37 protein-coding genes and 2 pseudogenes (1 of these 39 cut by a window edge) are annotated in these 42,702 nt (G+C 67.6%); 19 read left to right on the top strand and 20 right to left on the bottom strand.

The window, feature by feature from the left end; translation table 11 throughout:
- Positions 1-18: 18 nt before the first annotated feature.
- Together Q0A27_RS11210 and Q0A27_RS11205 are read right to left on the bottom strand one after the other, a co-directional pair.
- Positions 19-1,668: a VanW family protein gene (locus Q0A27_RS11210; protein WP_291475515.1), complete on the bottom strand. Its 1,650-nt coding sequence runs from the start codon at positions 1,666-1,668 to the stop codon at positions 19-21.
- An 82-nt stretch (positions 1,669-1,750) separates the two neighbouring features.
- Complete coding sequence (locus Q0A27_RS11205) at positions 1,751-3,031, bottom strand: glycoside hydrolase family 3 N-terminal domain-containing protein (protein ID WP_291475510.1); 1,281 nt, start codon at positions 3,029-3,031, stop codon at positions 1,751-1,753.
- A gap of 37 nt (positions 3,032-3,068) precedes the next feature.
- Here Q0A27_RS11205 and Q0A27_RS11200 point away from each other — a divergent pair, with 37 nt between their 5' ends.
- The 3 genes and pseudogenes from Q0A27_RS11200 to Q0A27_RS11190 all read left to right on the top strand — a co-directional run.
- Complete coding sequence (locus Q0A27_RS11200) at positions 3,069-3,578, top strand: universal stress protein (RefSeq protein WP_291475509.1); 510 nt, start codon at positions 3,069-3,071, stop codon at positions 3,576-3,578.
- Between the two features lie 37 nt (positions 3,579-3,615).
- Positions 3,616-3,810 carry a DUF2613 domain-containing protein gene (locus Q0A27_RS11195; RefSeq protein WP_014008842.1) on the top strand — a complete coding sequence of 65 codons (195 nt, stop codon included), beginning with the start codon at positions 3,616-3,618 and terminating at the stop codon, positions 3,808-3,810.
- A 68-nt stretch (positions 3,811-3,878) separates the two neighbouring features.
- Positions 3,879-5,816, top strand: a pseudogene (locus Q0A27_RS11190) (DUF3367 domain-containing protein); the annotation flags it as partial.
- A gap of 1,364 nt (positions 5,817-7,180) precedes the next feature.
- Here Q0A27_RS11190 and Q0A27_RS11185 read toward each other — a convergent pair.
- Positions 7,181-8,425, bottom strand: a complete 1,245-nt coding sequence (locus Q0A27_RS11185; RefSeq protein ID WP_291475508.1) for an acyltransferase — start codon at positions 8,423-8,425, stop codon at positions 7,181-7,183.
- Between the two features lie 54 nt (positions 8,426-8,479).
- On the opposite strand from Q0A27_RS11185, the gene Q0A27_RS11180 reads away from it, so the two are divergent.
- Both Q0A27_RS11180 and Q0A27_RS11175 read left to right on the top strand, forming a co-directional pair.
- Positions 8,480-9,670: a DUF3068 domain-containing protein gene (locus Q0A27_RS11180; protein WP_291475507.1), complete on the top strand. Its 1,191-nt coding sequence runs from the start codon at positions 8,480-8,482 to the stop codon at positions 9,668-9,670.
- 28 nt (positions 9,671-9,698) lie between these two features.
- Positions 9,699-11,258 (top strand): hypothetical protein, encoded by a 1,560-nt coding sequence (locus tag Q0A27_RS11175; protein WP_291475505.1) that lies wholly within the window; start codon positions 9,699-9,701, stop codon positions 11,256-11,258.
- Between the two features lie 112 nt (positions 11,259-11,370).
- Here Q0A27_RS11175 and Q0A27_RS11170 read toward each other — a convergent pair whose 3' ends face one another.
- The 4 genes from Q0A27_RS11170 to Q0A27_RS11155 form a co-directional block, all read right to left on the bottom strand.
- Entirely contained in the window at positions 11,371-12,381 is a 1,011-nt protein-coding gene (locus Q0A27_RS11170) for a glycine betaine ABC transporter substrate-binding protein (protein ID WP_014008838.1), read from the bottom strand.
- A 9-nt stretch (positions 12,382-12,390) separates the two neighbouring features.
- Positions 12,391-13,266, bottom strand: coding sequence for a proline/glycine betaine ABC transporter permease (locus Q0A27_RS11165; RefSeq protein WP_291475501.1), 876 nt, complete (start codon positions 13,264-13,266; stop codon positions 12,391-12,393).
- Positions 13,266-14,342 (bottom strand): glycine betaine/L-proline ABC transporter ATP-binding protein, encoded by a 1,077-nt coding sequence (locus Q0A27_RS11160; protein ID WP_291475499.1) that lies wholly within the window; start codon positions 14,340-14,342, stop codon positions 13,266-13,268. Before Q0A27_RS11160 ends, Q0A27_RS11165 begins: the two co-directional genes overlap by 1 nt.
- 131 nt (positions 14,343-14,473) lie before the next feature.
- Positions 14,474-15,604, bottom strand: a complete 1,131-nt coding sequence (locus Q0A27_RS11155) for a glycosyltransferase family 4 protein (protein ID WP_291475498.1) — start codon at positions 15,602-15,604, stop codon at positions 14,474-14,476.
- A 167-nt stretch (positions 15,605-15,771) separates the two neighbouring features.
- On the opposite strand from Q0A27_RS11155, the gene Q0A27_RS11150 reads away from it, so the two are divergent.
- On the top strand, positions 15,772-16,626 hold the full coding sequence (locus Q0A27_RS11150; RefSeq protein WP_291475496.1) for a hypothetical protein: 855 nt from the start codon (positions 15,772-15,774) through the stop codon (positions 16,624-16,626).
- A gap of 125 nt (positions 16,627-16,751) precedes the next feature.
- Positions 16,752-17,984, top strand: coding sequence for an aromatic acid/H+ symport family MFS transporter (locus Q0A27_RS11145; RefSeq protein WP_291475494.1), 1,233 nt, complete (start codon positions 16,752-16,754; stop codon positions 17,982-17,984).
- Here Q0A27_RS11145 and Q0A27_RS11140 read toward each other — a convergent pair whose 3' ends face one another.
- Positions 17,985-18,617 (bottom strand): DUF4395 domain-containing protein, encoded by a 633-nt coding sequence (locus Q0A27_RS11140; protein ID WP_255307709.1) that lies wholly within the window; start codon positions 18,615-18,617, stop codon positions 17,985-17,987. It abuts the gene before it with no gap.
- A gap of 105 nt (positions 18,618-18,722) precedes the next feature.
- Here Q0A27_RS11140 and Q0A27_RS11135 point away from each other — a divergent pair, with 105 nt between their 5' ends.
- The 4 genes from Q0A27_RS11135 to Q0A27_RS11120 all read left to right on the top strand — a co-directional run bounded on the left by Q0A27_RS11135 (position 18,723) and on the right by Q0A27_RS11120 (position 24,027).
- The gene (locus Q0A27_RS11135) at positions 18,723-19,535 is read left to right on the top strand and encodes a bifunctional 2-polyprenyl-6-hydroxyphenol methylase/3-demethylubiquinol 3-O-methyltransferase UbiG (RefSeq protein WP_291475489.1); all 813 of its coding nucleotides are present in this window, start codon (positions 18,723-18,725) and stop codon (positions 19,533-19,535) included.
- Positions 19,536-19,697: 162 nt separating this feature from the next.
- Positions 19,698-20,933: an acetyl-CoA C-acetyltransferase gene (locus Q0A27_RS11130; RefSeq protein ID WP_291475488.1), complete on the top strand. Its 1,236-nt coding sequence runs from the start codon at positions 19,698-19,700 to the stop codon at positions 20,931-20,933.
- Between the two features lie 29 nt (positions 20,934-20,962).
- A complete protein-coding gene (locus Q0A27_RS11125) occupies positions 20,963-23,254 on the top strand; it encodes a 3-hydroxyacyl-CoA dehydrogenase NAD-binding domain-containing protein (protein ID WP_291475486.1) in 2,292 nt (763 codons plus the stop codon).
- Between the two features lie 122 nt (positions 23,255-23,376).
- The gene (locus Q0A27_RS11120) at positions 23,377-24,027 is read left to right on the top strand and encodes a DedA family protein (protein ID WP_291475484.1); all 651 of its coding nucleotides are present in this window, start codon (positions 23,377-23,379) and stop codon (positions 24,025-24,027) included.
- Here the strand turns inward: Q0A27_RS11120 and Q0A27_RS11115 are convergent.
- Together Q0A27_RS11115 and Q0A27_RS11110 are read right to left on the bottom strand one after the other, a co-directional pair.
- Complete coding sequence (locus Q0A27_RS11115; protein ID WP_291475482.1) at positions 23,994-24,698, bottom strand: response regulator transcription factor; 705 nt, start codon at positions 24,696-24,698, stop codon at positions 23,994-23,996. The genes Q0A27_RS11120 and Q0A27_RS11115 overlap by 34 nt on opposite strands.
- A gap of 22 nt (positions 24,699-24,720) precedes the next feature.
- Positions 24,721-26,007, bottom strand: coding sequence for a histidine kinase (locus Q0A27_RS11110; protein WP_291475479.1), 1,287 nt, complete (start codon positions 26,005-26,007; stop codon positions 24,721-24,723).
- 376 nt (positions 26,008-26,383) lie between these two features.
- Between Q0A27_RS11110 and Q0A27_RS11105 the strand changes: the two genes are divergently transcribed.
- The 3 genes from Q0A27_RS11105 to Q0A27_RS11095 are packed head-to-tail and all read left to right on the top strand — an operon-like array spanning position 26,384 to position 29,827.
- A complete protein-coding gene (locus Q0A27_RS11105; protein ID WP_291475477.1) occupies positions 26,384-27,046 on the top strand; it encodes a DUF4956 domain-containing protein in 663 nt (220 codons plus the stop codon).
- Entirely contained in the window at positions 27,043-27,864 is an 822-nt protein-coding gene (locus tag Q0A27_RS11100) for a polyphosphate polymerase domain-containing protein (RefSeq protein WP_291475476.1), read from the top strand. The genes Q0A27_RS11105 and Q0A27_RS11100 overlap by 4 nt, the downstream gene beginning before the upstream one ends.
- Positions 27,857-29,827: a carbohydrate-binding domain-containing protein gene (locus tag Q0A27_RS11095; protein ID WP_291475474.1), complete on the top strand. Its 1,971-nt coding sequence runs from the start codon at positions 27,857-27,859 to the stop codon at positions 29,825-29,827. Before Q0A27_RS11100 ends, Q0A27_RS11095 begins: the two co-directional genes overlap by 8 nt.
- Positions 29,828-30,024: 197 nt before the next feature.
- Here the strand turns inward: Q0A27_RS11095 and Q0A27_RS11090 are convergent, their stop codons facing one another.
- The 4 genes and pseudogenes from Q0A27_RS11090 to Q0A27_RS11075 all read right to left on the bottom strand — a co-directional run.
- A complete protein-coding gene (locus tag Q0A27_RS11090; protein ID WP_291475472.1) occupies positions 30,025-30,834 on the bottom strand; it encodes an NAD(P)-binding domain-containing protein in 810 nt (269 codons plus the stop codon).
- Positions 30,819-31,502, bottom strand: a complete 684-nt coding sequence (locus Q0A27_RS11085) for a TetR/AcrR family transcriptional regulator (RefSeq protein WP_291475469.1) — start codon at positions 31,500-31,502, stop codon at positions 30,819-30,821. The genes Q0A27_RS11090 and Q0A27_RS11085 overlap by 16 nt, the downstream gene beginning before the upstream one ends.
- A 91-nt stretch (positions 31,503-31,593) precedes the next feature.
- Complete coding sequence (locus Q0A27_RS11080) at positions 31,594-32,787, bottom strand: oxygenase MpaB family protein (protein WP_291475467.1); 1,194 nt, start codon at positions 32,785-32,787, stop codon at positions 31,594-31,596.
- A 136-nt stretch (positions 32,788-32,923) separates the two neighbouring features.
- Positions 32,924-33,139, bottom strand: a pseudogene (locus tag Q0A27_RS11075) (peroxidase); the annotation flags it as partial.
- Here Q0A27_RS11075 and Q0A27_RS11070 point away from each other — a divergent pair.
- Complete coding sequence (locus Q0A27_RS11070) at positions 33,114-33,308, top strand: hypothetical protein (RefSeq protein ID WP_291475516.1); 195 nt, start codon at positions 33,114-33,116, stop codon at positions 33,306-33,308. The pseudogene Q0A27_RS11075 and the gene Q0A27_RS11070 overlap by 26 nt on opposite strands.
- A gap of 194 nt (positions 33,309-33,502) precedes the next feature.
- Here Q0A27_RS11070 and Q0A27_RS11065 read toward each other — a convergent pair whose 3' ends face one another.
- Both Q0A27_RS11065 and budA read right to left on the bottom strand, forming a co-directional pair.
- A complete protein-coding gene (locus tag Q0A27_RS11065; protein ID WP_291475514.1) occupies positions 33,503-34,525 on the bottom strand; it encodes a YihY/virulence factor BrkB family protein in 1,023 nt (340 codons plus the stop codon).
- A gap of 40 nt (positions 34,526-34,565) precedes the next feature.
- The gene (gene budA / locus Q0A27_RS11060) at positions 34,566-35,297 is read right to left on the bottom strand and encodes an acetolactate decarboxylase (RefSeq protein WP_291475465.1); all 732 of its coding nucleotides are present in this window, start codon (positions 35,295-35,297) and stop codon (positions 34,566-34,568) included.
- A 254-nt stretch (positions 35,298-35,551) separates the two neighbouring features.
- Between budA and Q0A27_RS11055 the strand changes: the two genes are divergently transcribed.
- From Q0A27_RS11055 to Q0A27_RS11045, 3 genes are read left to right on the top strand one after another with little or no spacing between them, the layout of a single operon-like run.
- The gene (locus Q0A27_RS11055) at positions 35,552-35,971 is read left to right on the top strand and encodes a cupin domain-containing protein (RefSeq protein WP_291475463.1); all 420 of its coding nucleotides are present in this window, start codon (positions 35,552-35,554) and stop codon (positions 35,969-35,971) included.
- 24 nt (positions 35,972-35,995) lie between these two features.
- On the top strand, positions 35,996-36,853 hold the full coding sequence (locus tag Q0A27_RS11050) for an aldo/keto reductase (protein ID WP_291475461.1): 858 nt from the start codon (positions 35,996-35,998) through the stop codon (positions 36,851-36,853).
- 25 nt (positions 36,854-36,878) lie between these two features.
- The gene (locus Q0A27_RS11045) at positions 36,879-37,202 is read left to right on the top strand and encodes a carboxymuconolactone decarboxylase family protein (RefSeq protein WP_291475459.1); all 324 of its coding nucleotides are present in this window, start codon (positions 36,879-36,881) and stop codon (positions 37,200-37,202) included.
- Here Q0A27_RS11045 and Q0A27_RS11040 read toward each other — a convergent pair.
- A complete protein-coding gene (locus Q0A27_RS11040) occupies positions 37,190-38,098 on the bottom strand; it encodes a helix-turn-helix transcriptional regulator (protein WP_291475458.1) in 909 nt (302 codons plus the stop codon). The two genes, Q0A27_RS11045 and Q0A27_RS11040, sit on opposite strands and share 13 nt — an antisense overlap.
- Positions 38,099-38,216: 118 nt before the next feature.
- Positions 38,217-38,351 (bottom strand): hypothetical protein, encoded by a 135-nt coding sequence (locus Q0A27_RS11035; protein WP_291475456.1) that lies wholly within the window; start codon positions 38,349-38,351, stop codon positions 38,217-38,219.
- A gap of 422 nt (positions 38,352-38,773) precedes the next feature.
- Here Q0A27_RS11035 and Q0A27_RS11030 point away from each other — a divergent pair, with 422 nt between their 5' ends.
- On the top strand, positions 38,774-39,853 hold the full coding sequence (locus tag Q0A27_RS11030; RefSeq protein WP_291475454.1) for a GTP-binding protein: 1,080 nt from the start codon (positions 38,774-38,776) through the stop codon (positions 39,851-39,853).
- Positions 39,854-39,943: 90 nt separating this feature from the next.
- On the opposite strand, the gene Q0A27_RS11025 is transcribed toward Q0A27_RS11030, so the two are convergent.
- Positions 39,944-41,023: a hypothetical protein gene (locus tag Q0A27_RS11025; protein WP_291475452.1), complete on the bottom strand. Its 1,080-nt coding sequence runs from the start codon at positions 41,021-41,023 to the stop codon at positions 39,944-39,946.
- A 139-nt stretch (positions 41,024-41,162) separates the two neighbouring features.
- On the bottom strand, positions 41,163-42,702 hold the 3' portion of the coding sequence (locus Q0A27_RS11020; RefSeq protein WP_291475450.1) for a phosphoenolpyruvate carboxykinase (GTP). Its footprint extends 299 nt past the window's final position; the window shows 1,540 of its 1,839 coding nt (coding positions 300-1,839); its start codon lies off the right edge, out of view; the stop codon is at positions 41,163-41,165.

Below are 42,702 nucleotides of genomic sequence, written 5' to 3'. Positions count from 1 at the left end.
GAAGTGGGCGGGCGGGGGTTACTTCTTGCAGGTCACGATCGGCGAGGGGTCGTACTTCGTCGTCGTGGTGTCCCGCGAGATCTCACGGCCGGAGAGGTCCCGCACCACGCGGGTGTCCGTGGTGGTGAACCCGCGCGAGCCTGAGGAGGCGGAGCACTTGTCGCCCTCCAGCTCGATGCGCTCCGGGTCGGTGTAGTTCGTCTTCGCACCCGGGATGGACTCCACGTCCACATGCCGCACGCCGCGCAGCTTCACTGACACCGAGGAACTGTCCGCCGAGGCCTGGATCAGCACCGGGGTGTCGAAGGTGTTCTTGAACTGCAGGTCAATGGCACCTTCGAACACCGTCGCCTCGCGTCCCGCCGGGTACCGGCTGATGTAGTACGAGTGCGCCGTGTGCGCGACATCCTCCATACCGGCGAAGTAGGACGCGTTGTACAGCGTCGTGGCAAACTGGCTGATGCCGCCACCGACGGCGGTGTCCGCATGGCCGTCCTGGATGACGCCCGCGTCCACATACCCCTGCGCCTCACCACGCGGACCGGTGTAACCGTTGAGGCTGAAGGTCTCACCCGGCAGCACGATCGCACCGTTGACCTGCTCAGCGACCCGACGGATATTCACACCGGAGTCGCTGGCGAAACCGTCGGTGGAGAACTCACCCATGACGTCGTCGAAGGTCGCCTTTTCCGCCATCTCGGTGGTGTACGTCGCCTTACGGTCGTTGTAGGTCACGTCATGGTGGCGCTCCCGGGTGTCCAGGAGCTTGTCCTCGAGCTTGTCGAGGGTCTTCTCCCAGTCGATCTCCACCCCGTCCTGGGACGGGATGACGGTGAGGTCATTGCCGTTGACCTCGAAATTCGCGTTACGGAACTCCACCTCGGTCTGACCCAGCTGCTCGGTGAGGATCTCCTTGGCGGCCTCGCTGTTCCAGTCGGTGCGCAGGCTGTCCCCGTCGGGGACGAAGGTGACGATGCGTCCCATGTCCGCCGGACGCAGCACTCCCTCGGCATTGTCGCGGCCGGCGAAGACGAGGTCACCGGAGGTCACCTTGTCGACGACCTCGCGGGCGACCTTGTCAGCCTCCTCACGGTTGATGTCGGCGCTGGTCACGTCGGCGTCCACGCTCACCTTGTGGTCGGTGTTGAGCCAGTTGTCACGGATCGCCTCATCCACGGCGTCCTGTTCGACGCTCTGACCGTCCACGTCATCGGTGATGTCGGCCTTGCCCTGGTCGTTGATGGCGAGGGTGGCGTTCGAGGCGTCCTGGCTGAGGTCGTCAGAGACCCGGCGGACGGTGCCGGCGAGGAGGTTGTCGTTGAAGTGGCTGACAGTGCCGACCTCACGGGTCTGCCAGAAGCTCGTCAGCCGGGTGATCGGGTTCTTCGGCTGTTCGCCGGCCTGGTCGACGGTGGCGTCCCAGTCGACATTCAACCCCGAGGTCACCGGGTCGACGGTCGTCTCCAGGCCACCGGCGGACACGTTCACCGGTGACTTCACCTGGTCGGCGAGCTGGTTGCGCAGCCGGATCTCCGCCTGGTCAGGCGACATACCCCCGATGTCGACACCCCCGACAGTCACGCCACGGGGCACCGTCCCCTCGGACATGACCAGGTCGGTGGCGTAGAGGACGCCGCCGATCCCGAGCACTCCGAGCAGGGTCCACATCCACCAGAGGCGCCGGAACAGGGACCTGTTGGCGCGTCGGGGTGCGTGGACGTCATGTGTTCTGCTGCTCACGCCCCATACCTTAACTGTTGACGGGCTCCGGCACGTCCGTTGCCTGCACTGAACTGCAGATCCGGTCCGCCGCCGCGGTCACCACACCGAGATCCAGCGCACCGTCGGCGACCGCGGCGACGACCGCGTCGAGGACGCCGGCCACGGAGTCGGCGTCCATCCCGGAGGACACGAGTGGGGCGTCTGCCCCGACGCGCAGTGCGTTGGTCACGGCGTCCCCGGGACTGAAGTGGTCGGTGATCGCCTGCATGCCGGTGAGATCGTCGGTGTAGATGACGCCGTCGAAGCCCGGCGCGTCATTGACCCCGTTGCGCAGCAGCCCGTAGGACGCCGGGTTCAGCGAGGCAGGTGTCTCGGCACCGAGCACGTCGCCGACGTCGAAGCCGGGGACCTGCATGTGGCCGACCATCACCGCAACCCCGGGGACCTGTGCCAGTTCGGCGAAGGGCTGCAGGTCCGGTCCCATCTGGTCGATGGGCGGGGTGGTGACGGTGCCGAGGTGCGAGTCCCCGGTGGCGTGGCCGTGGCCCGGGAAGTGCTTGATCACCGGGGTGACGCCGCCGGCGAGCAACCCGTCGATGACCGCCCGGCCGTACTCCACCACGACGGCGGGGTCGTCGGAGAAGGCGCGGTCGCCGATGGCGTTGTCGCTGACCGCCTCGCCGCCGTCGAGGTCGACATCGGGCGCGAAGTCCATGGTGATGCCGAGATCACGCAGCTTGTGGGCGTGGTCGGTGAACAGTTCGGCGACTTCCTCAGGGGCCATGGTCGCCGTCATCTCCCGGGCAGAGGGCAGCGATCCGGTGAGATCGGCGAGCCGCTGGACCTGACCGCCCTCCTCGTCGACGGAGACGGTGAGGTCGCCGCCGGCACGCTCCTGCAGGGCGGCCAGGGAACGGGCGGGGTCACCCTGGCCGTTGAGCATCGACTGGTCGGTGGTGGACCCGATGAAGAGGTGCCGGACGCCGGCGTCGACCGCGGCAGCGGCGTCGTCGAAACCGGTGACCCCCACTGCGAGGGTGGCCGCCGCCGCCCGGCGTACCGCTTCAGAATCCGCCGGGTCGATCTCGCCGACGCAGGAGACGGGTTGTTCGACGGGCGCGGTACCCGGCGTGGTCTCCACACTCTCTGTGGCGGACGCGGCGGGGGAGGCGTCGCCGTCCGGGGTGTCGGAGGAATCCGGGGTACATGCGCCGAGGAGACTCCCGGAGAGGGCGGCGGACACGGCCATGAGCGCCACAGCGGTTGTGCATCTGCGGGTGGTGGTGCGGGTGGGCCTTCGGGCGTTCATCCTCCCGACGGTACGTGGTGGGACTACTCTCGTGGGCATGAGCAGCGACACGAACACCCCCACCGATTCTGTCCTCATCGCCTTTGACGGTTCCGACCAGGCGAAAGCCGCCATCCGCTATGCAGCACGGCTGTTGTCCACCCATAAGGCGTACATCATCACCGCCTGGGAACCGATCCACCGTCAGGCCGCCCGCGCGGCCGGTGTGGGTGGACTGGCGACCGGCGGCCAGGGGATCAATGAAGACCCCTCGGACTACTCCACCGATCCGGCGTACGTCGATGCCACGGAGATCAGCCACGCCGGCGTCGCCCTTGCCGCCGAACTTGGTTTCGAGACCGAACCCTACCTGGTAGAGTCCTCCACAGCCGTGTGGAGCGCCATCGTCGAGGCGTCCCAGGAGCTGGATGTCGATCTCATCGTCGCCGGTACCCGGGCGCTGAGCGGATGGCAGTCGCTCCTGCACTCCAGCGTGGCGGACAATCTCGTCAAGCACGCCGGTGTCCCGGTGCTCGTCGTGCCCCCGCTCGACGAGCCGCTCCAGTAACAGTCACAGCAGCACCAGACCAGAGGACAGAAAACACATGCCCTTCGAGACCGACTCCACGCCCCGCCGTAGTCTCGGCCCTGCTGTCGCCTCCGCCGTCGTCGGCGTCGTCCTCGGCGGTCTTGTCGCTGTCGGCGTCGGCATGGTCGCCGACAGTTCCAGTCTGCCGTCGAACAACGTCGACGCGAACGACGCCGTCCTGGGCTCGGTCCAGTACGGTGAGCGGCGCTGACCGACTCAGCTGCATTGACTCCCACGCTCACCAGGCGCGGGTGGATTCTCTCCACCTGCGCCTGGCTCGTGCTGTGTCTGGCCCAGGCACCGCTGCTCACCGTCGCGGACACCAAGCACGACCTGGTGGCGGACCCGTGGGGGTTCCTCCACCAGGCGCTCTCCCCGTGGACCGACGTCTTCCCTCTGGGCCAGCTACAGAACCAGGCCTACGGCTACCTCTTCCCCCACGGGTTGTTCTTCGCCCTGCTCTCCCCGCTGCCGGACTGGCTGACCCAACGGCTGTGGTGGGCGCTGCTGCTCACGCTCGCCTTCGCCGGTACCGTGAAACTGCTGGATGCCCTGGACACCGGGTCCCGGGCGTCACGCCTGGTCGCCGCGGTACTGTTCGCGCTCTCGCCACGGATCATGACCACCCTCGGCGCCATCTCCTCGGAGGCGTGGACGATCGCACTGGTGCCGTGGATCCTGCTGCCGGTGGTGCGGGTCCTGGGGGCGCCCACCCCGACCCGCAGACAGGTCGCCACCGCCGCCTGCTCCTCGGCGGTGGCGGCGCTGTGCCTGGGGGCGGTGAACGCGGTCGCCACCTTGGCCGCGGTCGTACCTGCGGTGATCTGGTGGGTCGTCGCCGGAGCCTGCGCCCGGACGCGGGAACGACGACGCACCGCCTGGCGTTTCGTGGCCTGGTGGGTTCCGGCGGGCGTCCTCGCGTGCTTCTGGTGGACCGGACCGTTGCTCATCCTCGGCCGGTACTCTCCGCCGTTCACCGACTACATCGAGTCCGCGGGCATCACCACCCACTGGTTCAGCCTCGGCGAGGTGCTGCGCGGCACCACCAGTTGGACGCCCTACCTTTCCGATGAACGACAGGCCGGTGCCGCCCTCGTCGGCGAGCCGGTCTTCGTCGCCGCGACGCTGGCCCTCGCACTGCTCGGCCTGTGGGGGCTGTCGGGCGTGTCCCGTACCCGGCTGCCCTACCGGCACGTGTGGCTGGTGATGCTGGGCTGCGGGCTGCTCATCTTCGGTGTCGCCGGGCCGTTCTCCCCGGTCCAGGACGCCACCCGGTCCTTCCTCGACGGTGCCGGCGCCCCGCTGCGCAACCTCCACAAGTTCGACGCCCTGGTCCACCTGCCGCTGGTCATCGGCATCGCCCACCTGCTGGGCCGGATGACCTGGCCTGAGCGGAGCCAGTGGGCATACCCGGAGAAGCACCGGCAGGTGGTGGTGGTCACCGCCGTCGGCCTGCTCGTCGCCACGATCACGGCCCCCGCCTGGTCCGCCCGCCTGGTCCCCGCCGACGGCTACCGGTCCGTACCCTCCTACTGGACGGACGCGGCCGACTGGCTCAATGACCCGGCGAACGGTGCGGCGGAATCCCGCACGATGATCCTGCCGAGGGCCGCGTCCGCCCGACAGGACTGGGGCAACACCCGCGATGAACCGGCCCAGGCTCTGCTCGACGTGCCCTGGGTCGTGAGGGACGCCGTACCGCTGGTCCCGCCCGAGGCTATCCGTGGGATCGACGGTGTCCAGCGCGAGTTCGACACCGGGGCGTCCTCCGACTCGCTGGCCGCGACGCTGATCCAGCAGGGTGTCGGCTATCTGCTGGTCCGCTCCGATCTCACCCGCGTCGCCGACACGCCCGGCGCGAGGTCGGTGCTGCGCACACTGCGCAACTCCCCAGGGTTCACCGAGGAGGCGTCCTTCGGCGACGGTGACGTGCGGATCTTCAGGGTTGACGGCGGCGCCGCCACCACCGCCCCGCGAACCGTGCACGTCGACGACCTGGATGTTGTCGCCGGTGGGCCGGAGGTCCTGCCCCGGCTCGCCGCCGCCGACGGTGGCGAACCCCGCGACCGCATCCTTACCGGGGACGCCACCGACATCACCGGTCTCGACGCCACAGGACCGGTCACCGTCACCGACACCCCCGCCCTGCGCGGGCACTCCTACGGCACCGTGACCTCTCCGGACTCCGCGATCCGTGCGGCAGGTGACCCGTGGAGCGCGATGAACCCGGTGCGCGACTACCCGGTCACCGGCGAACAGACCACCGTCCGCGAGACCAACGGACGCCTGATCCCCAGTTCCACCGGTGACGATCCGACGTCCTTCGGCGGGGCGGACACCCTCTCCCCCGTCTCCGCCGCCGTCGACGGAGACCCGACAACCGCCTGGTACCCGGCGTCCGGCTCCCCGTTGAACCAGTCCGTCACAGCGGAGCTCGCGCAGCCGGTCGGGCAGCTGCGGCTCACCGCCCGCGCCCAGGGGTCGGCCCTGCGGATGCATGTCACGACACTGCGGGACGGGGACACCGTGGCGTCCTCCACCGTGCAGGTGCCGGTCGGCCGGGAGGAGACCTTCACCCTCCCACCGGGCGAGACGGACCGCGTCGAGCTGCGCATCACCGGCGCTTTCGGGCAGACGGGGATCAGCGAGTTTTCGCTCACCGCACCAGACGGCACCGATATGACGCCACGTCGCGACATCGTCGTACCGTCCCCGGAAGGACGCGAGGTCTCACGGTGGGTGCTCGGTCAGGAGATCCCGGAGGGCACGATGCGGCGCATCATCACTGTGCCGGAACCCGGCGCGACGGTGGAGGTCTCCACCGCGGACTGCACGGCCGACACCACCGTCGACGGGGACGCCGTGCGCTGCGGCCAGACCCTCGACCTCACCCCCGGGGAGCACACGGTGCACAGCACCGCCCGGTGGGTGGAGCTGGAGAATCTGACGGGCACAGCAGCCACAGCAGCGTCCACCGGAGGCGGCGACCGGATCGTCTACACCCCCTCCTCGGTCAACGCCGGGCGGGTCGGGACCCTGGACACCGACGACACCGACGACACCGACGTGGAGCTTGAGCCGGTGACCGTCAACGGCTGGTCACAGGGGTGGCTCGTCCCCGCGGACCTCGCCCCGGAGATGTCGGACGAGGACCTCGCCGACGCGGTGTCCGTGGACTTCTCCCCGACGTCGGTCTACCGGACCTGGCTGGCGGCGGGGCTCGGAGCGGCTGTCCTGCTGCTCGGGGTCTGGGCACTGCTGCTGTGGCGGGGCCGGGGAGACAGGAAGAGTGTCGGCATCACGCAACCTGAGGTCGGTTCCGTGGGTGCCGCACCAACCTCAGACTGCGTGATGCCGACCGGCCGTGTCGCAGGCCTGACGCGACCGGCCACCGCCGTCGCCTGGGCAGGAGTCAGCTGGGTCCTCGCCGGCATCCCCGGCGTCCTCGCGGCGGCGGCGACCGTGGGCGTGCTGCGGTACCGGCCCCGGGTGTGGTCCGGAGTCCAGCCGCTGTGGGTCCTCTTCATGTCCGGCGGTCTGGCGACCCTGCTGCTCACCCGCAGCCCGTGGGGCACCGACGGCTACGCCGGCGACTCCTCCGTCGTGCAGCTCGCGCTCGTCGTCGGCCTGACCTCGGTCTTCCTGGCCTCCTTCGCCGCGACCCGCGTCCGCCACCACCGCGAGACCGCCCGGCGCGCCGGATCCTCCACCAGCGCGTAACTCAACGCGGCCACCGGTACCGACAGGACGGCGGTCACCGCGAAGACCAGCAGCAGCGCCGCGTAGCCGCCGCTGAACAGGTTGATCCCCAGCAGCGGGAAGACCAGCGACAGGATCGCCATGTGCCACAGGAAGATCGAGTAGGACCAGCGTCCCAGGGCCTGCATCACCGTGCTCTCCAGGAACCGGGACCGCGGGGCCAGCGACACCGGCACCACCAGTGCCGCGGCAAACGCGACCCCGCAGGTCGTACGGCGGAAGAACTCGGCCGGTGACGCCGAGGACAGGCCCTCCGGCCCGTCGAAGGACGCCAGGACCAGCACCCCGACGGCCAGGGAGATCCACACGAGGCGGCGTCCGGCCCACCGTCGGACGGTCGCCTGCCGGGAGCCGTCGACCTCCGCCAGCCACCCCTCGGTCTCCGCGGCGAGCAGGCCGACGCAGAAGGAGCCGAAGAACGCCCAGGGCATGATGTGCGGGTTGAGGTCGCCGGACCGCGGCCCGGCGAGGAAGGGCCACAGCGCACTGAGCACTCCGACGGTGACGATGGCGGCGACCCGGACCGCGCGACGTCGGCGTCCGACCGCCAGGGCCAGCAGCGGCATGACCAGGTAGAGGAACATCTCCACGCACAATGACCAGAGGTGGGTCAGACCGCCGATCATGCCGTCGGGGACGTAGTTCTGCAGCAGCAGGAGGTTCGCCACGATCTGGAGGACGCCCGGATCGCCGGCGACCGGGAAAAGCGCGATGACGACGGTGACGAGCATCAGGCTCGCGGGCATGATCCGGCCCAGTCGCTTGACGTAGTAGCCCGCCCAGTTGCGGCGTCCTTCCGGGGAGACGGTGAAGTCGGCGGCGTGGCGTCGCCACAGCAGGAACCCGGAGAGCGCGAAGAAGACGGGAACGAAGAAGTCGGTGCGCGCCATGACGCGGCTGATGACCGCGCCCGTGTCGTTGCCGGTCTGGAAGGCGGCGTGGGTGAGTATGATGCCGAGCGCGGCAACGGCACGCAGCCCCTCCAGTGCAGGAATGAACGGGAGGCGGACCTGCGCTGGTGACGGCGTGGATGGCCCCGGTGACGGCTGTTGCGTGGAAGTCGACATGATCTTCGACGATCCTACCCCCGGATTGAGGTTTCTCCCGTTAAACTAGACCGCATGAAAAAGGTTCTCTCTCACGCGCTCATCGTCATCGGTGCTGCGCTGATCGTCATCGCCATTGCCCTGCCGATCTACGTGTTGCCGAAGGGCAAGGTGATCCCCAAGGACATCGAGTCCTACACGGTCACCGATGAGACGGAGGGACGCCTGCTGGACGCGGCCGCTCTGGCCGCGGGGAAGCCTGTGGGGGACAACGCGGACAAGCGGGAATGCCGTGGTGACAACGCCACCGTCTCCTGCTTCATCTGGTCCGACGTGCCGCTGCAGAACCAGCGCCACATCATCGCCCAGGAACCGACCACCGACAAGGAGGTGACCCTCGAGGCAGGTAACACCGTCTTCCGCACCGACCTGCCTGAGCCGCAGAACCTCATTGCCGCGACCATCGACCGCGTCACCCTGACCCGGAAGACCGCCTTCCCGGTCGACAAGCCTGTCTCCTCCTTCGACATGACTTCCCCGACCGTCGGTGGCGGCGTGGCCGAGGAGGACACCCCGGTGTTCGTCCGTGACGGCCTGCAGTACCAGTTCCCCTTCGGCACCGAGAAGAAGGCGTACCCCTACTTCGACGGTCAGGTCCTGAAGAGCCAGGACATCGACTTCGTCGACAAGGAGACCATGAAGGGTGAGACGGTGTACCGCTTCGAACAGACCGTCGCCCCGACCGAGCTCTACCCGGCGGTCGAGTCCCGTCTCAACGCCGACGGTGAGCTTTCCGCGGCGGACAAGCAGTCCCTGGCGGCACTGCGGCTGAAGTTCCCGGCGTCCACCTGGGGTCTCTCCCGCGACGAGGTCGACGGCTGGGACGAGGACGACGAGACCGGCCCCGAGGTCGAGATGTCCCGCTACTACACCGTCAACCGCACCCTGCACGTCCAACCGGACACCGGCGTGATCGTCAAGGGTGCCGAAGAGGTGTGGATGTACTACGCGCAGGATGACGAGGAAGCCGCCGAAATGGCGAAGCCGGAGAACCGCGAGAAGGAGCTGGCGAATCCGACCCGCACCGCACTGTACTTCCCGGGCGAGTTCAACCAGGCCACCCAGGACTCACAGATGCAGCGGGCGAAGGACGGCCTGTCGCAGATGAACCTCATAGGCACCTACGTGCCGTGGGGTGCGGGTCTCATCGGCCTGATCCTGCTGATCATCGGCTTTGTGCTGCACCGCAGCGCGCGGAAGGGCTGAGTGACCTGACCGCAGGTACCCTGCAGAAGTGACCATCACGACCGACGCCACCGGATCCCGCACCGGGGTCCGGTGGCGTCTGTCATGGTGCGTGGTCCTGACGGCGGTCGTGCTGTGGCCGTTCGCCGTCGCCGTCGTGGCGGGGTGGGACCGGGACGCCGCCCTGCTGCTGCGCGACCTGTCCGTGCCCGGGTCCATGGCGCTCAACGACCTCGCCACCGGGGCCGACGGCCTGGCCCGCGCCGTTCCACAGGACGCCGTGCTCGCCGTCCTGTCCCCGGTCATCCCCCCGCCGGTGGTCGTGGGACTGCTCATGTGCGCCTGCGGTGTGGCCGGTGCATGGGGCGGGTCTGTGCTGGCGCGGTGGTTCGGAGCGGGCCGTTCGGGGCAGGCGCTCGCCGCTTTCCTCGTGCTGTGGAACCCGTATCTCGCCGAGCGGCTGTTGCAGGGCCACTGGTCGGTGGTCGCCGCCGGGATGCTGCTGCCGCTCGTCGCGTGGCTGGCGCTGGAGAAGCGACGGGTATTGCTCGTGGTGGTTCTGGCCGTGTGCGCGCTGACACCGACCGGGCTGGTCCTGGCGGTGGTGACTGCGGTCGTGGCGTCCGGTTGGCGGGTGTTCTCCCTGGTCCCGGTGGTCGCCGGGGCGGTGCTGTCTCTGCCGTGGCTGATCCCGTCGCTGGGGAACGCCTCGGCCACGCTCACTGATGCGGCCGGGGCGTCCCTGTTCGCCGCGCGGGCGGAGCCGTGGGTGGGCACACTCGGCGCACTCGCCGGACTCGGCGGGATCTGGAACGCGGGCGCCGTGCCGGATCACCGTGTGCCGCTCGCCGGTGTGCTGCTCACGGTGGTGGCTGTAGTCGTGGCGGTGGTGCTGTGGTGGCGGGGTGAACGGCCCTCCGGCCTGCTGCGCCTGTCGGTACTGGGTGTCGGTGCGGTGCTGGCACCTGCCCTCTTGGCCACCGGGCCTGGGCTCACGGTGCTCGGTGAGGTGCTGGAGATCCTCCCCGGCGCCGGGTTGCTGCGGGACACCCAGAAGTACGTGGTCCTCGCACTGCCGGCGTTGGTCGTGCTACTCGCCCGGGTCGATGTGCTGGTGCCGCGGGTGGCGCCTGCTGTACCGGCCCTCATCGTCGGCACGCTGGCCTTCCTGCAGGTCCCGGCACTGCCCGTGGATGTCTCCGACCTGCGTCCGGTGACGTCGGATACCGGGTACGCCGACGCCGTGACTGCGGTGGAGGACGCAGGTGCCGGACGCACCCTGCTGTGGCCGCCGGGGAACTACCGGATCATCGACGGGCGCCCGGTACTTGACCCGCTGCTGAAGATGCTGCCTGATTCGCCGGTGGACCCCGGCTACCTCGTCGTCGACGGGCGGATCGTCGACGGGGACCCGGACACGGTACGGCTGCTGTCCGGTCTCGCCGCCGGTGACGACGGCCTGGCCGAAGCGGGTGTCGACCTGGTGCTCGTCGAGACCGACGCCACGGAGGACGCCGGGGTCAGCGTCCCCGCAGTTCTCACCGACGGGGCGTCCCCTCACGAACTGCTGTGGTCGGCCGACGGGTGGGAGCTCTACCGCGTGCGGTGAGCTTCCGGCCGGCGTCCGGCCGTACACATTCGTGACGGATCCCGCGCCTCCGTTGTCCTGGAGGTCAGGATCCGTCACGATCGTGTACCGGGATACCGGGGTGCGGCGGAGACTACTTTCCGCCCAGTGCGCCGGCCTTCCATTCCTCGATGAACTCCGGGTTGTCCTTAGCCCACTCGGCTGCGGCCTTGTCGAGGTTCTCGCCGCCGTAGTTGTCGTCGGAGAACATGACATTCTCCAGGGACGCCAGGTGCTCGTCGTCGAGGACCAGGTTCTGCAGCAACTGCGCGACATAGGGATTGTCGTCGCCGAAGCCGGTGCGAGAGAAGTTGTAGATGTTCTCCGCACCACCCATCGCACCCTCCGGATCCTCCAGGTCACGGACCGGGAAGGCGTCGTAGGCCCAGTGCGGACGCCACAGGGTCACCAGGATGTCATCACCGGCGTTGGTCGCCTTCTTCAGCTCGGCGAGCATCGCGGGGGTCGAGGAGGTGACGAAGTCCCAGTCGTCCAGACCGTAGACCGGGATGGCTTTCTCCGTCTGGGCGGTCAGGCCGGCACTGGGCTCGATGCCGACGATCCTCTTGCCGTAATCGCTGCCCATGTCCTTGAGATCGGCGATGGACTGTGCCGGAGAGTCCTCATTGACCGCGAGCGTGAGCACCGCGTTGTCGTACCAGCAGCCCAGCGGTTCGATCGAGTCCTGGTACTGCTCCAGGTACTCCTCGTGGGTGACAGGCAGCCAGGTGTCCATGACGACGTCGATGTCGCCGCGGGAGACACCGGTGTAACCGGGGCCGGCATCCAGGGCCTCGATGTCGACGGAGTAGCCCTCGTCCTCAAGCACATACTTGAGCAGGTGGGATGCGGCGAAGGACTCGTCCCAGCCGTTGAAGGCGGCAAGGGTTATCTTCTTGTCGTCGTCGACGTCCATGCCGTTGACGTCCGACGAGTTCTCACCCGGGGTGCAGTCGGCGAACCGTGCGGCGTAGGGCTCATTGCCGTTGTCACTTTCGACCTCGTCATTGGAGTTCTTCGCTCCGCAGGCGCCCAGGGAGAGGGTGAGTGCGCCGATCGCGAGGGCGGACGCGACGGTGCGGGTCTTCTGTGTGATGGTGCGCATGATGTCCTCCTACGCGTCCTGGGCCTGCTGTGCGCGGGCCTTGGCCAGCGGGGTCTTGTTGCCGAGTCCGGCGGTGACACGGTCGAGGAAGACCGCGAGGATCACCACGGCGACACCGGCATTGACACCCAGCGGGACGTTGATGCTGCTGATCGCGCTGGTGATGTCTGCGCCGAGGCCCGGGGCACCGGCCATACCGGCCAGGACCACCATGGACAGCGCCAGCATGATGACCTGATTGATACCGGCCATGATGGTCGGCAGGGCCAGGGGCAGCTGGATGCGGAACAGGATGTGGGTGCCCGTCGCACCGAAGGCGCGACCGGCCTCCACGGTCTCCTTGTCGACCTGGCGGATTCCCAGCTCGGTGAAGCGGACGCCGGGAGGCATACAGAAGATCAGGGTGGCGATCATGCCCGGGGTGACGCCGATGCCGAAGATCACGATGATCGGCACCAGGTACGCCAGGGCGGGCATGGCCTGCATGAAGTCGAGGACCGGCTTGACGATCTTCGAGACGGTCTCCGACTTCGCGGCCCAGATACCCAGCGGAACAGCCAGCACTACCGCGAAGAGCACGGCGACGAGCACCTGGGAGAGAGTCTCCATGGCCTGCGGCCACTCATCAACCGCGCGGACCAGGTAGAAGCCCAGCGCGGTGAAGACGGCGGCCTTCCAGGAGACGGCAGCCCAGGCGATGAGCGCGAAAACGATGATCATGACGTAGTAGACCGGCGTGTCCAGCACCCAGTGGAAGGCGTCGTGCAGTCCGTCGAGGACAGTACCGATGAAGTCCAGCAGCCAGCCGAAGACGTCGGTGAACCAGTCGATGAAGTCGGAGATCCAGTCTCCGAGCGGGACATCAGGATTGGCGAAGGTACCCATCAGTTCTCATCCTCCTCGGTGGCGGCGTCTGCAGCGTCGTCGTACTCGTAGTCCGGCGTCGCCATGGCGGAGACGATGTCCCCGGCCTCGACGGTGCCGACCACGGAACCGTTCTCGGCGACGGCGATGGGGCCGTCGGTGGAGGCGGAGTGCTCGAAGAGGTCCGAGACCGTGTCGGACGCCTGGACCACCGGGAAGCGCCCGGAGTCCGGGTCGGACTCGAACTCCGCCTTGTCGATCGGCGTCATGATCTCTGCGGCGGTGAGGACGCGGGACCGGTCGACGTCGGCGATGAAGTCGGCGACATAGGCGTCGGCCGGGTTGGTGAGGATCTCGTTGGCGGTGCCGATCTGGGCGACGCGGCCGTCGCGCATGATCGCGATGCGGTCACCGAGCTTCATGGCCTCGTTGAGGTCGTGACTGATGAAGATGATCGTCTTCTTCAGGTCCTGCTGCAGCTCGATGAGCTGGTCCTGCATCTCGGTACGGATCAGCGGGTCGAGGGCGGAGAAGGCCTCGTCCATGAGCAGGATGTCGGTCTCCGCCGCGAGCGCACGGGCCAGCCCCACGCGCTGCTGCATACCACCGGAGAGCTGACCGGGGAGCTGGTCGCCCCAGCCCTCGAGTCCGACCTTGGCGAGCCATTCATCGGCCTTGGCCAGACGCTCCGCCTTCGGAGTCCCCTGGATCTCCAGGGCATAGGCGGCGTTCTCGCGGACGCTGCGGTGAGGCAGCAGCGCAAAGTGCTGGAACACCATGGAGACGTGCTTGGCACGCAGGTCGCGCAGCGATTTCCCGTCGAGTTCGGCGATGTTCTTCCCCATCACCTCGACAGATCCGGCGGTGGCTTTCCAGAGTCCGTTGATCATACGGATCAGGGTCGATTTACCGGACCCCGACAGTCCCATGACAACGAAAATCTCTCCTTCCTCCACCTCGAAATTCACGTCGATCACGGCGGCGGTCCCCAGGTCCGTCAGCTCGCTCCGATCGGCCCCCGCCTCCAACTTCCGGATCACTTCACCAGGCTTTTTCCCGAACACCTTGTAGAGGTGCTCGGCTCGCACTGCAGTCATCGGTCATCTCCTCCAGCTGTAGCAGTTACGGCTCTCGTCAGAAGAACACCCGACCACTGTACCGAATCAGAGAATTACCCTCAGGTCCATCACCGGTTATTCATCCGGAAATCACCGCGAAAACTACACGACTACCTGCGCGGACGATGAATTCTCTTCAACAGTGATTTCCACGATTCTCCGGTGAGGTCCCAGGAGAAGTTCCGTGACCGTTCACGGGCGGCGTCCCCGAGCTCGCGGCGCCGTTCCGGGTCATCCAGCAGTCCCGCCAGCGCCGTGATGAGACCTCCCTCCGAATCCACCAGAAGGCCGGTCTGACCGTCGACGACGCTGTCACGCAGACCGTCCGAGGAGGAATAGCCGATCGTCGGCACACCGTGCAGTCCGGCCTCGATGACGGCCAACCCCCACCCCTCCTTCGCACTCGGCATGAGGTGCACCGCGGCGCCGGCGAGCAGCCGGTGCTTGACCTCCTCGGAGACATGACCGTGGAAGACCACCCGGTCGGTCACTCCCAGGTCCGCGGCGCACTGCCGCAGGTTCTCCGACCACCACCCGTCACCGATGATGTCGAGCACGGTGCCGGGATGATCCGGCAGGACCACGGCCAACGCGTGCAGGGCATGTTCGATCTGCTTGTACGGGGTGAGGCGGGACAGGGTGACCAGATGGACGCCGCCCGAGGGAACGGCGTCCCCGGCGTCCTGCGGAAGCTCCGGCGGGGCGTCCACCCCGTTGCGGATGATGGTGATACGTTCCCGGCCCACACCCAGGCCCACCAGGTCGTCCGCGCTCGGCGCGGAGACGGTGACGTACGGGGTATGCCGGTGGATCCGCGGGGAGAGCCGGGACTCGGCGAACCAGCCGATCCGGGACAGGACAGGGCCTGCGACCGGCCACTGGTCACGGTGACAGTGGTGGGTCAGCAGCACCACGTCCGGCCGCCCGGCGCGTCCCTGCCCGAACACGCGCGCGAAGAAGGGGACGCCGTTCTGGGTGTCGACGATGACGTCGAACCGCTGGCACAGCATGGCCAGCCACGCCCGCGGGTAGACGGTGAGTGGACCACCGCCACGGACGTAGGTCACCCCGTTCCGGTGCTCCACCGGGGCGGAACCAGGGTAGCGCGCGGTACGGAAGGTGACGTCGTGACGTCCTCCCGCCGGGGACGCCAGATACTCCGCGACGCGCTCGAGGTAGACCTCGCTGCCGCCGCCCTCGGGATGCCGGGAATCGCGCCAGCAGAGCAGTAGGACTTTCATGATGGCAACAACCGTAACACTCACACTCTGGGGGTGACTTCCCCTGCTAGCGTCGCACTTATGCGCCCCGCACCGCCCACGATCTGACGTGGACGGCCGACTGCTTCGCCGGCGATCTCCTGTTCGCGAACATCCGGCCGGACAACGGGTCCCGGGTCGCCGGGGTGATGGCGAAGAGCCAGGTGAGTGTGCAGGTCGTGCCGGGGCTGTCCTCCTATCTGACGCGGACCGGTATCGGTACCTCGGTGTCGGTCGGCGACGTGATCGCGGTGCAGGTGCAGTCCGTCGGGGAGCTCCGTGGCGCGCTGAAGATCGTGGTCGCACCGGGCTGCGAGGGCAGCGACGGCGCCGTGGTGGATGACGCTCCCCCACTGCGCACCGGTGGACCGCCCCGGGTGGCGGTGAACGGCGCTGTCGCTGATGAGCCCTCCCTCACCAGGGAAGACGTCACGGTCGGTGTCCCTGCGGGATCCGTGGCGGAGCTGGAGGGGCTGCGCCGGGCCGGCGTCCACGTCCCGACCACACTTCCCGGTGCGGGGCAGTCCAAGGGGCCCCGGCGCCGGGTGCGCACCGAGGTGGAGGTCGTACACACTGAGCGACCGTTCATCGGCAACGAGTTCACCGACCTCTCGGAGCAGCTGGACCTCGAGATCCGGGTCGAGTGGGCGAGGCGGGTCGACGCCGCGGCGAAAGCCACCCACCCGCTGCGCTTCCGGTTCAGTGTGGGGTTCCTCGGGTCCGTGCGTCGGGTGATCGACGACAGCGAAGCCCTGCGGTGGAAACTGCCCCCGGTGATGATGTGGATCGCCAGCGGCTACGGGGAGCGCACCACCCGCCCCCACCAGTTCCGGATCTCCGATGCAGGTGGGGCGCCCTACCTGGTCCGCGACGACCGGGCGACGGCCTACCGGGTCGACCTGGAGACGAACACGGCCGCAGCCCGGCGGCTGCACTACTGGCGCGTGCCGGACGGGACGGAGGAGTTCCAGCGGGTGTGCGTCCACGATGCGCCGGGGTTCTGACGCCGGGCCACCACCGTACCCACGCAGCAGGGTTTTCCTCCCCACCTCGGGAGAGGCTAGGCTAACCACGCTCATTTTCCCGGGTGCCGGCACCAGCATCGGCGCCGCAGTGTGAAAGAAGAACCGTGAACACACCCCCTACCACCGGTGCCCTCAACGCGTCCTCCCCCTCCCGCCTACCCGTCGGGATCATGGCGATCTGCGGTGGCGCCATCGCCTTCGACGGCTACGACATCGTCGTCTACGGCACCACCCTGTCCAGACTCCGCGACGAATGGGGCCTGACCTCCGGCCAGGCCGGCAACATCGGCTCCGCAGCCCTGGTCGGCATGTTCCTCGGCGCACTGGTCGTCGGGACCTTCGCCTCCCGGTGGGGGCGCAAGCGCACCTTCCTCGCCTGCGTCACCTGGTTCAGTGTGCTGATGGTCCTCTGCGCCGCCGCGCCCGGGCCGGAGTTCTTCGCGGTCGTCCGCTTTCTCGCCGGTATCGGCCTGGGTGGCGTCATGCCCCTGGCCGCGGCGTTCACCACCGAGTTCGCCCCACGTGACCGCGCCGCCGTCGCCTACGTCATCATGCAGTCCGGCTATCCGGTCGGCGGCGTCGCGGCGTCCCTGCTGGCGAAGTGGATCATCCCCGAGTTCTCCTGGCACTGGATGTACCTCATCGCCGCTCTGCCGCTGATCACTGTCCTTCCGGCGGCGTGGCGGTGGCTACCGGAATCCGCCGAGGAACAGTCGGTGGCGGCGTCCCGCGAGGAGCGTCGGGACGCCGCACGGGCCGGCCTGAGGGCCATCTTCGCCCCCGGGATTCGGACCACCACGGTGATGTTCTGGGTGATGAGCTTCTGTTCCCTGCTGTTCGTCTACGGGGCGAACACCTGGCTGCCCACACTCATGCAGGACGACGGACGTGGCTTCTCCAGTTCGCTGAACTTCCTGCTGTGCTTCAACCTCGGAGCGATCGTCGGCGGCATCGCCGCAGGATGGGCGGCAGACCGGTGGGGGTCGAAGATCGTGGTGACGGCGTCCTTCCTCGTCGGGGCGCTGGCGGTCCTCGCCTTCTCCGGGGCGGACGGCACCGCACTGCTGCTCGTTCTGGCGGCGGTCGCCGGCTACGGGGCGGTGGCCACACAGACGCTGATCAACGGCTGGGTGACGAGGTCCTACCCGGCGCAGGCACGGACCACAGGTGTGGGCTGGTCACTGGGCATCGGACGGATCGGCGGCATCGTCGGACCGTCGGTCACCGGGTGGATCGTGTCCGCGACCTCCGGTGGAACTGCTGCGTTCCTGCTCTTCGCCGCGGTCGGCGTGGTCGGCGCTCTGGTGGCCGGTGCGGTGCGTCACGCCGCACGGTAGTCACCGCACCGCGCAGTCCGCCCGGATATCCGCACTGATCATGCCACGGTGCTGCAGCCAGGCGAAGATCCGGCAGCCCAGGCAGAACCCGGCGAAACCCTCCAGGGACGCGGCCACCACCAGCAGTGCGAGCACCACATCGGCGGCGACCACCGCGATATCTCCCCCGACGAGGCGCAGCACCAGCGCCACCCCGGAGAACACCACCCCGATCCCCTGCGCGAACCGCTTCGGCGGCCCGGCGGTCATCAGCGGTTCCCCGAACACCGCACCGGCCAGCCACCGCACCGAGAGCTGGCCGAAAGGGTCGAACCGTGGCCCGGCGAGCACCCGGAGCACGAAACCGATGAAGAGCAGGGCATTGAGGACCAGTGCCGCGGTGCCGAACCCGAGCAGAGACACCACGACAGTCACCACCGTCAGTACCACGACCAGCATCGCCGTCGTCCGCGCCGCACGGTCGTTGACCACCGGAGGAAACCACCACAGCGTCCCCGCACCACGGGGCGGACGCGCGTCCTGCTCAGTCAGCGAGGGGATGACCGGGGCGTTGAGGTTGCTGAGGTTGTACTGCTGGCTCATGATCCGCGGAGCGTACTCCCCCGCCGCCGTACTGGCCAGGGTTCCGGTCACACTGTGCCATGATCGACGCATGCCCGCGTCATCACCCGCGTCACCTGCAACCGCCGAATTTGCGTCACCTTTTCCGCCGTTCGCTGCCACGGATCGGCGGAAAAGGTGACGCAAACGTCGGCCACCACGACCCTCCCTACCTTGCGCCGCCGCGCGACACTGCGCCGGTCCCTCGGTCTGCTCGCCGACTTCCGCTTCGAGCAGTCCGACCCCGACCGGTTCTACGGGCACCTCGCCGCAGACACGGTCAGCATCCTCTCCGACATCTGGGCGGACGCCGGCCCCACCACATCCGCGGGGAGAGCCTCCCTGGCAGGCACCCGGATCCTCGACGTCGGCGGCGGACCCGGCTACTTCGGGCAGGCCTTCGCCGCGGCCGGGGTCGACAACTACGTGACCTGCGAACCCGATGTCGGCGAGATGGCGGCGGCGGGGATCAGGCTGGCGTCCTCGGTGCGGGGGTCGGGCATGGACCTGCCCTTCGCGGACGAGGCCTTCGACCTCACCTACTCCTCCAACGTCGCCGAGCACGTGTCCGACCCGTGGCGGATGGCGGACGAGATGCTGCGCGTCACCAGGCCCGGCGGACTGATGGTCTACTCCTACACCTGCTGGCTGGGGCCTTTCGGCGGCCACGAGACCGGCCTGTGGCAGCACTATGTCGGCGGCGGGTTCGCGGCGCGCCGGTACGAGAAGACGCACGGTCACCCACCGAAGAACCGGTGGGGAGAGTCCCTGTTCAATGTCTCCTGCGCCGACGGCCTGCAGTACGCGCAGACCCTGCAGGACAGGGGGGACGCCGAGCTCGTGGCGTCCTTCCCCCGGTACCACCCGTCGTGGGCCTGGTGGATGACCAAGGTGCCCGGGCTGCGCGAAGTGGGGGTCTCGAACCTCGTGCTGGTCCTGCGGAAGCGGTGAGCAGCCAACATAGGTTCACAGGACAAAACCGCAGGCAGAGGGCATAAAAGAAACCACCCCCGATTCGCCGGGGATTGCCCACCGGAGACCGATATGCGGTTATAGTGATCGGCGACACAGGTTGCGCTACGGCGGCAACACAGCACAGATGTGAGGACCACTATGACTGACGCATCCGCTTCGGGAATCCCCGAGGCCTTCATCTACGAGGCGATCCGTACCCCGCGTGGCAAGGGCAAGCCGGGCGGCTCGCTGCACACCGTCAAGCCCGTCGACCTCCTCTCCGGCCTCGTCACCGAGGTCCTGGAGCGGAACCCGGAGCTCGACCCGGGCGCCATCGAGGACATCCTCACCGGCGTCGTCACCCCGCTGGGTGACCAGGGCATGGACATCGCCCGCACCGCCGCACTCAACGCCGGCCTGCCCTACTCCGTCACCGGCGTGCAGCTCAACCGCTACTGCGCATCCGGCCTGACCTCCGTGAACTACGGCGCAATGAAGATCCGCTCCGGCTTCGACGACCTCGTCCTCGCCGGTGGTGTGGAGTCCATGTCGCGCGTCCCGATGGGTTCCGACGGCGGTGCCCTCGCCATGGACCCGGAGACCTCCTTCTACAACGACTTCATCCCGCAGGGTGTCTCCGCCGACCTCATCGCCACCCTCGACGGTGTCTCCCGTGACGAGCTGGACGCCTACGCCTCCCGCTCCCACGAGCGCGCCGCCAAGGCCTGGGAGGAGGGACGCTTCGCCAACTCCGTCGTGCCCGTCAAGGACAACAACGGCCTGACCGTCCTCGACCGCGACGAGACCATCCGCCCCGGCACCACCCCGGAGAAGCTCGCCGGCCTGCGCCCGGCCTTCGCCATGGTCGGCGACCAGGGTGGCTTCGACGCCGTCGCGCTGAACAAGTACCCGCAGGTCGAGGCGATCAACCACGTCCACCACGGCGGTAACTCCTCCGGCATCGTCGACGGCGCGTCCCTGCTGCTCATCGGTAATGAGGCCGCCGGCCAGAAGAACGGTCTGACCCCGCGCGCCCGCGTCGTCACCGCCGCGACCACCGGTGTCGAGCCGACGATCATGCTCACGGCCCCGGCCCCGGCCGCCCGTGCCGCCCTGGCCAAGGCCGGTCTGACGGCTGAGGACATCGACGTCTGGGAGATCAACGAGGCGTTCTCCTCCGTCGTCCTGCGTGCCCAGCGCGAGCTGAACATCCCGGACGAGAAGCTGAACATCAACGGTGGTGCGATCGCCATGGGTCACCCACTGGGTGCCACCGGCGCCATGATCACCGGCACCGCCGTCGACGAGCTGCACCGCTCCGGCGGACGCTATGCCCTGATCACCCTCTGTGTCGCCGCCGGCATGGGCGTCGCCACCATCATCGAGCGCGTCTAAGCGCCCCACCACCTCAACAAGGAGCAACAATGAGCGAGAACATCATCGGTTGGGACGCAGACGCCAACGGTGTGGTCACCCTGACCATCGACGACCCGTCCGCCCCCGTCAACGTCATGAACGACGCCTTCCGCGACTCCCTCGCCGAGACCGTGAAGAAGCTGCAGGCCGCGGTCGAGGCCAAGGAGATCACCGGTGTCGTCATCACCTCCGCGAAGAAGACCTTCTTCGCCGGCGGCGACATCAAGTCCATGATCACCGCCGGCCCCGCCGAGGCTGAGGCCACCCGTGACATGTGCGACGGTATGAAGGCCGATTTCCGCGCCCTGGAGACCCTCGGCGTCCCGGTCGTCGCCGCGATCAACGGTGCCGCCCTCGGCGGTGGCCTCGAGGTCGCCCTGGCCACCCACCACCGCATCGCCTCCGACGCCAAGGGCCTGAAGGTCGGCCTCCCCGAGGTCACCCTGGGGCTGCTGCCCGGTGGCGGCGGCGTCACCCGCGTCACCCGCCTGCTCGGCCTGGCCACAGCCCTGACCAAGGTCCTGACCACCGGCAAGCAGTTCAACGCCGAGGCTGCCAAGGAGATCGGCCTCATCGACGAGGTCGTCCCCGCCGACCAGCTGGTCGACGCCGCCAAGGCCTGGATCGCCGAGAACCCGGACGCTACCCAGCCGTGGGACCGCAAGGGCTTCAAGATCCCCGGCGGCACCCCGTCCACCCCGGCGCTCGCCGCGATGCTCCCCAGCTTCCCGGCCAACGTCACCAAGCAGGTCAAGGGCGCCCCGATGCCCGCCCCGAAGGCGATCCTCGCCGCCGCCGTCGAGGGTGCGCAGCTCAAGCGTATCGAGGACGCCACGGCCGTCGAGACCCGCTACTTCGTCGAGCTGGTCACCGGCCCGACCTCGACGAACATGATGCAGGCCTTCTTCTTCGACCTGAACCACTGCAACGGCGGCGGCTCCCGCCCGCTGCAGGCTGACGGCACCCCGTTCCCGAAGACCACCTTCAGGAAGATCGGCGTCATCGGCGCCGGCATGATGGGCGCGGGCATCGCCTACGTCGCCGCGAAGTCCGGTATCGAGGTCGTCCTCAAGGACATCTCCGAGGAGAACGCCGCCAAGGGCAAGGCCTACTCCGAGGGCCTGGAGGCCAAGGCGCTCAAGCGCGGCCGCACCACCGAGGAGAAGTCCGCCGAGCTGCTGGGCCGCATCAAGCCCTCCGCCGACTACGCCGACCTGGCCGACGTCGACCTGGTCGTCGAGGCCGTCTTCGAGAACACCGAGCTCAAGCACAAGGTCTTCGCCGAGATCGAGGCCGCCGTGCCGGGCACCGCCGTCCTGGGTTCCAACACCTCCACCCTGCCGATCACCGGTCTGGCCGAGGGCGTGGACCGCAAGGGCGACTTCATCGGTCTGCACTTCTTCTCCCCGGTCGACAAGATGCCGCTCATCGAGATCATCTCCGGCGCCGAGACCTCCCCGGAGACCCTGGCCAAGGGCCTCGACTTCGCCCGCCAGATCCGCAAGACCCCGATCGTCGTCAACGATTCCCGCGGTTTCTACACCTCCCGCGTCATCGGCACCGTCCTCAACGAGGCGATGCGCATGCTCGTCGAGGGCGTCGACCCGGCCGTCATCGAATCCGCCGGCCGCCAGGCCGGTTACCCCGCCCCGCAGCTCCAGCTGCAGGACGAGCTGAACCTCAAGCTGGCCCGCAAGATCGGTGCCGAGAACAAGGCCGCCGCAGATGCTGCGGGTGTCACCGTCGACGACGGTGGCGTCAACGCCCTGGTGGACGCCATGCTCGACCACTTCGAGCGCCCCGGCAAGCTCGAGGGCAAGGGCTTCTACGAGTACGACGAGAACGGCAAGCGTGCCGGCCTCTGGTCCGGTCTGCGTGGTGAGCTCGCCGAGAAGCTCGGTATCACCCCGGTCACCGTCCCCGACGGCGAGGCCGCGACCGACGGCCACGGCCTGGACTCCACCGTCTCCGCCGGTGAGGCCGGCCCGAGCCTCAACGACCTCGTCGAGCGCATGCTCTTCATCGAGGCCATCGAGACCCAGAAGTGTGTCGACGAGGGCGTGCTGACCTCGGATGCGGATGCCAACATCGGTTCCATCCTCGGTATCGGTTACCCGGCATGGACCGGTGGTACCCGCCAGTTCATCACCAACTACGCCCGCCCGGCCGCAGCGACGCTGCCGGAGGACGCCCCGGCCGACTACCCGACCACCGGTGTGGCCGGATTCGTCGCCCGCGCCGAGGAGCTCGCCGCCACGTACGGCGAGCGATTCACCCCGGTCGCGTCGCTGAAGGGTTAGTGACCCGCCCGGTACACCCGCCCCTCCGGATTCACAGTCAATCCACAGAGCACCCCAGGTAAACGTGTTTTACCATGGGGTGTTCTGTCGTTCCTGACCAGATCTCCCCCGAAAGGCCCCACGTGATCTCCTCCGTCCTCGACTGGCTCGTCTCACTCATGGAGACCATCGGCGCCCCCGGTGTAGGCCTGGCGATCCTCATCGAGACGGTCTTCCCCCCGATCCCCAGCGAGGTGGTCCTGCCACTGTCCGGATTCGCCTCGACCGAGGGGCACATGAGCGCACTGGCAGCATTCATCTGGGCTACCGCAGGCTCCCTGATCGGTGCCTGGATCTTGTACTGGTTGGGGGCGGCGATCGGGGCCGACCGCCTCCGGGCGATCGCCGACCGGATCTGGCTGGTCGACGGCCGCGACGTGGACAAGGCACTGCGCTGGTTCGACCGCTTCGGGGACGCCACGATCCTCATCGGCCGGGTGGTCCCCGGCGTCCGCAGTCTCATCTCCATCCCCGCCGGCATCGACCGGATGAACCTCGTGAAGTTCTCGCTGCTGACGCTGATCGGCTCATCGGTGTGGAATGCGGTGCTCATCTGGGCAGGCGTCCTGCTCGGGGCGAACTACCACCGCGTGGCGGACACCATCGACAGTTTCTCCACGGTCATCTACGTCCTGTGCGCGATCGCCGCGGTGATCTGCGTGGTGTACCTGGTGCGCCGTGACCGTCGACGCAAGGCTGATCAGGCGCCCGGGACAAGCAACCCGCTCTCGTAGGCGAGGATCACCAGCTGCGCCCGGTCATGGGCGCCGATCTTCGACATGATCCGGTTGACGTGCGTTTTCGCCGTATGCGGGGAGATGAAGAACTTCTCGGCGATCTCCTGGTTCGACAGTCCCTGACCGACCAGCAGCAGGACCTCCTGCTCGCGCTCGGTCAGCCGCTCCAGTTCCTGCGCCGCCTCCTCGGAGACGGCACCGGCACCACCGGAGGACGCCCCGCCCTGCCCTGTGGCGTCCGGCACGTCGATGTACCGGGCGATCAGGCTGCGGGTCGCCGCCGGGGAGAAGAGCGAGTCCCCGGCATGGACCGCCTGCACCGCACGGACGATGTCCTCGGGCTCGGCGCCCTTGCCGATAAACCCGCCGGCCCCGGCGCGCAGGGCGGAGACCACGTACTCGTCCTCCTCGAAGGTGGTGAGGATGAGGACGCGGGTCGACGCATTCGCCGGGTCGGCACAGATCTGCTCGGTCGCGCCGAGGCCGTCGAGGACCGGCATCCGGATGTCCATGAGCACCACGTCCGGGTGCAGGGACGCGACCAGGTCCACCGCGTCCTCCCCGTCACCGGCGGTGGCGACGACCTCGATGTCGGGGTGGGTGGAGATGATGTCGGCGACGGCCTGGCGGATCAGCGCCTGGTCGTCGACCACGAGTACGGAGATCACGGGGTGTCCTTTCGGCTGGGGGTCATCTGAGGGGCAGTTCGGCGTCCAACCGGAAGACGCTGTCGTCGGTGCCGGTGCGGACTGTACCGCCGGCGGCGGCGACCCGCTCACGCAGGCCGGTCAGTCCCAGCCCGCCGTGGGGCGCGTCCGGCTGGTTCCGGTCCGTGTCCGAGACCGGGTTCGAGACGGCCACGGTCACAGACCCGGGGAGGACGTCGATCTTCAACGTCACGGTGTGACCGGACCCGTGCTTGCCGGCGTTGGTCAGGCCCTCCTGCACCACACGGTAGAGCACCCGGCCGGTGAGTTCGTCGACCCGGTCCAGGTCGGTCGCGGGGTCGTAGGTGACGGACATGCCGGAGTCCCGGACGGTACGGACCAGGGCATCGATCTCACCGGTGCCCGGCTGCGGCATCGAGGCGGCGGTCTCGCCGTCCTCGGTCCGCAGGTAGCGCAGCAGGACGCCGATCTCACTGAGCACCTCGCGGGACGCGGTACGGATCGTCCCCAGTGACTCACGGGCCTTGTCCGGGTTGATCTCCACCGCCGCGGACGCCACCCCGGCGTTCAGGCTGATCACCGAGATACGGTGGGCGACCGTGTCGTGGAGATCCTGGGCGATACGCAACCGCTCCTCGGCGACCTGCCGGCGTGCCTCGGCCTCACGGGTCTGTTCGGCCCGTTCAGCACGTTCGGTCATTGCCGCGGTGTACTCCCGCCGCGACCGGGTGCTGTCCCCCAGGGCCGCGGCGATGGCGATCCCGGCGGCAACCTGGAAGACCTGCGGGTCCAGCGTGAGTTCCCCGGAGTAGATGAGACTGAGCAGCGCGACCACCCCGGTGCCGATGATGCCGACCACCAGCGTGATCGTCCGGGTGTGACGGGTGGCCACCGACCAGGCGGCCACGATCACGGCGATCCCGGCACCGATCACGGGAAGCTCAAGGACGACGGTGGAGGTGTAGATCACGAGGGTCGTGGCGAACACCGGCACGGGCCACCGGCGTCGCAGCAGTATGACCGCGGCGGCGAGGACTGCGGCGACCGGGACGATGAACCAGAAGCGGTCGGGGTCCTCGATACCGGTCAAGCCGCTGAAGCCGCCCCGGTCGCCCGGCATGTCCGGGGCCGGCGGCCCGCCCTGTGGTCCGGGGTCGCCTGAGGGCCTGGGGCCGAGCAGTGCGGTGGACACCAGGATCAGTGCCACGACGGCGAGGTCGATCACCGGGGCGGGGATCCGGCGCTGAGGGGTCATGACGCCATTATTGCGGACGCCGCCGGACCAGGGACGGCGCATCCCGTCGGTCATCGTTCTTCTCCTTAACAAATACCGTGAAATATAAATACTGATCCTTCATCGGATGAGTGCCCGATGCATCCCCCGTCCGCGTACACCCCGTACCGCAGCAGGTGTATCCGTCCGATACTGCGTTCGCGGTACGGATTCAGACTCCCGGTCAACCCACAGAATTCCGACATAAAGCCATGTCATGTCCTGTGTACAACGACGGCCACAGGGAACCGGCAGGAAAACCCGGCACTGCCCGCAGGATGTGCGCACAGCTACCGAAGACTCATATTCCGGCTCACAGGATTCGCCCAAGTGGGGGACACATTCTTATTTCCGTCATCGGCACTCACCCGCCCGGGTCCGCCCCCGGAACACCACAGAAAAGGAACCGGTCATGTCTTCCTCCACCATCATGGTCCTCGTGGATCTGCTCGCCATCTCGATCCTCGTCTTCGGCATCTACTACCCGCGCCACCACCGCTCCGATCTGGTGGTCGCCTTCCTCGGCGTCAACGTCGGCGTCCTCGCCGTCAGCCAGGTCCTCGGCTCCACCACCGTCGGCGCCGGTCTCGGGCTCGGGCTGTTCGGCGTCCTGTCGATCATCCGCCTGAGGTCCTCCGAGATCTCCCAGCGCGAGGTCGCCTACTACTTCGCCGCGCTGGCCCTGGGCCTCATCTCCGGCATGTCCTCCGAGGTCACCCCGCTCAACATCAGCCTGATGGCCGTCCTGCTCGCCGTCCTCGCCGTCGCCGACTCCCGCCTGCTGTCCAACGGCGTGCGCACCATGGAGATCCGCCTCGATGCCGCGGTCACCGATCCGACCCAGCTGCCCCGGGAGATCAACGCCCGCACCGGTGCCGAGGTCATCGACGCCACCATCCGGTCCATCGACTTCGTCAATGACACCACCCTGGCCACCGCCACGGTCCGTACCAACGGACGCAACCGGTTGTTTCCTTCCCGCTCGACGCTCGATGCGCCGAAGTCCGAGATGATCACCGCATCCACCACCGTCCCGTCCACCGTCCCGTCCACCGTCAGGAGCGCCCAGCGATGAAATCCGTCAGCCTCGAAGAACTCAACGCCGAAGCAGCCATGCTCACCAGGGTCGACCGCAAGTACGTCCTAAGGTCCGCCGCACTCACCGACGTCCTCACCCGGCTGGAGCAGGAGGCCCCGGAGACCCGCGTCCTCACCATCGACGGCCGCACCGCCCACAGCTACCAGTCCGTCTACTTCGACACCCCGGACCTCGCCAGCTTCATGATGGCGGCCCGGCCCCGCCGCCGGAAGTTCAAGCTGCGGACCCGGACCTACCTCGACACCGGAGCATCCTTCCTGGAGTTCAAGGTCGAGGGAGCCCGCGGCGTCACCGTGAAGTCCCGCTACGAGCTCACCGGCGAGGACGCCGCCCTGGCCGCCGATGACCGGCTCTCCCCCGGTGCCGTCGCCTGGGCCGAGGACCTGCTCGGTCAGGCCCGTGAAGCGGGAGTCGACATCCACGCCGCCGACCTCGCACCGGTGATGTGGGGCACCTACGACCGCACCACCTTCCTGCTCCCCGGCGGCGGGGTCGGACGCGCCACCGTCGACACGAACCTCACCTGGCGGGGTGTCGGCACCGATACCCTGGAACGCCCCGACATGGTCATCGTCGAGACGAAGTCCGGCTCCCGCCCCTCGGACATCGACCGGATGCTCTGGCACAGCGGTCACCGTCCGTCGAAGATCTCGAAGTTCGGCACCGGCATGGCGGCCCTCCACCCGGAGCTCCCCCACAACCGCTGGAACCGCGTCCTGCGCGACTACTTCGACCTCGCACCCATCCACTCCACCACCCACATCACCGCAACTCAAGGATCACATCATGCGTAACCACCTTCTCGGCGGCGTGGCCGCCGCCTCCATGGCCGGCGTCCTCGCGCTCGCCGCCTGCTCCTCCTCCTCCGACGACTCCTCCGCCTCTGCGGAGACCACCACCACGGACGACGCCACCACCGACGTCTACGGGGACGCCGACCTGGTCAACGTACCGACCGCCGATGAGGTGCTCGACGCGAACAACGAGGCGTCCTCCGTGGACGACTCCGACTGGGCTGCCGCTTCGACGGACGACGCCGTCGACTACGACGACGGCACCATCACCGAGGCCGGCGTGTACCGGATCAGCGGTGACGTCACCGAGACCGTCACCGTCGAGGCCGCCGACGACGCCCAGGTCGTGCTCATCCTCGACAACGCCACGATCTCCTCCTCCGACGGCCCGGCGATCAACGTGGCCAGCGCCGATGACGTGGTCATCTCGCTGACCGGTGAATCCACCGTCTCCGACACCGACACCTACGCCGAGGACGCGGACGCCAACGCCGCGATCTACGCCGACGCCGACCTCACCATCACCGGCGACGGCACACTGAACGTCGAGGGGAACGGGGCCGACGGCATCACCTCCACCGACGACCTCGTCGTGAAGTCCGGCACGCTGAACGTCACCGCCGCAGACGACGGCCTGCGTGGCAAGGACGCCCTGGTCATCGAGGACGGCACCGTGACCGTGGAGTCCGCCGGCGACGCCCTGAAATCCGACCAGGATGAGGACCCCACCAAGGGCTACGTCAACATCTCCGGCGGCACCGTGAAGCTCACCACCACCGCCGGCGACGGCATCGACGCCGCCACCGACGTCATCATCACCGGTGGCGACCTGGACATCTCCGCCGGCGGCGGTGCTGCTGCCGGCAAGGATGACGAGAACTCGACCAAGGGCATCAAGGGCGGCGTGTACGTCATCGTCGACGGGGGCACGATCAACGTCGACTCCGGTGACGATGCCGTCCACGCCAAGGGCGGCATCCGGATGAGCTCCGGTGACATCGCCCTGGCCACCGGCGATGACGGCGTCCACGCCGAGGTCGCTGTGATCCTCGACGGTGCCGATATCACGGTCACCGAGTCCGAGGAAGGCATCGAAGGTGGTCTCATCACCCTCTCTGACGGTCTGGTCGACGTCACCTCCAGCGACGACGGAGTCAACGCCTCCGGCTCGACCACCACCGAGGACGGTATCGCAGCCATCGCGGGGTCTGATTCGGAGGAAACCGACGACAGCACCCACGCCGCCGCGGAAGGCAGCACCGACGGCAGCATGGAGATCCCCGACCAGGGCGAGATGCCCACCATGCCCGAGGGCCTGACCGACGGTGAGATGCCGACCATGCCCGACGGCGGCGAGATGGGCGGCGGCATGGGTGGCGAGGAGTCCACCGGTGAGCAGCTCAACATCACCGGCGGCACCCTCATCATCAACGCCGAGGGCGATGGCCTGGACTCCAACGGCGACGCCACCGTCACCGGCGGCGCCGTCATCATCTACGGTCCGACCGACGACGGCAACGGCGCCCTCGACGTGGCCGGCGAGTTCACCGTCACCGGTGGCGAGATCACCGCGATCGGTTCCTCCGGAATGGCTGAGACTCCCGACAACACCGACGGTCAGGGCTGGCTCTCCGCGAACATCGACGGGTCCGCCGGTGACACGATCACCGTCAAGGACTCCACCGGTGCGGAGATCGCCTCCTTCACCAGCGAGAAGGACTTCGCCAACGTGGTCTTCGCCTCCGATGGCATCACCATCGGCGAGACCTACACCGTCACCGTCGGAGACACGGAGACCGAGGTCACCGCGGGTGAGGCCACCGAGTCCACCATGGGCGGCGGCATGGGTGGCGGCATGGGTGGCGGCATGGGTGGCGGCATGGGTGGCGGCATGGGCGGCGGCATGGGCGGCGGCATGGGCAGCACCACTGACGAGGACAACAGCGCCACCACCACCGAGTAGGCACTCACTCCCAGCAGGCGTTCCAGCGGGGACGCCTGCGGCAGGTCGTAGTGGCCCCGGTCAGGACGACTCCCCGTCGTGCGCTCAACCAGTCCATCGGTCCAGGCTATCCACCCGACCGGGCGTCGCACCGTCGCAGAGCGTCAAAACCCGGCGTCAGGATGTTTGACGCTGAAGACATCCCCACCCGGCAGACATCACTCTCCCCGGACGCGCTCGTGCAGCGAGTCGAGTTCACGGATGAGGGAGGTGGACGTGGCGGCATCGAAGAACCGGGTCCGCAGCTGCCAGTTCAGGCCACCCTCGGTCTCGAAGTTGTCGATGAGTCCGGCGATCGGGGTGGTGGCGTCGCGCAGACCGGGTTCCAGCCCGGCGACGGTGCTCCGGATGAACATCTCGGTGGCACCCGGTTCCAGACCGTTGTCCGCGGCCCACTGGCACAGTTCCGCGATGTACTGCAGCATGCCGGTCTGCGCTCCGGTCAGCACGGTCACCGCGGCCATCTGTTCCTCGTCGGCGACGGCGAGATAGCCGCCGAGGAGATCGAAGAGCTGCACCGCACGGGCCTCGGCCGGGATCACCGGCGTCACCCCCGCCCGGCGCGCCACCGGAGGCAGCGGCACGGAGCGGACGATCGCAGGACCCCCCTCATCCGAGCCGCCGACGGCGGCCCGCAGGGTGGCGAGATCGACGCCGGCCAGGGTACTGATGACCAGCTGGTCCGGGCGGAAAACCACCCCGTCCAGGGCATCGGCGAGCTGGTCGGGGCGCACGGAGACGATGACGACGTCCGCGGAGACCGCGACTCCGGCATTGGACACCGCGACCGTCACCGCGTCGAACCTGGTGGCCAGGGCCGTGGCCCGGGTAGCGCTGCGCGGCGAGAGGATGACGTGAGCGGGGGCGCCGGCGTCCTCGCTGAGCAGGCCGGTGACCATGGCCTCGGCGATCTCACCGACACCGATGACACCGATCACGCCTGTCACGCCTGTCACGCCTTCGGCCATTTGTCCGCCTCCTGCATGATCATATGAATGACACTCGACGCGTGGATCTGCAGCAGTTCCTCGATGTCCGGCGCGTCGTCCGACCGGTCGAGTTCGTTGGAGATGATCAGCCCCTCGGCACCGGCAATGAGGTAGGTGATGATCGCGGTGCGGCGTTGCGGCGGGACGTGGGAGAAGTGGGTCTCACCGATCTTCTCGAACCGGGCGGTGAGGTTCTCCCGCATCTGCAGGTACATCCGGCGCGGACGCGGATCATCGGTGCGCTTCTGGAGCGCCAGCGGCAGGCCGATGTGGAGGAACTGGGGGTGCTCCTGCAGCGCACCGATGAGCTGCTCGGCGATGGCGAACAGCTCCAGGAGGATATTGCCGTCGGCGTCGATGTCCCAGGACTGGTTCCAGGCGTCGAAGCTGTCCTCGATGACCGTGGCCATCAGGTCGTCCTTGTCCTTGAAGTGCCAGTAGATGGAGCTGGCGGGCAGACCGCACCGCCGGGAGATCTCGGCGATGGAGGTACCGTCGTAGCCGCGTTCTGCCCCGATCTCTGCGGCTGCGTCGAGGATCTTCTGCCTGGACCGTTCACCGTCGGCCCGGCGTCCCCGGACCTTCTTTTTCGTGGTGGTGACCTTAAGGGGGTTGCGAGCGACGGTGTCTTCTGCTGCTCCTGTCATAGGCCCCATCCTATCTGGTTCGGGTATGAAAAGACCCGGGTGATGTGCACCACCCGGGTGTAGAACCGACGGACCGGCGGAAAAGACCGGACTAACCGACCTGGCGGAGATCCTCCTCGGACTCCTTCACCGCCTCGAGCGTCGCCTCGGTGGCCTCGGCGTCATCCGCGTTGGCGAACTCCAGAATCTGGTCGGTGTGGTTGTGCCCGTAGGACCTCTGACCGACCCCACCCTGACGCTTCTTCAGCAGCTCTTCGCGCTGCTCCAGCGGGGTCATCGGGTTGCCGAACATCCGGCGGGCCACCTCAGGGGTGTAGACGCGGGGTGTCTTTGCCGGTGTCTTGAGCAGCAGTGGCTCCATGTAGCGCACCGCACGAGGGCAGATGCGCTTGAGCAGCCAGAGGAAGAGCTTCGGGTTGGCGTCCAGCAACTTGTAGATCGGCTTCCATACGGCGATGGACAGGGAGTCCATGAGCCGCGACTGCTTCACGCCGAGCATCGGACGCATCCAGCGAGGGTAAGTGGCGATGATGCTCCTGCGCAGCACGGGACGCCCCAGTTTGATGAGCCACTTCGGCAGGTCCGGCTCGATGGTCTCGAAGCCGTCGAGGATGTGATCTGTGTTGCGGATCGCCGCCTCGGAGGCGGACAGCTTCTCGCGCCAGTCATCGAAGAACTTCTGCACCTGACCACGGGTCTTCGGCAGATCCTCCTGGCGGATCGGCTGGAACGCCGCGGAGATCGCCATCTGCTCCCAGTACTCGTTCTCCTCGTCGCGGGAGAGCTTTCCCGGGCCGAACTTCTCGTAGATGTAGAGCATCGAGTGCCAGGCGGTGACGTGGATCCACATCTGCGAGTCAGGGTTGTTCGCCTCGAAGTTGTTGCCGGTCACCGGGTTCACGCCGTAGGAGCGGTCGTGGACCTTCATGAGAATGTCGGACATCCGGGTCATCGTCTGGGCATCCGCGGTGAGGACGGCGGCGAAGTACTCCATCGTCCGGTCGTAGCGGACCGGGGTGCGCTTGTAGACCTGGCCGGATGCGTCGACGGCGGCGACGAGGTCGGGATCGAGGTGCTCGAGGGTCACGGCGCGGGCGAAGGCCTGGAGAGCGAAGCCGGGGAAGCGCCAGACCTTCCAGGTGACGGAGTCCGGGCCGAAGAAGCCCTCGTCCTCGCGGACCAGCGTGTCATCCTTGCTTCCGCGGCGGAAGGACTTCTTCGGGGTGGGCCCTGCAGCGTCGGGGATGGTGGTGGCGTCGTCGGCGCCACTGAAGGGGCATGACATGGTGTCCTCCAGAGTCGGTGTGGATATGTAGTGATCGTTACAGAAAAGGATAGGTCATATCCGTTTCCAATGAAAGAAGATTCTCCGATAAATCGTGATTCGAATCACTCTTCGCAGGTCACCCCGGTTGAAAGATTCAGGGACGTCCCACCCGGTCAGCCCCCAGACCGTTGAGGAAGGCCGCTGAGGGCACGAAATACAGCGATCCGGTGACCGCCGTGAAGAAGTCGAGGATGCGGTCGTGGTTGCCCTCCGGGACACCGATGAACATGTTGCGCAGCATCTGCTCCGTCACCGCCGGATCCTTGGCGTAGCCGATGAAGTAGGTGCCGAACTCGGCGTCCCCCACCGACATCCGGTGGTACGGATACTCCGGCGGTGCCGAGATGATCAGTTACGGCACCATCCCCACCTCCCGACTGCTCATCACCGGCGGGGCACTCATGCTCGGCGGTGGCGGGGCACCCGAGGCACTCGATAACCACTCCCGGACGCCACGAAGCGGCAGCATCTACTGCTGACCTGGGCGGTCGGCGAACCCGACGACGGCACCACCAGCGAGGACAACTTCGACGCCCTCACCGCGGCACGGGAGGGTACGAACTGGTACCGGCGTGAGGGCTTCGGGAACGTCGCGCTCGACATCGTCAGCGGGTGTGACCGCTGCAATGTCCCGCAAGCCGCAGCTGCTGGCGTTCTTCCTCGACGCCCACGGTTAGTCGGCGTCCTCCGTGCCGGCCTCCGCACTCTCACGCATCTCGCGCGCCCGCTCCACGTCCCGGGCCATCTTCGACTCGCGCTTCTCACTTGCCGAGGAATCCCGGACACGCAGTTGCAGGGTCTCCTCGGCCGGAAGGCCGGCCCGCAGTTGCCGCATCCGGACAACCTCACTGTCGATGAGCGCACCGAAGACCAGTGACGCATTGACGAGGAAGAGCCACAGCATGAGCACGACCACGCCGGCCAGTGCACCGTACGTCGCGTTGAAGGACCCCGCCTTCGAGACATAGAGGAAGAAGAGCGCCGTCGCCAGGACCGTCGCGACAATGGCGATCGTCGCACCGACCGTGAACCAACGCATCCAGAACAGGTACCACGGGAAGTGGCGTCCTCCCCAGGTACGACGCATCCGGACATTGGGGGTGATGCGGTAGAGCATCCCCACACCCAGCACGACGACCCCGATGACCAGCACCCAGCGGACGTAGCGCCACACCGTGATCACTGCGGTCTCCAGGTGGATCAGCTCACCGACCGCCTCCGCGACCGGTCCGGCGATCACCGACCCGATGAGCCCGACAGCGGCCAGCAGCAGGAACATGGCGGTGAGCAGGTACATCTGCAGGTTCCACTTGAACATGCCGCGTCCCTCCGAGATCCCGTACACCGCATTCATCGTGCGGCTGAAGGTCTTGATGAAGCCGGACGCCGTCCACAGTGTGGTCACCAGACCGATGACCAGACCCAGTCCGGCCTGTGGCGCGCGCAGGATCGACTCGAGGACCGGACGCACCGTCTCCCAGGTGTCCTCCGGGGTCACCCCCTCGAACTGGTTGAGCAGCCGGACGACCGATTCCTCGCTCTGACCGAACAGAGCCAGGATCGAGACCAGGGCGATGAGCCCTGGGAACAGGGCGAGCAGGGCGCGGAAGGCGAGACTGCCGACGAAGTCCACGAAGTCCTGGTCGACGAATCGACGGACCGCCCGGGCAGGGACGTACCACCATGACGGCGGCAGGTCGGAGCCCGGGCTACGGAGCGAGGGAGTGTTCAGGGTGTCAGTCCTTGACCTCGGTGGCGTGCAGCTGTTCGTCGAGGTCCTCGGGGTCGAGGTTCGCATTCGAGAAGGCCGAGGTCAGTGGCAACCGCAGGTCAAGATCCGTGCCGGGGCACAGTTCGATCTTGCCCTCGGTGAGGGTGAAGTCGAGGACGTGGCCGCCCTGTGTCCGGGCATCGTCGATGAAGTGGACGTGGCAGCCCGGGACCGAGATGTTCTTCTCGTAGATCGGGGTGCGGAAACCGGCGATGACACCGGAGACGTCGGTGAAGTGCTGCTCGGCATCGTCCCCGACAGCCTCGGTCATCGGCGGGTAGGGCTTCTCCTGACGCACCACCGTGCGGGTCGTGACGTCGGAGAAGGTGCCGGTGATACGGACGGCGTACATGTAGTTCGCCGAGGGCGTCATCTCGTCGATGAAGTCTGAGAGGTCGGCCCGCCGGATGTTCTCCGGGGCCCGGCGGCGGATGCGCGGCACGAAGTTCGTGCACACCGAGTACGGGGAATGCTGCCCAAGGTCAGCGCGGGTGGCGGTGCCGTCGTGGCGCAGCTGGTAGCAGACGCCGTCGATGATGACCATCTCCCCGTCGAGGGCGTCGAAGGTGCCGAGGCCGAAGTTGCCCTTGCCGAGCAGCTCACCGACGGTCATCTCGCCGTCGTAGATGCCGTCGAGCAGGGCCGACATGAGGGAGTTCTGAAAGATCGTGTGCCGGGTCACGGGACTGTCGTTCATGGGTCCAGCGTAGCCGGTGACAGCAGTGTTCCCGCGGGTCCGGGCGCGTGATGTGCGCGACTGCCCCACCGTCCACGTCAGAACGTCCACCACTGGTCGAGGCTTCGGAGAGTCCACCGATGATTCCGGAAAACAACCTCTGCGTAGCCTCGGTCAAGTGGTGAACAGCCGGAACCGGCCGAAGAACAGACACGTACCCACAGGGCACCCTTCAGCACCGGTGCGGTGTCCTGACCGGACGTAGCCTGGATGCCATGACCGACAGCATCGATTTCGAACCCCTCTTCCCGCTCGGCGGGAAGAATGACGCCTACGCCGCGAACTTCACCGGCCAGAGCTACCTGGCCCTGCTTACCGACAAGGGAGTACCCGTCGGAAACGTGACCTTCGAACCCGGATGCCGCAACAACTGGCACATCCACCACGCCACCGGCGGCGGCGGGCAGATCCTGCTGTGTACCGACGGCTCGGGGTGGTACCAGGCCGAGGGCGAGGATCCCGTGAGCATGACCCCGGGCAGCATCGTCCAGATCCCCGCCAATGTGAAGCACTGGCACGGGGCAAAGGCAGACTCCTGGTTCACCCACCTCGCCATCGAGGTCCCCGGCGAAAACACCTCCAACGAGTGGCTGGAACCGGTCACAGACAAGTACTACGCGGCACTGCCCGCGTAAACCCACCTGCACAGGAGAACAACCATGACAGCACTCACTGACACCCTCACCCTCACCACCGGCGACGACATCCCCGTCCTCGGCCTCGGCACCTGGTTCATCGACGATGACCAGGCCGCCCGGGCCGTGAAAGAGGCCGTCACCGTCGGCTACCGCAACATCGACACCGCCCAGGCCTACGGCAATGAAGCCGGTGTCGGGCAGGGCGTGCGTGAGAGCGGCGTCCCCCGCGAGGAACTGTTCGTCTCCACGAAGCTCGCCGCCGAGGTGAAGGACTATGAGGGCGCCGTCGCCGCCATCGACGGTTCCCTGTCGACCATGGGTCTGGACTATGTGGATCTCATGCTCATCCATGCCCCGCAGCCCTGGGATGACTTCCGTGGCGGCACCTACGACGAGGGAAATCTCGCCGCCTGGCGGGCACTCGAGGAGGCGTTCCACGCCGGGAAGGTGAAGGCCATCGGCGTCTCCAACTTCCTGGAGCGCGATCTCGACAACATCATCGACAATGCCGAGATCACCCCGCACGTCAACCAGATCCTCGTCCACGCCGGCAACACACCGGCCGGCCTCATCGACTACTGCCGGGACAAGCGCATCGTGGTGGAGGCCTACTCCCCGATCGCCCACGGCGAGATCCTCGACAACCCGCAGGTCAAGAATCTCGCGGCGAAGTACGGAGTCAGCGTGCCACAACTGTGCATCCGCTACACGCTGCAGCTCGGCACCGTCTCCCTGCCCAAGACCGCGAACCCGGGCCATATGCGCTCCAACGCCGAGGTCGACTTCATGATCGAGGACGCCGACATGGACGCCCTGCGCACCCTGGACGCTCGGGACTACGGCGATTCCTCGGCCTTCCCGGTGTACAACGGGAAGTGAACAACCCCACCGTCAGGAAGGAGGAATGATGGAGAAAGTGACAGCCGGCCGGGACTCCCTCGGGGAATTCGCCCCGAAGTTCGCCGAACTCAACGACGACGTCCTCTTCGGTGAGGTGTGGAGCCGCGAGGACAAGCTTCCGGCCCGCGACCGCAGCATCGTCACCGTCACCGCGCTGATGGCGTCCGGCATCATCGACAGCTCGCTCGGATTCCACATCGAGATGGCGAAGAAGAACGGCGTCACCGCAGAGGAAATGACCGAGGTCCTCACCCATGCCGCCTTCTACGTCGGGTGGCCGAAGGCATGGGCCGCGTTCCGGGCGGCGAAGGAGGCCTACGAGGGGTGAATGTCGGTAGTGGCCGCCAGTGAGGCGAGCAGTCGCAGTTTCTCCTCGGACGCTGACCCCGGTTCCGCGGAGTAGACGTAGAGTGCCAGTCCGTCATCTGCAGTGACCTGCAGTTCCTCGAAGGCGAGAGTGAGCTCACCGACCTCCGGGTGGTGGAACCGTTTCGTCCCGGCCCCGTGGATCCTCACGTCATGCGCGGCCCACAGTTCAGCGAAGTCGGCGCTCAGCGTGGACAGCTCTCCGACGAGATCCTGTAACCCACGGTGCCCGGGATTGCGTCCGACCTCGGCGTGCATCACACCGACGCACATCCGGGCCATGGTGTTCCAGTCCGGGTAGAACTCGCGGGACGCCGGGTCGAGGAACTGGAAGCGGGCGAGGTTCGCGCGACCGGACTGCGCCCCGGATGCGTCCTTCTCCCCGAGCACGGGACGGTAGAACTCCCGGCCCAGATCGTTGACCGCGACAATATCCTGCATCTCGTCGCGGACGAAGGCTACAGCCCCGGTGATGGCGTCCACCACCCGCTCCAGGGATGCCCTGACCTGGTGCGGACGGGTGGAGCGTGACCGTCCACGCGCCGAGGTCGGGACACCGTCGGCGGCACTGGCGAGGTCGTAGAGGTGCCGGTGTTCTGCCTCGCTGAGCTGCAGGGCACGGGCGAGTGCCTCCAGAACTCCGGCGGATGCCCCGGCGATCTGTCCCCGTTCCAGTTTCGCGTAGTAGTCCACACTGATCCCGGCGAGGTGCGCGACCTCACTGCGGCGAAGACCAGGCACCCTACGGTTACCGGTGGCCGGCAGACCCGCGGCGTCCGGGGTGATGCGGGCCCGGCGGGTGGTGAGGAACTCCCGTACCTCGGCCTGCGCCGCCCGCGCGTTCTTCCTGCTGTCCATGACACCCAGCGTAGGGCGTGGCACAGGCCTCCGGCAGACCCGGACAATGCCCTGTCAGTACCTGGTTGAGGCCGGATACCGCGGATAACGTCGCAGGTAGGGGAATGAACACCATGGACTACGCACACCTCGGACGCTCCGGCCTGCTGGTCAGCAGGATCGGACCGGGCACCATGAACTCCGGGGACGCCACCCCGGAAGCGGACGCCCACAGGATTCTCGACCCCGCCGTCGACCTCGGGGTGAGCTTCATCGGGTCCGCCGATGTCTACGGTGGCCCGCAGAGTCCGGACATGGCCCAGGATTACGGAACCTCGGAGGAGATCATCGCGTCCGGCAAGATCAGCTACGTCGGATCCTCGAGCTTCGCCGGGTGGGACGTGACCGACTCCCACCTGACCGGTCGCGCCCGGGTGATCGAGCAGGAGCTCATCCCCGCCCTGGAGCACTTCCGGATCGGGCTGATCCCGTGGTCGCCACTGGCGATGGGGTGTGCCCGCCGGACGCCCCGACGCCGGCAGAACTCGACCGGATCTGGCCCGGCCCGGGCACTGCCCCACAGTCCTACGCCTGGTGAGAGTGGGCCGAGGAACGTGGGAGACACCCACCCACCGTTACTGGAAATCATTATCAGTAAGGTGGGGTCGAAGCACCGTCCACCGAAAGGCCCCCTCCATGACCCCCGTCACCGTCCTGTCCGGGTTCCTCGGATCCGGCAAGACCACCCTGCTCAACCAGGTTCTCACCGACCGTGGCGGGCGTCGCATCGCGGTGATCGTCAACGACTTCTCCGAGATCAACATCGATGCCGCCCTGATCGCCGGGGAGGGACATCTCACCCGCGGGGAGGACCGCTTCGTCGAGCTGACGAACGGCTGCATCTGCTGCACCCTGCGCGAGGACCTCGTCGATTCGGTCGGTACCCTGGCCCGCTCCGGAAAGTACGACCACATCCTCATCGAGTCCACCGGCATCTCCGAACCGATGCCCGTCGCCGCAACCTTCCAATGGCAGTGGGAGGACGGCACCCGGTTGGCGGACATCGCCCCGATCGACACGATGGTCACTCTGGTGGACGCCCGCCAGTTCCTCGACCGGATCGGCAGGCACACCCGCCTTACGGACGTCGACCGCGGCGCGACCCCGGTCGACGAACGCACCGTCGCCGACCTCCTCGTCGACCAGGTCGAGTTCGCTGACCGGATCTACGTCACCAAGTCCGATCTGGTCTCCGCCGACCGGCTGGCGGCGACGATGACGTTGGTGCGACGTATGAATCCGCGTGCGGAGGTAGACATCCTGGTCAACGGGTTGTGCCACGGCGTCAGCATCATTGACCGGATCCTCGGCGCGAACCTGTTCAGTGAGGCCACCGCACGGACCTACGAGGGGTACACCGAGGAACTGGCGAACCCCCACGCCCCGGAGACCGAGGAGTACGGCATCAGTTCAGTCGTCTTCCGCAGTGACCGTCCCCTCGACCGTGGACGTCTGCTTGAAGCATTGCGTGCCACCACCGGACTGGTCCGGTCGAAAGGATACTGCTGGCTCGCCGACCAGCTGCCCCACGCCCAGATCTGGCACCAGGCCGGTCCGGATCTGTCGATCCGGCCCGCGGCGGGCTGGCAGGAAGCCGGTCTCACACCCGGCAACGAAGTCGTGCTCATCGGAGTGGGTTTCGATGCTCCCGCCCTGCTGGAAAGGCTGCACGGCGCCATGATCACCGACGCCGAAGCCCGCGACCTCGTCCGATGAACCGCTCGAGGGTGGCCCGAGCTGAATCGCCCCGTGACATGTAGCGGCACCGACAGACATCACCTGACCAGGCGTCCCGTCAGCCACCTCTCAGAACAGGGCGGACGCCAACCTCCGTCGGGCCCGTTCCGCCGCCGACGCGCCCGGCTCCAGGAGCCGGATGACGTCAAGGACACGGACACGGAGTTGCTCGCACTCCGCCGCCGGTCGCCCTGCCGCTGAGTTGGACAAGGCTCCTGACAGCAGGTCGACCGCATCAACCGGCCTGTCATCGAGGACAAGGACATCAGCGGTACGCAGCAGATCATCGAGTGTCATCGAGGCAGTCCCTGTGACGGCGTCTCCTGCGTCGAGAAGCCGCTGTGCTCCGGCGAGCGTGGTGTAGACCGCCCGATGGTCCAGTTCCTTCGTCCGTACCAGCACACCCACTGCCACCCGCGCCTGCTGCAGCACCTGTTGCGACGCCAGGTCTGGGTACTCCGCCAGCAGCGTCTCGTAGAGCGCGACCGCACCCTCCGGGTCACCACTGCCGACCAGATCCGCCGCCTGGCGCAGCCGGGGATCGGAGGTGAGCGCCACAGAATCCGCGGCATCCGGGCCGTTGCCCGGTTTCCCTCGCACATCAGCCGCCTCGGCATCATCGACCAGAGTGTCCGGCGGCAGTCCTGCCAGCCGGTGTGCGACGCGCCCCACCACCGTCGACACCCAGTCAGCGCAGTCCACGCCGTTCTCCCCCAGACCGTCCTCCGGAGTCCAGGCTGCAATACCGGTGCCGTCGGCGACGACCTCGACGGTCGGCATCGACACCGGCCGGAACGCCGCCACGAGCCGGGGGAACCGGTCAGTATCCGCCACCGCCAGGATCCACCGCAGTCCCGCGGAGGATGCCGCCCCGGTGAGTTCCCGGCGCAGTGCCGACATTTCCGGGTCTACCGGAGAGCCGAGGATGACAACCACCGGGACCTGTGCCGACCGGGCGATGACCTCGGTGGGCAGACTCAGCGGTGTGATCGCGACGACCGGCGACACCCGCTGCGGAGCTGTCAGGGGCTCCGCGTCCGGAGCAGTCGTGGCGATGTCAGCGGCGGAGGCAGCACGGAAATCGACCGCGCCAGTGACTGCGAGGTCGCGGGCGAGGTCAGGGGCGCAGGAATCATGGGAGTGGACCATCGCGTTCCACCCTACGTCGCGGCCCCGCCTCCTGACCCCGCCTCGGACGCGGAAGAATCCTCACCGGCTGAGGTACGCACGAAAGCCCGGGAGCGTACCTCAGGAGGTGAGGATTTCTGGAAGGGGGGAGAGAGAACCCTTAGACGCCGGCCTTCTCAGCGGCGACGGCCTCCTCGACGCGCCGCTTCAGTGCGTCGAACTGGTCGAGGATCTCCTGCGGGACCTTCGGGCCGAGGAAATTGAGGTACTCGGCGTTGTCCTCGATGTCGTTGGCCCACTGGGACGCCGGCGCGGTGAGCGCCTCGCGGATGTCGGCCTCCGGCTCGGTGACGCCCTCGAGGTCCAGGTCCTCGTAGCGGGCGGTGTCCCCGACGATGGTCTCATCGGCACCGACGCGACCCTCGATACGGTCGACGATCCACTTGAGGACGCGGGAGTTCTCGCCGAAACCCGGCCACAGGAAACGGCCGTCCTCGCCACGACGGAACCAGTTGACCAGGAAAACATCCGGCATCTTGTCGCCGCCCTTCCTGCCCATCTCGATCCAGTGGGCGAGGTACTCGCCGGCGTTGTAGCCGATGAAGGGCAGCATCGCCATCGGGTCGTGGCGCAGAGTACCGACGACACCCTCCTGGGCGGCGGTCTGACCGGAGGCCAGCAGCGCACCGACCATGGTGGCGTGGTTCCAGTCATGGGTCTGGGTGACCAGCGGGACGGTATCCGCACGGCGACCACCGAAGAGGATCGCGTCGACCTTGACGCCCTTCCAGTCGTTGAACTCGGGGGCGGCGGACGGGCACTGGGCGATCGGCACGCAGTAGCGCGAGTTCGGGTGGGCGGCCTTCTCGTTGGATTCCGGGGTCCAGTCGTTGCCCTTCCAGTCGATGAGGTGGGCCGGGGCGTCGCCCATGCCCTCCCACCAGACGTCACCGTCGTCGGTCAGTGCGACGTTGGTGAACAGGGTATTGCCGGCATCCATGGTCTCCATGGCGATCGGGTTGGAGCCGTAGCTGGTGCCCGGCGCGACACCGAAGAAGCCGTTCTCCGGGTTCACGGCGTAGAGGTGGCCGTCCTCGCCGAACTTCATCCACGCGATGTCGTCACCGACGACCTCGGCCTTCCAGCCCGGGATGGTCGGGGTGATCATGGCGAGGTTGGTCTTGCCGCAGGCGGACGGGAAGGCGCCGAGGATGTGGTAGGCCTTGCCCTCCGGGCTGGTCAGCTTGAGGATGAGCATGTGCTCGGCGAGCCAGCCCTCTTCCTTCGCCATGACGGACGCGATGCGCAGCGCGAAGCACTTCTTGGCCAGGATGGCGTTTCCGCCGTAGCCGGAGCCGAAGGACCAGATCTCCTTGGTGTCCGGGAACTGGGTGATGTACTTGGTGTCGTTGCACGGCCAGGCGACGTCCTCCTGACCGGGCTCCAGCGGGGCGCCGACGGAGTGGAGGCAGCGGACGAACTCACCGGTGGCGTCGATCTTGTCGAGGGCTGCCTGGCCCATGCGGGTCATGACACCCATGGACAGCACCACGTAGGCGGAGTCGGTGAGCTGGACGCCGAGCTTGGGCTGCGGGTCGTCGATGGGACCCATGCAGAACGGCACGACGTACATCGTGCGGCCCTTCATCGCACCCTTGTAGTGCTCGGTCATCTCCTCCTTCATCGCAGCCGGCGGCGCC

It is taken from the genome of Corynebacterium sp., assembly GCF_022712275.1.
Lineage (GTDB): Bacteria > Actinomycetota > Actinomycetes > Mycobacteriales > Mycobacteriaceae > Corynebacterium.
Note: the sequence above shows the minus strand (reverse complement) of the source record. Positions and strands in the feature narration are given on the sequence as shown.

Excerpts from the sequence above, each read along its gene's own strand:
- Q0A27_RS11055 (WP_291475463.1), top strand. The coding sequence starts at position 35,552 with ATGACCGACAGCATCGATTTCGAACCCCTCTTCCCGCTCGGCGGGAAG.
- Q0A27_RS11080 (WP_291475467.1), bottom strand. The coding sequence starts at position 32,787 with ATGTCATGCCCCTTCAGTGGCGCCGACGACGCCACCACCATCCCCGAC.
- Q0A27_RS11170 (WP_014008838.1), bottom strand. The coding sequence starts at position 12,381 with ATGCGCACCATCACACAGAAGACCCGCACCGTCGCGTCCGCCCTCGCG.
- Q0A27_RS11105 (WP_291475477.1), top strand. The coding sequence starts at position 26,384 with ATGTCTTCCTCCACCATCATGGTCCTCGTGGATCTGCTCGCCATCTCG.
- Q0A27_RS11040 (WP_291475458.1), bottom strand. The coding sequence starts at position 38,098 with ATGGACAGCAGGAAGAACGCGCGGGCGGCGCAGGCCGAGGTACGGGAG.
- Q0A27_RS11025 (WP_291475452.1), bottom strand. The coding sequence starts at position 41,023 with ATGGTCCACTCCCATGATTCCTGCGCCCCTGACCTCGCCCGCGACCTC.
- Q0A27_RS11185 (WP_291475508.1), bottom strand. The coding sequence starts at position 8,425 with ATGTCGACTTCCACGCAACAGCCGTCACCGGGGCCATCCACGCCGTCA.
- Q0A27_RS11205 (WP_291475510.1), bottom strand. The coding sequence starts at position 3,031 with ATGAACGCCCGAAGGCCCACCCGCACCACCACCCGCAGATGCACAACC.
- Q0A27_RS11155 (WP_291475498.1), bottom strand. The coding sequence starts at position 15,604 with ATGAAAGTCCTACTGCTCTGCTGGCGCGATTCCCGGCATCCCGAGGGC.
- Q0A27_RS11045 (WP_291475459.1), top strand. The coding sequence starts at position 36,879 with ATGATGGAGAAAGTGACAGCCGGCCGGGACTCCCTCGGGGAATTCGCC.
- Q0A27_RS11150 (WP_291475496.1), top strand. The coding sequence starts at position 15,772 with ATGGCGAAGAGCCAGGTGAGTGTGCAGGTCGTGCCGGGGCTGTCCTCC.
- Q0A27_RS11035 (WP_291475456.1), bottom strand. The coding sequence starts at position 38,351 with ATGAAGCTCACCCCGAGGTCGACGGCGGGGTCGAGAATCCTGTGGGCG.
- Q0A27_RS11110 (WP_291475479.1), bottom strand. The coding sequence starts at position 26,007 with ATGACCGACGGGATGCGCCGTCCCTGGTCCGGCGGCGTCCGCAATAAT.
- Q0A27_RS11125 (WP_291475486.1), top strand. The coding sequence starts at position 20,963 with ATGAGCGAGAACATCATCGGTTGGGACGCAGACGCCAACGGTGTGGTC.
- Q0A27_RS11200 (WP_291475509.1), top strand. The coding sequence starts at position 3,069 with ATGAGCAGCGACACGAACACCCCCACCGATTCTGTCCTCATCGCCTTT.
- Q0A27_RS11030 (WP_291475454.1), top strand. The coding sequence starts at position 38,774 with ATGACCCCCGTCACCGTCCTGTCCGGGTTCCTCGGATCCGGCAAGACC.
- Q0A27_RS11195 (WP_014008842.1), top strand. The coding sequence starts at position 3,616 with ATGCCCTTCGAGACCGACTCCACGCCCCGCCGTAGTCTCGGCCCTGCT.
- Q0A27_RS11050 (WP_291475461.1), top strand. The coding sequence starts at position 35,996 with ATGACAGCACTCACTGACACCCTCACCCTCACCACCGGCGACGACATC.
- Q0A27_RS11165 (WP_291475501.1), bottom strand. The coding sequence starts at position 13,266 with ATGGGTACCTTCGCCAATCCTGATGTCCCGCTCGGAGACTGGATCTCC.
- Q0A27_RS11090 (WP_291475472.1), bottom strand. The coding sequence starts at position 30,834 with ATGGCCGAAGGCGTGACAGGCGTGACAGGCGTGATCGGTGTCATCGGT.
- Q0A27_RS11180 (WP_291475507.1), top strand. The coding sequence starts at position 8,480 with ATGAAAAAGGTTCTCTCTCACGCGCTCATCGTCATCGGTGCTGCGCTG.
- Q0A27_RS11095 (WP_291475474.1), top strand. The coding sequence starts at position 27,857 with ATGCGTAACCACCTTCTCGGCGGCGTGGCCGCCGCCTCCATGGCCGGC.
- Q0A27_RS11100 (WP_291475476.1), top strand. The coding sequence starts at position 27,043 with ATGAAATCCGTCAGCCTCGAAGAACTCAACGCCGAAGCAGCCATGCTC.
- Q0A27_RS11160 (WP_291475499.1), bottom strand. The coding sequence starts at position 14,342 with ATGACTGCAGTGCGAGCCGAGCACCTCTACAAGGTGTTCGGGAAAAAG.
- Q0A27_RS11130 (WP_291475488.1), top strand. The coding sequence starts at position 19,698 with ATGACTGACGCATCCGCTTCGGGAATCCCCGAGGCCTTCATCTACGAG.
- Q0A27_RS11210 (WP_291475515.1), bottom strand. The coding sequence starts at position 1,668 with ATGTGGACCCTGCTCGGAGTGCTCGGGATCGGCGGCGTCCTCTACGCC.
- budA (WP_291475465.1), bottom strand. The coding sequence starts at position 35,297 with ATGAACGACAGTCCCGTGACCCGGCACACGATCTTTCAGAACTCCCTC.
- Q0A27_RS11085 (WP_291475469.1), bottom strand. The coding sequence starts at position 31,502 with ATGACAGGAGCAGCAGAAGACACCGTCGCTCGCAACCCCCTTAAGGTC.